The 40,381-nt window shown below is 69.9% G+C and carries 42 protein-coding genes and 1 tRNA gene (1 of these 43 running past the window's edge); 32 read left to right on the forward strand and 11 right to left on the reverse strand.

The features are described 5' to 3' along the window. Both ABD951_RS06095 and ABD951_RS06100 read left to right on the forward strand, forming a co-directional pair. A protein-coding gene (locus tag ABD951_RS06095; RefSeq protein WP_345342869.1) for an N-acyl-D-amino-acid deacylase family protein crosses the window boundary here: on the forward strand, positions 1 to 206 show its 3' portion. The gene continues 1,582 nt to the left of window position 1, outside the view; only the last 206 of its 1,788 coding nucleotides appear in the window; the start codon falls outside the window, past its left edge; it ends in the stop codon at positions 204 to 206. Positions 207 to 225: 19 nt separating this feature from the next. Continuing rightward, positions 226 to 1,062 (forward strand): alpha/beta fold hydrolase, encoded by an 837-nt coding sequence (locus ABD951_RS06100; protein WP_345342870.1) that lies wholly within the window; start codon positions 226 to 228, stop codon positions 1,060 to 1,062. 3 nt (positions 1,063 to 1,065) lie between these two features. Here ABD951_RS06100 and ABD951_RS06105 read toward each other — a convergent pair whose 3' ends face one another. Both ABD951_RS06105 and ABD951_RS06110 read right to left on the reverse strand, forming a co-directional pair. After that, complete coding sequence (locus tag ABD951_RS06105) at positions 1,066 to 1,371, reverse strand: hypothetical protein (RefSeq protein WP_345342871.1); 306 nt, start codon at positions 1,369 to 1,371, stop codon at positions 1,066 to 1,068. Between the two features lie 23 nt (positions 1,372 to 1,394). After that, positions 1,395 to 1,814 (reverse strand): Zn-ribbon domain-containing OB-fold protein, encoded by a 420-nt coding sequence (locus ABD951_RS06110; protein ID WP_345342872.1) that lies wholly within the window; start codon positions 1,812 to 1,814, stop codon positions 1,395 to 1,397. A 247-nt stretch (positions 1,815 to 2,061) separates the two neighbouring features. Here ABD951_RS06110 and ABD951_RS06115 point away from each other — a divergent pair, with 247 nt between their 5' ends. After that, positions 2,062 to 2,601 (forward strand): arsenate reductase/protein-tyrosine-phosphatase family protein, encoded by a 540-nt coding sequence (locus tag ABD951_RS06115; protein WP_345342873.1) that lies wholly within the window; start codon positions 2,062 to 2,064, stop codon positions 2,599 to 2,601. A 43-nt stretch (positions 2,602 to 2,644) separates the two neighbouring features. Here ABD951_RS06115 and ABD951_RS06120 read toward each other — a convergent pair whose 3' ends face one another. After that, the gene (locus ABD951_RS06120) at positions 2,645 to 3,130 is read right to left on the reverse strand and encodes a MarR family winged helix-turn-helix transcriptional regulator (RefSeq protein WP_345342874.1); all 486 of its coding nucleotides are present in this window, start codon (positions 3,128 to 3,130) and stop codon (positions 2,645 to 2,647) included. Positions 3,131 to 3,240: 110 nt separating this feature from the next. Here ABD951_RS06120 and ABD951_RS06125 point away from each other — a divergent pair, with 110 nt between their 5' ends. Next, positions 3,241 to 3,591: a rhodanese-like domain-containing protein gene (locus ABD951_RS06125; protein ID WP_345342875.1), complete on the forward strand. Its 351-nt coding sequence runs from the start codon at positions 3,241 to 3,243 to the stop codon at positions 3,589 to 3,591. 170 nt (positions 3,592 to 3,761) lie between these two features. Here ABD951_RS06125 and ABD951_RS06130 read toward each other — a convergent pair whose 3' ends face one another. From ABD951_RS06130 to ABD951_RS06140, 3 genes are read right to left on the reverse strand one after another with little or no spacing between them, the layout of a single operon-like run. Continuing rightward, positions 3,762 to 4,898 (reverse strand): sulfotransferase family protein, encoded by a 1,137-nt coding sequence (locus ABD951_RS06130; protein WP_345342876.1) that lies wholly within the window; start codon positions 4,896 to 4,898, stop codon positions 3,762 to 3,764. A 35-nt stretch (positions 4,899 to 4,933) separates the two neighbouring features. Beyond that, positions 4,934 to 5,716: an SDR family oxidoreductase gene (locus ABD951_RS06135; protein ID WP_345342878.1), complete on the reverse strand. Its 783-nt coding sequence runs from the start codon at positions 5,714 to 5,716 to the stop codon at positions 4,934 to 4,936. Between the two features lie 36 nt (positions 5,717 to 5,752). Beyond that, positions 5,753 to 6,937 carry a hypothetical protein gene (locus ABD951_RS06140; protein WP_345342879.1) on the reverse strand — a complete coding sequence of 395 codons (1,185 nt, stop codon included), beginning with the start codon at positions 6,935 to 6,937 and terminating at the stop codon, positions 5,753 to 5,755. Between the two features lie 91 nt (positions 6,938 to 7,028). Here ABD951_RS06140 and ABD951_RS06145 point away from each other — a divergent pair, with 91 nt between their 5' ends. The 6 genes from ABD951_RS06145 to ABD951_RS06170 all read left to right on the forward strand — a co-directional run bounded on the left by ABD951_RS06145 (position 7,029) and on the right by ABD951_RS06170 (position 13,527). Continuing rightward, complete coding sequence (locus ABD951_RS06145) at positions 7,029 to 7,964, forward strand: IclR family transcriptional regulator (RefSeq protein ID WP_345342881.1); 936 nt, start codon at positions 7,029 to 7,031, stop codon at positions 7,962 to 7,964. 91 nt (positions 7,965 to 8,055) lie between these two features. Continuing rightward, positions 8,056 to 8,997, forward strand: coding sequence for a sulfate adenylyltransferase subunit CysD (cysD, locus tag ABD951_RS06150; RefSeq protein ID WP_345342882.1), 942 nt, complete (start codon positions 8,056 to 8,058; stop codon positions 8,995 to 8,997). Beyond that, on the forward strand, positions 8,997 to 10,868 hold the full coding sequence (gene cysC / locus ABD951_RS06155; protein WP_345342883.1) for an adenylyl-sulfate kinase: 1,872 nt from the start codon (positions 8,997 to 8,999) through the stop codon (positions 10,866 to 10,868). Before cysD ends, cysC begins: the two co-directional genes overlap by 1 nt. Next, positions 10,865 to 12,004 (forward strand): 3'(2'),5'-bisphosphate nucleotidase CysQ, encoded by a 1,140-nt coding sequence (locus ABD951_RS06160; protein ID WP_345342884.1) that lies wholly within the window; start codon positions 10,865 to 10,867, stop codon positions 12,002 to 12,004. Before cysC ends, ABD951_RS06160 begins: the two co-directional genes overlap by 4 nt. A gap of 64 nt (positions 12,005 to 12,068) precedes the next feature. Beyond that, entirely contained in the window at positions 12,069 to 13,118 is a 1,050-nt protein-coding gene (locus ABD951_RS06165) for a TIGR03617 family F420-dependent LLM class oxidoreductase (protein ID WP_345342885.1), read from the forward strand. Between the two features lie 40 nt (positions 13,119 to 13,158). Then, a complete protein-coding gene (locus tag ABD951_RS06170) occupies positions 13,159 to 13,527 on the forward strand; it encodes a limonene-1,2-epoxide hydrolase family protein (RefSeq protein ID WP_345342886.1) in 369 nt (122 codons plus the stop codon). 86 nt (positions 13,528 to 13,613) lie between these two features. On the opposite strand, the gene ABD951_RS06175 is transcribed toward ABD951_RS06170, so the two are convergent. The 3 genes from ABD951_RS06175 to ABD951_RS06185 all read right to left on the reverse strand — a co-directional run bounded on the left by ABD951_RS06175 (position 13,614) and on the right by ABD951_RS06185 (position 15,452). Further along, a tRNA-Arg gene (locus ABD951_RS06175) sits at positions 13,614 to 13,686 on the reverse strand. A gap of 145 nt (positions 13,687 to 13,831) precedes the next feature. Then, positions 13,832 to 14,584, reverse strand: a complete 753-nt coding sequence (locus tag ABD951_RS06180; protein WP_345342887.1) for a DUF305 domain-containing protein — start codon at positions 14,582 to 14,584, stop codon at positions 13,832 to 13,834. A 1-nt stretch (position 14,585) separates the two neighbouring features. Further along, positions 14,586 to 15,452: a thioredoxin-like domain-containing protein gene (locus ABD951_RS06185; RefSeq protein WP_345342888.1), complete on the reverse strand. Its 867-nt coding sequence runs from the start codon at positions 15,450 to 15,452 to the stop codon at positions 14,586 to 14,588. 133 nt (positions 15,453 to 15,585) lie between these two features. Here ABD951_RS06185 and argS point away from each other — a divergent pair, with 133 nt between their 5' ends. The 8 genes from argS to prfA all read left to right on the forward strand — a co-directional run bounded on the left by argS (position 15,586) and on the right by prfA (position 26,118). Continuing rightward, positions 15,586 to 17,238 (forward strand): arginine--tRNA ligase, encoded by a 1,653-nt coding sequence (gene argS, locus ABD951_RS06190; RefSeq protein WP_345342889.1) that lies wholly within the window; start codon positions 15,586 to 15,588, stop codon positions 17,236 to 17,238. Beyond that, a complete protein-coding gene (gene lysA, locus ABD951_RS06195; protein WP_345342890.1) occupies positions 17,235 to 18,662 on the forward strand; it encodes a diaminopimelate decarboxylase in 1,428 nt (475 codons plus the stop codon). Before argS ends, lysA begins: the two co-directional genes overlap by 4 nt. Then, positions 18,655 to 19,968, forward strand: coding sequence for a homoserine dehydrogenase (locus ABD951_RS06200; protein ID WP_345342891.1), 1,314 nt, complete (start codon positions 18,655 to 18,657; stop codon positions 19,966 to 19,968). Before lysA ends, ABD951_RS06200 begins: the two co-directional genes overlap by 8 nt. Then, complete coding sequence (thrC, locus tag ABD951_RS06205) at positions 19,961 to 21,046, forward strand: threonine synthase (protein WP_345342892.1); 1,086 nt, start codon at positions 19,961 to 19,963, stop codon at positions 21,044 to 21,046. The genes ABD951_RS06200 and thrC overlap by 8 nt, the downstream gene beginning before the upstream one ends. Before the next feature lie 29 nt (positions 21,047 to 21,075). Continuing rightward, positions 21,076 to 22,008, forward strand: coding sequence for a homoserine kinase (thrB, locus tag ABD951_RS06210; RefSeq protein ID WP_345342893.1), 933 nt, complete (start codon positions 21,076 to 21,078; stop codon positions 22,006 to 22,008). A gap of 434 nt (positions 22,009 to 22,442) precedes the next feature. Then, positions 22,443 to 24,461 (forward strand): transcription termination factor Rho, encoded by a 2,019-nt coding sequence (gene rho, locus ABD951_RS06215; protein ID WP_345342894.1) that lies wholly within the window; start codon positions 22,443 to 22,445, stop codon positions 24,459 to 24,461. A gap of 229 nt (positions 24,462 to 24,690) precedes the next feature. Then, a complete protein-coding gene (gene rpmE / locus ABD951_RS06220) occupies positions 24,691 to 24,924 on the forward strand; it encodes a 50S ribosomal protein L31 (protein WP_345342895.1) in 234 nt (77 codons plus the stop codon). A gap of 114 nt (positions 24,925 to 25,038) precedes the next feature. After that, entirely contained in the window at positions 25,039 to 26,118 is a 1,080-nt protein-coding gene (gene prfA, locus ABD951_RS06225; protein ID WP_345342896.1) for a peptide chain release factor 1, read from the forward strand. Positions 26,119 to 26,146: 28 nt separating this feature from the next. Here the strand turns inward: prfA and ABD951_RS06230 are convergent, their stop codons facing one another. Further along, complete coding sequence (locus ABD951_RS06230) at positions 26,147 to 26,593, reverse strand: hypothetical protein (RefSeq protein WP_345342897.1); 447 nt, start codon at positions 26,591 to 26,593, stop codon at positions 26,147 to 26,149. Between the two features lie 111 nt (positions 26,594 to 26,704). Here ABD951_RS06230 and prmC point away from each other — a divergent pair, with 111 nt between their 5' ends. The 13 genes from prmC (at position 26,705) to ABD951_RS06295 (ending at position 37,978) form a co-directional block, all read left to right on the forward strand. After that, positions 26,705 to 27,604, forward strand: a complete 900-nt coding sequence (gene prmC, locus ABD951_RS06235; RefSeq protein ID WP_345342898.1) for a peptide chain release factor N(5)-glutamine methyltransferase — start codon at positions 26,705 to 26,707, stop codon at positions 27,602 to 27,604. Positions 27,605 to 27,655: 51 nt separating this feature from the next. Next, positions 27,656 to 28,324 carry an L-threonylcarbamoyladenylate synthase gene (locus ABD951_RS06240; protein ID WP_345342899.1) on the forward strand — a complete coding sequence of 223 codons (669 nt, stop codon included), beginning with the start codon at positions 27,656 to 27,658 and terminating at the stop codon, positions 28,322 to 28,324. 10 nt (positions 28,325 to 28,334) lie between these two features. Then, positions 28,335 to 29,537 (forward strand): glycosyltransferase family 4 protein, encoded by a 1,203-nt coding sequence (locus ABD951_RS06245; RefSeq protein ID WP_345342900.1) that lies wholly within the window; start codon positions 28,335 to 28,337, stop codon positions 29,535 to 29,537. 53 nt (positions 29,538 to 29,590) lie between these two features. Continuing rightward, positions 29,591 to 30,046 (forward strand): Cg1360 family ATP-synthase-associated protein, encoded by a 456-nt coding sequence (locus tag ABD951_RS06250; protein ID WP_345342901.1) that lies wholly within the window; start codon positions 29,591 to 29,593, stop codon positions 30,044 to 30,046. Between the two features lie 336 nt (positions 30,047 to 30,382). Then, positions 30,383 to 31,201 carry a F0F1 ATP synthase subunit A gene (gene atpB, locus ABD951_RS06255; RefSeq protein WP_486374950.1) on the forward strand — a complete coding sequence of 273 codons (819 nt, stop codon included), beginning with the start codon at positions 30,383 to 30,385 and terminating at the stop codon, positions 31,199 to 31,201. 73 nt (positions 31,202 to 31,274) lie between these two features. Beyond that, positions 31,275 to 31,523, forward strand: coding sequence for an ATP synthase F0 subunit C (locus ABD951_RS06260; protein ID WP_027503025.1), 249 nt, complete (start codon positions 31,275 to 31,277; stop codon positions 31,521 to 31,523). A gap of 7 nt (positions 31,524 to 31,530) precedes the next feature. Next, on the forward strand, positions 31,531 to 32,091 hold the full coding sequence (locus ABD951_RS06265; RefSeq protein WP_345342902.1) for a F0F1 ATP synthase subunit B: 561 nt from the start codon (positions 31,531 to 31,533) through the stop codon (positions 32,089 to 32,091). Between the two features lie 5 nt (positions 32,092 to 32,096). Continuing rightward, complete coding sequence (locus ABD951_RS06270) at positions 32,097 to 32,921, forward strand: F0F1 ATP synthase subunit delta (protein WP_345342903.1); 825 nt, start codon at positions 32,097 to 32,099, stop codon at positions 32,919 to 32,921. A 79-nt stretch (positions 32,922 to 33,000) separates the two neighbouring features. Continuing rightward, positions 33,001 to 34,644, forward strand: coding sequence for a F0F1 ATP synthase subunit alpha (atpA, locus tag ABD951_RS06275; RefSeq protein ID WP_345342904.1), 1,644 nt, complete (start codon positions 33,001 to 33,003; stop codon positions 34,642 to 34,644). A 47-nt stretch (positions 34,645 to 34,691) separates the two neighbouring features. Beyond that, the gene (locus tag ABD951_RS06280) at positions 34,692 to 35,663 is read left to right on the forward strand and encodes a F0F1 ATP synthase subunit gamma (protein WP_345342905.1); all 972 of its coding nucleotides are present in this window, start codon (positions 34,692 to 34,694) and stop codon (positions 35,661 to 35,663) included. Positions 35,664 to 35,669: 6 nt separating this feature from the next. Then, positions 35,670 to 37,118 carry a F0F1 ATP synthase subunit beta gene (gene atpD / locus ABD951_RS06285; protein ID WP_345342906.1) on the forward strand — a complete coding sequence of 483 codons (1,449 nt, stop codon included), beginning with the start codon at positions 35,670 to 35,672 and terminating at the stop codon, positions 37,116 to 37,118. A 6-nt stretch (positions 37,119 to 37,124) separates the two neighbouring features. Continuing rightward, on the forward strand, positions 37,125 to 37,493 hold the full coding sequence (locus ABD951_RS06290) for a F0F1 ATP synthase subunit epsilon (protein ID WP_345342907.1): 369 nt from the start codon (positions 37,125 to 37,127) through the stop codon (positions 37,491 to 37,493). 50 nt (positions 37,494 to 37,543) lie between these two features. Then, complete coding sequence (locus tag ABD951_RS06295; RefSeq protein WP_345342908.1) at positions 37,544 to 37,978, forward strand: DUF2550 domain-containing protein; 435 nt, start codon at positions 37,544 to 37,546, stop codon at positions 37,976 to 37,978. Between the two features lie 54 nt (positions 37,979 to 38,032). Here the strand turns inward: ABD951_RS06295 and ABD951_RS06300 are convergent, their stop codons facing one another. Beyond that, entirely contained in the window at positions 38,033 to 38,614 is a 582-nt protein-coding gene (locus ABD951_RS06300) for a cob(I)yrinic acid a,c-diamide adenosyltransferase (protein WP_345342909.1), read from the reverse strand. Positions 38,615 to 38,673: 59 nt separating this feature from the next. On the opposite strand from ABD951_RS06300, the gene murA reads away from it, so the two are divergent. After that, positions 38,674 to 39,936: a UDP-N-acetylglucosamine 1-carboxyvinyltransferase gene (gene murA / locus ABD951_RS06305; RefSeq protein ID WP_345342910.1), complete on the forward strand. Its 1,263-nt coding sequence runs from the start codon at positions 38,674 to 38,676 to the stop codon at positions 39,934 to 39,936. The last annotated feature ends 445 nt before the right edge of the window (positions 39,937 to 40,381 follow it).

Here is a 40,381-nt window from a genome sequence, read left to right on the forward strand (position 1 = left end):
TCGAGGAGCCCGTCGCCGAGTACGGCGGCCTGCGCCGAATGGTGAACCGCAACGACCGGGCCGCAGTCGCCACCCTCGTCAACGGGCGAATCGTGTTTCGGGACGGTCGGTTCGCGCCGGGGTACGGTGTGGAGAAGACCGGCCGGTTCCTGCGTGCCGGGCAGCGGGCGCCCCGGGGTGCCCTGCACACCGACGTCACCGTCTGACGAAGGGGCGGGTACACCGATGGCAGCGAGGCGGCTCACCACGTTCACCCGCGACGGGTTGGTGTTCGACGTGCGCGACGAGGGTCCGCTCGACGGGGCGCCGGTCGTGCTGCTGCACGGCTTCCCGCAGGACTCGCGGTCCTGGGATGCCGTCGCGTCGCTGTTGCACGCCCGCGGGTTCCGCACCCTGTCACCCGACCTGCGCGGTGCGTCCCCGGGTGCGCGGCCGCGGTCGCGATGGGCCTACCGGTCCACGGAACTGACCGACGACGTGGTCGCGCTGATCGCGCAGGCGGGGGTCGGGCCCGTGCATCTGGTCGGCCACGACTGGGGCGCGGCCGCGGCGTGGTGGGTCGCGGGTCGCCGGCCCGACCTGGTGCGCACCCTGACCGCGGTCTCGGTCCCGCACCCCACCGCGTTCGCCCGCTCCCTGCTGACCAGCCGTCAGGCGCTGCTGTCCTGGTACATGCTCGTCTTCCAGCTCCCGATGGCGCCGGAGCGGCTGTTCGGGGACGAAACCCGGGCGCGCCGCGCCTTCCTGCGCGGCGGCATGACCCGGGAGGTCGCCGACCGCGATCTCGCGCCGATGCGCGAGCGCTCCCGGGCCCGGGGTGGGCTGAACTGGTATCGCGCGATTCCGTTCACCCCGTTCTGGCGGCCCGCGGAGCGGATCACGGTGCCGACGCTGTACGTGTGGAGCGACGGCGACATCGCGCTCGGCCGCACGGCCGCCGAACTCACCGGGCGGTACGTCGACGGCCCGTACCGGTTCGAGGTGCTCGCCGGGGTGAGCCACTGGATCCCCGACGAGGCGCCGCAGCGGCTCGTGGACCTGCTCGTCCCGCACCTGGGGTAGGGGTCAGGCGGGGCGCGTCCACGCCCCCATCAGGGCGTCGCTCAGCTCGCTCATCAGTGCCCGGATGCGGTGGTCGGCGGCTCCTCGGGGATCGAGGGATTCGTGCAGCAGTTGCCGGAATCGGGTGGGCGTGACGCCGAACGTCTCGAGCAGTTCGGACGCGCTCGCACCGCCGAACGGTGCCCATTTGATCGCGAAACCGATCACCCATTTGCCGTGGGGGCTGACGGCCTTGGCGCGGTCGAGGTAGTCGCACTGTCGCAGCAACACTCGAATCCGCTCACGGTTGTAGTGGTGGTCGGTACTCACGGGTGCTCCTGATCTCACGACGGTCAGCTCGCCCGAACGGCGAACACGGGGAACCGGTGGCCGCGGGGCGTCGGCCGGAACTCGACGCGCACGGGGTGGGACGCCCGCGCCGGGATCTCGCCCTCGATCCACGTGTAGAGCCGGGGGCCGTCGTCGAGTTCGACGATCGCGGTGACGGCGGGGTCGGTGTCCGCCTGCGGGCCGGGTGTGGCCTTCCACGACACGATCGCTCCCGTTCCGGTGGACGGCACCGCGGCGAGTTCGGTGCCGTGGCACACGGGACAGATCGCGGTCAGCGGCGCGCAGCTCGTGGCGCAGCTCGCACACCGGTTGATCAGCAGTGCCGGTGACCCGAGGGGGTCCGGGCCGGGCGCGGCGGGGGTGGGGTGGGGCGTGTTCTGATGCATCGGGACCTCGACGAGGAGCGGGCTGGTGACGTGCATCACACTCTCGTTGGGATCGGGTCTCGGGACCACCGCAGAACTACCCGGGTACCTACCTGTTTCTCGAACCGGGTGACGTCGCCCGGTTTCATGTCCGAGGCGGTCGTCCAGCTGGGATCGGGAGGTGGCCCGGCGGAGTCCGGACGGCGAACCCCGTCCGGCGGATCGGTGAACAGTCGGTGATTCACCGGCGAAAGCGCTGGTCGCGGGCCTCTGGGTCGCGTGCGTCGTGGCTAGAGTCCCCGCCATGCACGTCTTGTTCCTCTGCAAAGGCAACGTGTGCCGCTCGGCAATGGCCGAGCGGCTCGCGGTCGCCATCGCGGCGGAGCACGGTCTGACGGGCCTGACCGCGGAGAGCGCGGGCACCCGGGCGCTCGTCGGATTCCCGATCGAACCGGTGGCCGCCGAGGTGCTCCGCGGTCTCGGTGCCGACCCGTCCGGATTCGCGGCCCGCAGGCTGCGGCCCGAGACGGTCGATCGTGCGGACCTCGTCCTCGCGATGACCGAGCAACTGCGCGACGAGGTGGTGCAGCTGGTACCGGGGTCGGGGCGCCGGACCTTCACACTGCTCGAGGCGCGCCGCACCGTGTGGCTCACCAAGGCGCGAACCGTGGACGACCTGCACGCGCACCGCGACCGGGTCGCGATCCACGACGAGTCGATCAGCGATCCGGTCGGGCTCGGCGCGGGCGCGTTCGAGCGGGTCGGCGAGCAGATCGCCGAGGCGTTGCTCGTGCTGATCCCGGCGCTGTGCGAGGCCGGCGGGCCGGGTCCGGTCGACGCCTGACCGGAACCCGGGAGCGGACGGGCCCCGCGGGTCACCGGCCGCGTCAGGCCTTCCGGGACCCTTCGCGGCTGTCGTCCGCCGGCGCGAGCACCGTGTGCAGCGCGGCCGTGACCGTCCGCAGCTGCTCGTCGGTCAGCCGTTCCGCGAAGCGCTCCGCGATTCCGCCGAGGTAGACCGGCGCGGCCTCGCGGTAGCGCCGCAGGCCCGCGTCCGTGATCGTCACGAACGCGGAGCGGCGATCATCGGGGTTCGCGCCCCGCTGCACGAGCCCGTGGGTCTCCATCTCGGCGACCAGGCGGCTGACGCGGGTGCGGCTGAGCACCACCCGCTCCCCGAGGTCGCTCATGCGCAGCGGGGTGTCGCCGGCTCCCGCCAGTTCGAGCAGCACGTCGTACCAGGCCAGCGGCAACCCCGTCGTGCGTTGCAGATCGGCGTCGAGCTCGGGCACGAGTCGCGCGTGGACCTGCAGGAGCGCGCCCCACGCGCTCGTCTCCAGGTCACGTCGACTGGAATTCCGTGTCGCTGCCACCGCGGCAGTCTAGCCGGATCCGGCAGACCGGTTGCGTGCGTACGCACCTTCCTATTCAATGTGTGTACGCACGCACATAAGTGCGGAGCGATCGCATGGAAGGTGACACGATGACCGAACTGATCACGCGCGACGAACTGGCCGCCGCGCTCCCCGACCACTCCGTGGTTCTCCTCGACACGCTCCCCGCCGAGCACTACGACCGGGCACACATCCGCGGCGCGCTGAATCTCGTCGAGGCCGACGTGGAATCGATGGCGCCGCAGGTGCTTCCGGACCGCGACGCGGCCATCGTGACCTACTGCGCGAACATCTCCTGCCGCAACAGCGAGAACGTGGCGGGCCGGCTCCGCGCGCTCGGGTACTCGAATGTGCGCAAGTACCGGGAGGGCATCGCGGACTGGGAGTCCGCCGGCCTGCCGATCGACGGGGCCGGCACCCGGGAGCCCGTCACCGGGTGACCGGCCGCCAGGTGCCCCCGCCCGTCATGCGACGCCCGGCGCCGGGCCGGCGTGCCGGGTGGGGAGCGCCTGCGCCGGGGCGATGCTCGGGCCGACCCAGGCGCTGTGCGAGGCCGGCCGGGCGGGCCGGTCGACGCCCGACCGGAATCCGGACCGGCCGGCCCCGCGGGTCACCGGCCGAAGCGCTCCTCGACCTCGGCGGCGCTGAGCCCGAACTCCTCGAGGGTGTACTTGTGCGCCGGTTTGCGAGCGCCGGACCGGCTCTCCTCGTGCATCGCCTCCATGGCCTGCTGGGCCTGCGCGGTCAGCGGGATGCCGAAGGTGCCGTAGATTCCCTCGACGGTGCCCAGCGGGTCGGCGACGAAGTCCTGGTAGTCGACGTCGACGAACTGCGCCGGGTCGTACTTCGCCCGGTCCGCCGTGAACTGCTCGAGCCCGCGCGCCCACAGCTCGAGCTGGCTGCGCCCGATCACCTCGCCGCGGAAGGTGTTGGACCAGCCCTCGGTGGCCTGCTCGGCGAGACTGCACACCGACGGGATGATCGTGGTCGGCGGGCGATGCGTCTGGATGATCAGGGCGTCCGGGTACACCGCCATCAGCTCATCGAGCGCGAACAGGTGGCTCGGGTTCTTGAGCACCCACCGCCGGTCCTGGTCCGGCAGGCCGATCAGCTGCAGGTTCTTCTTGTGTCGGGCGTACGCGTTCGTCCAGTCCTGGGTCTGCAGCCACTTCGAGTAGGTCGGCAGGTTCGCCAGGCACTCGTAGGACACCGACTTGAAGGTCTGGCGCAGCAGCTGCCAGCACTCCTCGACCTCGCCCGCCGACATGTAGTGCACGCCCATGAATTCGGGGTGCTCGACGTGGTGCTTGCTGAACTGGGCCTCGATGCCCTGGAACACCGGGTTCGACTCCCACGTCTCGCGCGGCGGCCGGGGCTGCGGCATCTCGGTCAACCACATCTCCAGGCCCTGGTGGCCGGGGTCGACCGTGAGCAGCCGGTGCAGCGCGGTGGTCCCGGTGCGCGGCAGGCCGGTGACGAAGATCGGCCGTTCGATCGTCACCTCCGCGTGCTCGGGATGCTGCCGCCAGGCCGCCTCGGACAGCAGCCGCGCGACCAGGGCACCGCGCAGGAACACCCGGGAGATCTTGCTGCCGAAGGGGGTCAGGCTCTCGTCGCGGGCGTACGAATCCAGCAGCACGCCGAGCGCCTCGGTGTAGTCGTCGACGCCGAAGTCGGACAGTCCGGTCATCCGGGTGGCCGAGGCGTGCAGGTCCTCGACCGTGCCGACCGTGGTGCGTTCAGTCATTCTCGTTGTCTTCCTGTGTCGTCTTCGGTCGCGTCCTAGTGGTGGAACTCGCCGCAGTTCACGTCCAGGCACTGACCGGTGATGCCGCTGGCCATCGGGGAGGCCAGGAAGATCACGGCGTCGGAGACCTCGTCGGTGGTCGGCAGTCGCTTCAGATCGGTCCCGGCGGCGGTCGCGTCGTAGATCTGTTCGACCGTGGTGCCGTACTTGTTCGCCTGGTGCGCGAAGTACCGCTGCAGGGTGTCGCCCCAGATGTAGCCCGGTGCCACCGAGTTGATCCGGATTCCCTTGGGGCCGAGCTCCGTTGCCAGTGACTGCGAGATGGACAGCAGGGCCGACTTGGCCATCTTGTAGCTGCCGTAGCGCTCCTGGGAGTGGCGCAGCACCATCGAGTTCACGTTCACGACCGCGCCCTTCGAGGCCTCGAGTGCCGGGGTGAACAGCTGGGTCAGCCGCAGTGCGCCGAACACCGTGAGTTCGAGGGAGTCGCGCATGTGCTGGAAGTCGGTGCGCGCCAACGGCTTCATCGACGGCACCGAGAAGGCGTTGTTGATCAGCGCATCGGCGCGACCGTACGCGTCCACGGTGGCGGTGACCAGGTTCTCGGCGGAGGCCTGGTCGGTGATGTCGGTGGACACGGTCACCGCGCGGCGGCCGAGGTCGGCGACCTCCTTGGCGACCTCGTCGAGCCGGGACTGGGTGCGGGCGGCCAGCACCAGGTCGGCGCCGGCTTCCGCACAGCGCAACGCCAGGGTGCGGCCGAGCGCCGGTCCGACCCCGGAGATCACGACGATCTTGTCCTGCAACAGATTGGTCACGTGGGTTCCTCGCTGTGTTGTGGCCGAGCCTCGGGCTCAGCCGAGCATCCGGTTGGCGACGGCGGCCTGGCGCTCGGCGATACGGGCGGTCCAGTCCTCCGGGGTGATCTTGTTGTGTTCGTGGAACGGCAGTGCCGCCGCGACCTCGTCGATGCCGACCACCTCGACGGTCGGGCCGTCGGCGGGGGTGAACTCCCGATCGGTGCGCTGCCAGCGGAACTGCAGGATTCCGCGCGGGTGGCCGACCGTCTCGATCCAGTTGGTCACGCCGGGATTGCGCGGCGAGACGACCATGCGGATCATGCCGTCCGGATCCACCTGGGCCTGGGTGTTGTTCAGCGACGTCTGGTGTCCGGTGTAGTCCAGCGAGATGTACCACATGCTGCCGAGCTGGAAACCCTGGTACGGCGCGTCGGACTTCGGGACGGTGATGATCATCGCCTGGTCGTCGGCGAGTTCGTAGTGCCCGACCGAGGAGTACTGGGTGGCCAGGCCGCCGGGCGTCAGCCGCGGCTCGGTCATCGTGTTCACCGGCAGCTTCAGATAGAACCACTCCGGGAACTGCAGCCACGTCTTGACCCGGCCGACCAGTGCCTTGCCCGCCCGGGTGAAGCGCTTGGCGGTCTCCTCGGGGGTCAGGGCGTCGTACGGGACACCCATCCGGTCGACCCGTTCGATCCGGATCGTGCCGCGCCGCTGGGACCAGTCGCTGTACACCTCGCGGACCACCAGCTGGGACGCGCCGGGGGCGAGGACGAAGTGGTTGCGCTTGCCGGCCGCGTTCTCGGCCCACGCCCCACCGGCGGGGCCGAAGCGGAGCTCGAAGGTGCCGTCCGGCTCGATGTCGATCGCGCGGTCGTCGAAGGCGGACTCGCTGCCGGGGACGTTGGAGTCGGTGTAGTTGCCGCTGAGCACCTGGAAGCTCAGGTCGCAGGTGGTGCCGCGGGTACCGGTGACGACGTACTCGGCGTCGTCGTTGACACGGGCGCCCCAGTACAGGGTGTCCGGGTTGTCCAGGCCCATCTTCGTGTACGGCCCGGTGCCCTGGATGAACGTCGGGTGCGTCTTCTCCGTCGCCCAGGCCGCGTGGACGCAGGCCAGGATGCCGCCGGCCAGGTACTGGTAGCCCTCGAGCAGGTCCTGCTCGGACCGGATGTGCGGCGCGGCCGCGACGAGCTTCTCGGCTTCGGCGATCGCTTCGGCCAGTGGATCTGTCAGCACTCCCGCTCCTCGCGTTCAGGTGGTACAAATATGTACCCAAGTGGTAGGGAATTGTGTCCCCGACCATAGAACGTGTTTCAAGGAGTGGTCAATGGCTGCCGATCCGGACACCGGGCGTCGATCGCCCCCGACCGACCGGGTGATCCAGGTGCTCGACCACCTCGTCGCCCGGCCCGAGCGCCGGTTCGGGCTCTCCGAACTGGCCCGCACCCTGGACATCAGCAAGCCGACGTGTCTCGGGATCCTGACCGCGCTCGTCTCCGGGGGGTACCTCACCCGGGACGTGGAGACGAAGACGTACGGGCTCGGGCCCGCCCTGATCGCGGCCGGCCGGGCGGCGCAGCGGGGGTTCGCGGTCGGTCCGATCGTGCGGCCGCACCTGTCGGCGCTCGCGGCCGCGTTCGGCGCGGTGTGCACCGCGTCCGCGGTGGTGGGGGACCAGGTGATGATCCTCGAGGTCGCCACCCCGCCGGGCGTCCAGTCGGGCCGGGCCGCCGCCAGGGTGGGGCAGGTGTACCCGTTCGCGCCGCCGGTCGGGCTGATGTACGTGCTCTGGAGTCACGACGACGAGTTCGCGCGGTGGCTGCGGCGCGATCCGGCGTTTCCGGTGGTCCTCGACCAGGGCCTGCTCCGCCGGGTCGTCGACGACTGTCGCGAGCGGGGATATCTCGTCGAGCGGCTCACCCCGAACGGCCGCCGGTTGTTCTCCCTCATGGCCGGCGTCGCCGGGCGCGACCTGCCCGCCGAACTGCGGGAGCTGGTCGGCGAGATGGTGTCGAGTCTCGGCGAGCGGGTGTACGTGGGCGGCGAGATCTCCGCGGACGTCGAGTATCCGGTGAGCCTGATCGCCGCCCCCAGCTACGACGCGGACGGCAGGCAGGCCCTGGTGCTGACCCTCGACGTCGGCGGTTCGATCAGCGGCGTGGAGATCGAACGCCGGGGCCGGGCGCTGGCGGTCGCGGCGGACGCGGTGACCGCCGAGCTGGGGGGAGTGGCGCCGGTGCGGTCGGGCGTTGACCGGTACTGACACACGTTCTACAGTCGGGCCCAGACCGCGCATTATCGAACCGCATCGGTACAAAAATGTACCGACTTGGGATGTTGAAACCGGAGCCCCGATGACCGCACCGTCGCCGCCCGTCCCGTCCTCGCCGCCCGGCTACGAGCTCTCCCACCTCGGTGCGCTCGAAGCCGAGGCGGTGCACGTCTTCCGCGAGGTCGCGGCCACCTTCGAGCGCCCCGTGCTGCTGTTCTCCGGCGGCAAGGACTCGGTGGTGATGCTGCACGTGGCGGCCAAGGCGTTCTGGCCGGCGCCGCTGCCCTTCGCGGTGATGCACGTCGACACCGGGCACAACTTCGACGAGGTGATCGAGTTCCGCGACACCGTCGTCGAGCGGCTCGGACTGCGCCTGGTCGTCGCGAGCGTGCAGGACGACCTCGACGCCGGTCGCGTCGTCGAGGACACCGGACCCCGGGCCAGCCGGAACCGCCTGCAGACCCAGACCCTGCTGCGCGGCATCCGCGAGGGCGGGTTCGATGCGGTGTTCGGCGGCGCCCGGCGGGACGAGGAGAAGGCCCGCGCGAAAGAGCGGGTGTTCAGCTTCCGCGACGAGTTCGGGCAGTGGGACCCGCGCGGACAGCGACCCGAACTGTGGCACCTGTACAACGGCAAGCATCGCAAGGGCGAGCACATCCGGGTGTTCCCGCTGTCGAACTGGACCGAACTCGACATCTGGCAGTACATCGCCGACGAGCGCATCGAGCTGCCGTCCATCTACTACGCACACCGCCGACCGGTCGTGGCCCGGGACGGAATGCTGCTGGCACACACCAGGTTCCTGACCCTGTTGCCGGGTGAGGAGCCGTACGAGGAGCTGGTGCGGTTCCGCACCGTCGGCGACGCGACGTGCACCGGCTGCGTCGAGTCCTCCGCCGCCACCGCGGACGCCGTCGTCACCGAGGTCGCCGCCAGTCGGATCACCGAACGCGGTGCCACCCGCGCCGACGACCGGATCTCCGAGGCCGGCATGGAGGATCGCAAGAAGGAGGGGTACTTCTGATGGCCGCGCACCCGAGCTCCGGACACACCCTGCAGCTGCTGCGGGTCGCGACCGCAGGATCGGTCGACGACGGCAAGTCGACGCTGATCGGGCGACTGCTGTACGACTCCAAGTCGATCTTCGAGGACCAGCTCGAGGCCGTCGAACGCAGCAGCCGCGAACGCGGCGAGGAGCGCGCGAACCTCGCGCTGCTCACCGACGGGCTGCGCGCCGAACGCGAACAGGGCATCACGATCGACGTCGCGCACCGCTATTTCGCCACGCCGCGACGCAAGTTCATCATCGCCGACACGCCCGGGCACGAGCAGTACACCCGCAACATGGTCACCGGCGCCTCGACCGCGGACCTGGCACTGATCCTCGTCGACGCCCGGAACGGCATCGTCGAGCAGACCCGCCGGCATGCCTTCCTGTCCACGCTGCTCGGGATCCCGCACCTCGTGGTGTGCGTCAACAAGATGGACCTGGTCGACTGGTCGCAGGACCGGTTCGAGGACATCTGCGAGGACTTCCGGCGGTTCGCGGCCAAGCTCGACGTCCACGACCTGACGTTCGTCCCGGTGTCGGCGCTGACCGGCGACAACGTCGCGACCCGCACCGAGAACATGCCCTGGTACGACGGCTCGTCGCTGCTGCACCTGCTCGAGGAGGTGCACGTCTCCTCCGACCGCAATCTGATCGACGCCCGGTTCCCGGTCCAGTACGTGATCCGCCCGCAGCGTCAGACCGACGCCGACCTGCACGACTTCCGCGGCTACGCGGGCACCGTCGCCAGCGGCGTGTTCAAACCGGGTGACGAGGTGGTCGCGCTGCCGTCCGGGTTCACCACCCGGATCGCGGCGATCCACGGCCCGGGCGGCCGGCGCGTCGACGAGGCGTTCGCGTCGTCCGCGGTCTGCATCCAGCTCGCTGACAACCTCGACATCGCCCGCGGCGACACCCTGTGCCGGCCGAACAACCGGCCCCTGGTCGGCCAGGAGATCGACGCGATGGTCTGCTGGCTCACCGGACAGTCGGAACTCTCCGCACACGGCCGGTACTCGTTGTTGCACACCACCCGCTCGACCCGGGCGCAGGTGGTCCGGCTCGACTACCGCCTCGACGTCAACACCCTGCACCGCGACGAGTCCGCGCAGTCGCTGTCGCTCAACGAGATCGGACGAATCCAGCTGCGGACCCAGCAGCCGCTGCTGTTCGACCCGTACCGCCGCAACCGCGTCACCGGCAGCTTCATCCTGATCGACGAGACGACCGGCAACACCGTCGCCGCAGGCATGATCACCGGTCCGACGCTCAAGGAGTCGAAGGTCGTCTGGCACGCCTCGGCGATCAACCGGGAGGAGCGGGCGACCCGCGGCGCCACCGTCTGGCTGACCGGACTGTCGGCGTCCGGAAAGTCCACGGTCGCGGTCGAACTCGAACGCCGGCTCGTCGCGGCAGGGATCCCGGCCTACCGGCTCGACGGCGACAACCTGCGGCACGGGCTGAACGCCGACCTCGGCTTCGGTGCCGCCGACCGGGCCGAGAACGTGCGCCGCGTCGGCGCGGTCGCGCAGTTGCTCGCCGATGCCGGGGTCGTCGCGGTCGCGTCGCTGATCAGTCCGTACCGGGCGGACCGGGACCGGGTGCGGGCGGCGCACGACGCCGCAGGCCTGCGGTTCGTCGAGGTGTTCGTCGACACCCCGCTCGAGCAGTGCGAGGCCCGCGATCCCAAGGGCATGTACGCGCGTGCCCGCGCCGGGGAGATCACCGGGTTCACCGGGATCGACGACCCCTACGAGCGACCCGACCACGCCGAACTCGTACTCCGGCCGGAGGACGGGAATCCGGTCGCACAGGCCGCAGCGATCATGGAGTATCTGACCCGATGAGCACCGACCACGAACTCGACGACGCCCAGCTCGCGGCCGAGATGGCCGCTCGCGCCGGTGATCTGCTCCTGGAGCTGCGCGCGCGTGAACTGGGGCCGAACCCCCTCCCGTCCGGTGCCGCGCGCGAGTTGAGCCGGCGCGGCGACAAGGAGGCCAACGCCCTGCTGCTGCGGATGCTCGACCAGCACCGCCCCGCCGACGCGGTGCTGTCCGAGGAGTCCTCGGACGAGGGCTCGCGGCGTGGCGCCGACCGGGTGTGGATCATCGACCCGCTCGACGGCTCCCGTGAGTACGGCCTGCCCGGGCGCACCGACTGGGCGGTGCACGTCGCGCTGTGGGAACGGGGCGCCGGCATCACCGCCGCCGCGGTCGCGCAACCGGCGCTCGGTCGCGTGTACCGCAGCGACACCGCGACCGCCGCGATCGGCGAGCGCGAACGCCCGCGCATCCTGGTGAGCGACAGCCGCCCGCCCGAGTTCGTCGCGCCGCTCGCGGAGCGGATCGGCGGTGACGCGGATCCGATGGGATCCGCCGGGGCGAAGGCGATGGCGGTGCTCCGCGGGGACGCCGACGCCTACGTGCACGCCGGGGGACAGTGGGAGTGGGACTCGGCGGCGCCCGTCGGCGTCGCGCTCGCCGCCGGGCTGCACTGCTCCCGGATCGACGGCAGCCCACTGGTCTACAACGAGGCCCACCCGTACCTGCCGGATCTGCTGATCTGCCGTCCCGATCTCGCTCCGCCCCTGCTGGCCGGAATCGCGGAGCTGACCGGCACGCTCCGGGACACGCCCCGGGTCGCGATGGTCCGCGAGTACCTCGCGTCCCTGCTCAGCCACGACGCGAGCAAGGTGCGCCTCGCCGCGGACTGCTTCCGCGTCGAGAACGGAACGCGGACCGGCGATTCCGGGCCCGAGATCGTCCGGGAGCTGGAAACCGGAGCTCAGTACCTGCCGCTGACCGGCATCCGGAACCTGACCTTCGCGGAGTTCGGGACCGACGTCGTCGCCCGCTTCCTGCTCGACATGGCGGTCGGCGAGCACACCCACACGGTCGCGCTGACCGAACACTTCGCGGTGCCCGGCGCCGAGATCACCGCCATCACCGCGATCATCGAGCCCGTCGTGCGGCCCGCATGAGCGGATCATTCGGTCGATCCGATCGACCGACCGCGTCCGTTCATCCGGGGGAGCGGGGCGCGCGGTGAGGGTGTACGCGAACACCGACCCCCGGCTCGGGCCGGCCGAGATCGCGGACCACGCGCGCCGCGTCGAGGCGGCCGGCTACGACGGGATGCACGTCTCCGAGACCCTGCACGACCCGTTCCTGCTCGCGGCGGCCGCCCTGCAGGCGACGTCGCGGATCGTGGTGCGGACCTCGGTCGCTCTGGCGTTCGTCCGCAGCCCGGTGCTGACCGCCTACACCGCATGGGATCTCGCGCGCGTCTCGGGGGGACGGTTCCACCTCGGGCTGGGCAGCCAGATCCGGCAGAACGTCGAGCAGCGGTACGCGATGCCGTGGTCCGAGCCGGCCGGGCGGATGCGCGAGTACGTGCACGTGGTCCGGGCGGCGTTCGCGACCTTCCGCAGCGGGGAGCTCGTGCCGTTCGAGGGCGAGCACTACCGGTTCACGCGCATGCAGCCGTACTTCAACCCGTTCGACGGCCGCCCCGCGCCGCCGGAGCCGCCGGTGTACCTCGGCGGCGTGGGCGCCCGGATGTGCCGGGCCGCCGGGGAGGTGGCCGACGGCTACCTCGCGCATCCGACGAACTCGAGTCCCCGATGCCTCGCCGAGGACACACTGCCTGCCCTGGCCACGGGCGCGGCGTCGGCGGGCCGCGGTCGAGGCGACCTCGACGTGATCGCGGGCGTCCAGGTGATCACCGGTGACACCGAGGCCGATCTCGCTCGCGAGCGTGAGCGTCAGCGCCGCCAATTCGCCTTCCTGTACTCGACCCCGGCGTACCGGCGCGGCCTCGACAGCGTGGGCCTCGGGCACCTGCAGCAGCCGCTCGCGTCGATGGTGCGGGACGATTCGTGGTCGGCGCTGGCGGACGTCGTCACCGACGACGTCCTCGCGGCGCTGCTGCCGACCGCTCGCTACGCGGAGCTCGCCGACGCCGTCCGGGGCCGCGTCGGCGGGCTCGTCGACGGCGTCACGCTCGCGCTGCCGACGGACGCCGCGCAGGACGGGCAGATGGCGCGCGTGGTGGCGCGGCTGCGCGAGTCGCCGTCCGGCGGCGAGCCCGCATGAGATCGTCGTTCGATCCAGGAATCACACTCGAGGAGAGACCATGAACCCTGACGCCGTCGTCACCGAGTTCTGCGCCCGCTGGGCCGACGCCGACGCCGACACCCTCACCGCGTACTTCACGGAAGACGCCGTGTACCACAACATTCCGATGGAGCCGGTCGTCGGCAAGGCCGCGATCCGGGACTTCCTGGGCGGATTCATCGGGCAGTTCGGCGGCATCGACTTCCGCGTCCACCACCAGACGTCGAACGGGTCGGTGGTGATGAACGAGCGGACCGACGTCTTCACGATGGGCGGCACCACGATCGAACTCCCGGTGATGGGTGTCTTCGAGATCACCGAGGACGGGAAGATCGCCGGCTGGCGGGACTACTTCGACATGGCGCCCCTGGCCGCACTGGGCGGCTGACCGCCTCGTCGCGGACAGAAAAGAAGCCCCGGTCGACATCGTCGACCGGGGCTTCCTTCTATGCTGTGGCGCACTCGAAATGCGAGTGCCCCCGGCAGGATTCGAACCTGCGACCTTTCGCTCCGGAGGCGAACGCTCTATCCCCTGAGCTACGGGGGCGCGCCGAAAACTCGGCGTGCCGGTTGGGCTGGCTTAGCGTAGCGCATGCCACCCCGGAATCCATATTCGCACCGCTGACCTGCGCAGAAGAGGAGTTCGGCGGCGGCTTCCGGGCCCGCGGGCGCCGCCGAACTCCTTCACCGCCCTAGTTCATCGGGAGCGGGGCCGCGCCCTTCTCGGTGAGCAGCTGCATCATCCGGTGCGACTCGCTCTGCTGGGTGTCGACCATCGTCTGCGCGAGATCGCGGACGGTCTGCACGTCGGCGTGCTGTGCGCCGTACTGCATCATCGGGAGCCCGCCCTCGTGGTGGCGCAGCATCAACTGCAGGAACAGCACGTCCGCCGCCGGACCGCGGGCCTGCCGCAGCGCCGCCATCTCGTCGGAGGTGGCCATGCCCGGCATCGCCGGAGCCGACGACGCAGGAGCCGGCGAGGTGGTGGCCTCGCCGGTCGCGCCGTGGTTCATGCCGGCGTGGCCCGCCGATCCGTGGCCGCCGTCCTCGGTCATCCACGTCATGTACTCGCCGGTCGGCAGCAACGGCTGGTCCCACAGCGACAGCCAGCCGGTCATCTGGCCGATCTGGTTCTGCTGCGTGGTCAGGATGTCGTAGGCGAGGTCGCGCACCATCGGATCCGACGCGTTGGCGATCGCGATCGCGGCCATCTCGACGGCCTGGTTGTGGTGCACGGTCATGTCCTGCGCGAACCCGACGTCCACCGATCCCGCCGCCGGGGTGGCGGTGTCGTCGTGCAGGAACTGGTTGGCGAGGAACCCCAGGCCGAACCCGACCGCGATCGCCGCGATCAGGCCGAGGATCGCCAGGGCGGTGCGCTGACTGCGCGTGCTGCCCTGGTCACCCGCCGCGCGGGGGCCGGTGCCCGAGTCGGTGTCCGTCACGTCAGCTGCCCGGGGCCGGCTGCGGGGCCATCGGCAGTCCGGCGCCGGCGCCGGCGCCGGACTCGGACGTGTCGGGGGTCAGGCCCTTGCCGTCCATCGACACCGCGCCCGGGCCGGGGGGAGTGGGGTCGAACGCCGGCGGGTTGTCCGGGTCGAAGGCGCCCGGGATCGTCGAGCAGCTCGCGCCCTTCTCCGGGTAGGCGCCGAAGTTGTTCAGCCGCAGCGCGGCGACGAACTGGTTGATCCGCGGGTCGTCGGCGCTGTCGACCTTCAGCTGGTGGCCCCAGCTCTGCACGGCGATCGGCGAGTCCATGCCCGGGTACGGCGACATCAGCATGTACGACTTGCCGTCGACACGGTCGGCCAGCGCCTGACGATCGGCGTCCGACACCTTGTCGGGGTTGTACGCGATCCAGACGGCGCCGTGCTCGAGCGAGTGCACCGCGTTCTCGGTGCGGATCGCGTTCGGGTACACCACGCCGGTGCAGGTCGCCCAGGTCGCGTCGTGCGGGCCGCCGAACGGCGGGGTCTGGTCGTACGCCACCCGCTGGGACGACGACACGTGCAGCGCGGCCGGGTAGTCGATCTTGACGACGCCCTCGATGCTCGTCGACGGATCGGGGTTCGAGGCGCTCGGGGCGTACTTGTCGGCCTCGGCCTTGTTCTGGTACTTGGGCACCAGGTTGACCGCGAGCAGCGCGATCAGGGCGATGACGGCGACCGCCGCGCCGATCGTCAGCCAGGGAATCTGCCGCTGCTTGGGCAGTCCGCCCTTGCGGGCGCCGCCGGAGCTCTTGTTGGCTGCTTTGATCGCCTTGGCAGACTTGGCGCTGCTGCGTGCGCCGCGATTATCCGAACCGCTGGGCATCTGTGGGTGCTCTTTCGATGGGTGGGCTGTCGGTGGATGGACCATGCGTGCGCGGGTGGTCCCGTGGTCGCACCACTGTACGTTCCGTGCCTGAGCGCAGCCTTTGAACGGGCAGACCATAGGATGAACACCTGTGACTCCCGCCGACCTTGCCGAACTCCTCCGCGGTACCGCCGCGAAGGTCCTCACCGACCACGGACTCGACGCCGCCGTCCTGCCCGCGACGCTGACGGTCGAGCGTCCGCGAAACCCCGAACACGGCGACTACGCCAGCAACGTCGCGATGCAGGTCGGCAAGAAGGCCGGGGCCAACCCGCGCGAGCTGGCGACCTGGCTCGCCGAGGCGCTGACCGCCACCGACGGCATCGACTCCGCCGAGGTCGCGGGTCCCGGCTTCCTGAACATCCGGCTCGCCGCCGCCGCGCAGGGCGCCATCGTCGCGAAGGCCATCGAAGCAGGTCAGAGCTACGGAAGCTCGACCGCGGCGGCCGGCAGGCGGATCAACCTCGAGTTCGTCTCGGCGAACCCGACCGGCCCGATCCACCTCGGCGGCACCCGCTGGGCCGCGGTCGGCGACGCCCTCGGGCGCATCCTCGCCGCGCAGGGCGCCGACGTCACGCGGGAGTACTACTTCAACGACCACGGTGCCCAGATCGACCGGTTCGCGCGGTCGCTGATCGCGTCCGCCGCGGGCGAGCCGACCCCGGCGGACGGTTACGCCGGCGACTACATCGTCGACATCGCCGCCGAGGTCGTGCGGCAGCGGCCCGACGCCCTGGAGCTGTCCGCCGACGAGCAGCAGGAGGTGTTCCGCTCGATCGGTGTCGCCCTGATGTTCGACCACATCAAGCGGACCCTGCACGAGTTCGGCACCGACTTCGACGTCTACTTCCACGAGAACTCGCTGTTCGAGTCCGGCGCGGTGGAGAAGTCCGTCGCCACCCTCAAGGCCAGCGGAAATCTCTACGAGGAGGACGGCGCGTGGTGGCTCAAGAGCACCGACTTCGGTGACGACAAGGACCGCGTCGTCATCAAGTCCGACGGCAACGCCGCCTACATCGCCGGCGACATCGCGTACTTCCAGGACAAGCGTGCCCGCGGCTTCGACCTGTGCATCTACATGCTCGGCGCCGACCACCACGGCTACATCGGCCGCCTGAAGGCCGCCGCGGCCGCGTTCGGCGACGACCCGGCGACCGTCGAGGTGCTGATCGGGCAGATGGTCAACCTGGTCCGCGACGGCGTCGCGGTGAAGATGAGCAAGCGCGCCGGCACCGTGATCACGCTGGACGACCTGGTCGAGGCGATCGGTGTCGACGCCGCCCGCTACGCGATGATCCGCTCGTCGGTGGACTCGAGCCTGGACATCGACCTGGAGCTGTGGGCCAGCACGACGAGCGAGAACCCGGTGTACTACGTGCAGTACGCGCACGCTCGGCTCGCCTCGCTCGCGCGCAACGCCGCCGACCTCGGCCTGTCCTCGGACGACCCGAAGCTCGAGTTGCTCACCCACGAGCGGGAGGGCGACCTCATCCGCACCATCGGCGACTTCCCGAAGGTGGTGGCCACGGCCGCTGACCTGCGGGAGCCGCACCGGGTGGCGCGCTACCTCGAGGAGCTGGCCGGCACCTACCACCGCTTCTACACCGACTGCCGGGTGCTCCCGCAGGGCGACGAGCCCGCCGGGGACCTGCACACCGCCCGGCTGGCGCTGTGCGGTGCCACCCGTCAGGTCCTCGCCAACGGTCTCGGCCTGCTCGGCGTCGGCGCACCGGAGCGGATGTGAGCGCGCACCCCGCCGGTCCCCGGCACGCGGAACTCGCGCACGCACCGGGCCTGCCGCCCCGCCCGACCGAGCCCGCGCAGATGACCGCGCTGCCGGCCGCGGTGTGGCCGCGCGGCGCGTCCCGCGGTGCCGACGGCGTCGTGCGTCTCGCCGGCGTCCCGGTCACCGAACTCGCCGAGCAGTACGGCACGCCGCTGTTCGTGATCGACGAGGACGACTTCCGGTCCCGCTGCCGCGACATGGCCCGGGCCTTCGGTTCCCCCGAACGGGTGCACTACGCGTCCAAGGCGTTCCTGTCCAGCGAGATCGCCCGCTGGGTGGCGGACGAGGGCCTGTCGATGGACGTCGCCTCGGGGGGCGAGCTGGCCGTCGCGTTGCACGGCGGTTTCCCCGCCGAACGAATCACGATGCACGGGAACAACAAGTCCCGCGCCGAACTGCGTGAGGCGGTGTCCGCCGGGGTCGGGCACGTCGTCCTGGACTCGATGCAGGAGATCGACCGCCTGGACGCGGTCGCCGCCGAACTCGGGGTCGTGCAGGAGGTGCTGATCCGCATCACGGTCGGCGTCGAAGCGCACACCCACGAGTTCATCGCGACCGCACACGAGGACCAGAAGTTCGGCTTCTCGCTGTCGGGCGGGGCCGCGCTCGACGCGGTCCGCCGGGTGTTCGAGACCGACAACCTCCGGCTCGTCGGCCTGCACAGCCACATCGGATCGCAGATCTTCGACGTCGACGGCTTCGAACTGGCCGCGCACCGGGTGATCGGCCTGCTCCGGCGGATCGTCGACGAGTTCGGCGCCGCGAAGACGTCGCAGGTGAACGTCATCGACCTCGGTGGTGGCCTGGGCATCTCGTACCTCGACAGCGACGACCCGCCGCCGGTCGACGACCTGGCCGCGAAGCTCGCGAACATCGTCGCCACCGAGTCGGCCGCGGCCGGGTTGCCGGTGCCGACCCTGATGGTCGAGCCGGGCCGGGCGATCGCCGGACCGGGGACGGTGACGCTCTACGAGGTCGGCACCATCAAGGACGTCCGCCTCGACGGCAACGCATCTCGCCGATACGTCAGCGTCGACGGCGGAATGAGCGACAATATCCGGACCGCGCTGTACCAGGCCGAATACGATTGCCGGCTGGTCTCGCGGGACAGTCGGGCCGAGCCGGTCGTCGCGCGGGTGGTGGGCAAGCACTGCGAGAGCGGTGACATCGTCATCCGTGACACCTGGCTGCCCGACGACGTCGATGCCGGGGACCTGCTTGCGGTCGCCGCCACCGGCGCGTACTGCTATTCGATGTCCAGCCGCTACAACCTGCTCACCCGGCCCGCAGTGGTCGCGGTCCGGGACGGGAAGCCCCGACTCGTACTGCGTAGGGAGACCGTGGCAGATCTGCTCAGCTTGGAGGTACAGGAACATGACTGAACGCAGCGCCGCCGCCGAGATCGGCGTCGCGGTCCTCGGCCTCGGCAACGTCGGCAGCGAGGTGGTCCGGATCATTCGCGACCACGCTCGCGATCTGGAGTCCCGGATCGGCGCGCCGATGGTGCTGCGGGGTGTCGCGGTCCGGCGGATCGACGGTGATCGGGGCGTCGCCGCCGAGTTGCTGACGACGGACGCCGACTCGCTGGTCGCCCGCGACGACGTCGACATCGTCGTGGAGGTCATCGGCGGCATCGAGGTTCCGCGCAAGCTGATCCTGGCCGCGCTGAACTCCGGCAAGTCGGTCGTCACCGCCAACAAGGCGCTGCTGGCCGAGTACACCGGCGAGCTGGCCGAGGCCGCCGAGCGGCGGGGTGCGGACCTGTACTTCGAGGCCGCCGTCGCCGGCGCCATCCCGGTGATCCGGCCGCTCACGCAGTCGCTCGCCGGCGATCGCGTCAACAAGGTCGCCGGGATCGTCAACGGCACCACCAACTTCATCCTCTCCGCGATGGACGAGACCGGCGCGGACTACGCCGACACCCTCGCCGAGGCCGGCCGGCTCGGATACGCCGAAGCCGACCCGACCGCCGACGTCGAGGGCTTCGACGCGGCCGCCAAGGCCGCGATCCTCGCGTCGATCGCGTTCCACACCAGGGTGACGGCCGCCGACGTGTACCGCGAGGGCATCTCGTCGATCACCGCCGCCGACCTCGAGGCGGCCAAGTCGCTGGACTGCACCGTCAAGCTGCTGTCGATCTGCGAGCGGATCGTCGGCGCCGACGGCACCGAGCGGGTCTCGGCCCGCGTGTACCCGTCGCTGGTGCCGCTGGACCACCCGCTCGCATCGGTGAACGGGGCGTTCAACGCGGTCGTCGTCGAGGCCGAGGCGGCGGGCCGGCTGATGTTCTACGGCCAGGGCGCCGGCGGTGCCCCGACCGCCTCCGCGGTCATGGGCGACGTCGTGATGGCCGCCCGGAACAAGGTCAACGGTGGCCGGGGTCCGCGTGAGTCGGCGTACGCCGCACTGGCGATCGCGCCGATCGGCGAGATCCCCACCCGCTACTACGTCAACATGCAGGTCGCGGACCGTGCCGGGGTGCTGTCCGCGGTCGCGGCGGAGTTCGCCCAGCACGGCGTGTCGATCTCCACGGTGCGGCAGGAGGGCGCGGGCGACGGGGCCCGGCTGATCGTCGTCACGCACCGCGCGACCGACGCGGCCCTGTCCGAAACCGTTGCATCCCTTGGCAAACTCGACTTCGTCACCGCGGTCACCAGCGTTCTCCGATTGGAAGGTTCCAGTGAATAGCCCTCAGCACACCCCCGTTCACACGCCCTGGCCGGGGCTGATCGAGGCGTACCGGGATCGGCTCCCGATCGGCGAGAACTGGAAGACGATCACGCTCCGGGAGGGCGGCACCCCGCTCCTGCCCGCCGGCCACCTCTCCGAGCTGACCGGGTGCGAGGTGTACCTCAAGGTCGAGGGCCTCAACCCGACCGGGTCGTTCAAGGACCGCGGCATGACGATGGCCGTCACCGACGCGCTGGCCCGCGGCCAGCGGGCGGTGCTCTGCGCGTCCACCGGCAACACCTCGGCGTCGGCCGCCGCGTACGCCGCGGTCGCGAAGATGACCTGCGCGGTGCTCGTCCCGCAGGGCAAGATCGCGATGGGCAAGCTCGCCCAGGCGGTGATGCACGGCGCCAAGATCATTCAGGTGCAGGGCAACTTCGACGACTGCCTCGAACTCGCCCGCAAGACCACCGCCGAGTTCCCGACCATCGGTCTGGTCAACTCGGTGAACCCGGTCCGCATCGAGGGACAGAAGACCGCGGCGTTCGAGATCGTCGACGCCCTGGGCAAGGCCCCCGACATCCACGCCCTGCCCGTCGGCAACGCCGGCAACATCACCGCGTACTGGAAGGGCTACTCCGAGTACCAGGCGGACGGCGTCAGCTCGTCGCGTCCGCGGATGCTCGGTGTGCAGGCCGCCGGCGCGGCCCCGCTCGTCCACGGTGCGCCGGTCAAGGACCCGGAGACCATCGCGACCGCCATCCGGATCGGCGCTCCCGCGTCCTGGGAGGGCGCGGTGCGTGCCAAGGAGGAGTCGAACGGTGTGTTCCGCGCCGCGACCGACGAGGAGATCCTCGCCGCCTACCGGCTGATCGCCGCGACCGAGGGCGTCTTCGTCGAGCCCGCGTCGGCGGCCTCCGTCGCGGGGCTGCTCGCGGCGCACGCGGAGGGCTGGCTCGACCGCGGCCAGACCGTCGTGTGCACCGTCACCGGCAACGGTCTCAAGGACCCCGACACCGCCCTGCTGGGAATGCCTGCCGTCCAGCCGATTCCGGTCGACCCCGTGGCCGTGGCCTCGGCGCTCGAGCTGGTGTAGTGACTGCGCAGAGAATCGGCGGCACAGCGATGACTCGGACGTTGCCGGCAGGCTTGACCGTGACGGCGCGGGTGCCCGCGTCCACGGCCAACCTCGGCCCGGGATTCGACACCCTGGGCATGGCGCTGGGTCTGTACGACGAGATCACCGTCACCACAACCGAGTCCGGCCTGACGGTTCGGGTCGAGGGGCAGGGTGCCGAGGACGTGCCGTGGGGTCCTTCCCACCTCGTGGTCCGGGCGATCGAGCGTGGCCTCGAGGCCGCGGGTGTCTGGGCGGGTGGTCTGGACGTCGTGTGTCGCAACGTCATTCCGCACTCGCGTGGCCTCGGGTCGTCCGCGTCGGCCGCGGTCGGTGGGCTCGCCGCCGCGAACGGGCTCGTTGCCCGGCTCGACCCGTCGCTGACGCTGAGTGATGCACAGTTGGTGCAGTTGTCGTCCGAGTTCGAGGGACACCCCGACAACGCGTCCGCCAGCGTTCTCGGTGGTGCGGTCGTCTCCTGGAGCGAGGACCCGGCCGACGAGGTGTCCCCGCGCCGCTACGGTGCCGTCCGCCTGACCGTGCACCCGAGCATCCGGGTCGTCGTCCTGGTGCCCGAGGAGCGGTCCGCGACCGCGCACACCCGCGGGCTGCTGCCCGAGCGGGTGCCGCACGCCGACGCGGCGTTCAACGTCAGCAGGGGAGCGCTCGCGGTGGTGGCGCTCACGTCGCGCCCCGACCTGCTGCTGACCGCGACCGAGGACCGGTTGCACCAGGGTCAGCGCGCGTCCGCGCTGCCCGTGACCACCCGCTGGGTGTCCGCCCTGCGGGAGCGCGGAATCGCCGCGGTGGTCTCCGGCGCCGGTCCGACCGTGCTGGCGCTGACCACCGAACCGTTCCCGGCAGATCTGCGAACCGCCGCCGAGGCCGAGGGATTGCGAGTGTTGGACCTCGACGTGGCCGACGGGGTTCGCGTGTCCTGACCGCGCCCTGCCTGATGCTCCGGTGGCCACAACCCAGCGGTGTGCTCCGCCACACCGCTGGGTTGTTCTTGCCCGTATTCGCGTTCACGGCTATCCTGAGGGCGTTCGCCCATCGTGCGTATCAGTCGCCGGTGCTCTGTCAGGGCAATCACTCCCGAAATCTGGAGTCTCCCGATCGGATTTCCTTTCGGTCGCGAAGCTCGGAAATCACGGAACCGCCCCCCGAGTCCCGGATTGCGTGTTATCCGCCGGACCCTCCCGTGTTCGAGAAATCGGCGCTCGAGGTTTCGGCTCGGAGAAGACGCCTGAGTGCGGAAGCGGGTGGACGGCCCGACATTTCCCGAAACATGTCCGGCACATCCGAGTTCAGTAATTGAGCTGCGGGACGAACCCTCGACTCAGCGCCGCGCGGGCGAGGGAAGGAAAGGACATCCGTGACCGATACGGACCTGATCGCCACTTCTGTGCTCGACTCTGCGGTGTCCACCGCGTCGAGCCCGAGCGGCGCTTCACAGACCTCAGCGACGGACCCCGCCGTCGCCGCCGCGACCAAGCGCGCCGACGCGCGTCGCGGCTCCGGCCTCTCCGGCATGGTGCTCGCCGAACTGCGTGCACTGGCCGGTGAGCTGGGCATCAAGGGCACGTCCGGCATGCGCAAGGGCGACTTGATCGCCGCGATCAAGGAGCGGCAGGCCGGCGGCGCCCCCGCGAAGTCCGCCAAGACCGAGGCGCCCGCCAAGACCGACGCCCCGGCCGCGAAGGCCGAGGCTCCGGCCGCGAAGACCGAGGCGCCCGCCAAGACCGAGGCCCCGGCCGTGAAGGCCGAGGCCCCCGCTGCCGAGACCACCCGCGAGCAGACCGCCGGTGACGGCGGCACCGCCGAGGGCGAGCAGACCGGCCGCCGGGGCCGCCAGCGCCGCGGTGCGTCGCGGACCGGTGAGCAGGCCGACACGACCGAGTCCACCGAGGAACGCCAGTCCGGCCGCCAGGAACAGGGCGGCGAACGGCCGCGCCGGGAACGTGGCCAGGGCGGCCGCGGCAACCAGGACCGTGGCCAGGAAGAGCGTGGCCAGGGCGAGCGTGGCCAGGGCGGCCGCGGGAGCCAGGAGCGTGGCCAGGACGAGCGTGGCCAGTCGGACCGTGCGCAGGGCGGCAACGGGCCGCGCGGCGAGGGTCGCGACGGCCGTGGCGACGAGGACGGCGAGGGTCGCGGTCGGCGGGGTCGCCGCTTCCGCGAGCGTCGCCGTGGACGCGACCGCGGTGAGGGCGGTGGCGGTGGCGAGGTCGAGATCCGCGAGGACGACGTCCTGCAGCCGGTCGCCGGCATCCTCGACGTCCTCGACAACTACGCGTTCGTGCGCACCTCCGGCTACCTGGCCGGGCCGAACGACGTCTACGTGTCGATGAACCTGATCCGCAAGAACGGTCTGCGTCGCGGTGACGCGATCACCGGTGCGGTCCGGGTGCCCCGCGAGGGCGAGGGCGGCGGCAACCAGCGGCAGAAGTTCAACCCGCTCGTGCGCATCGACACCGTGAACGGCGGCGACATCGAGGCGGCCAAGCGGCGCCCCGAGTTCAACAAGCTGACGCCGCTGTACCCGAACCAGCGACTGCGTCTGGAGACCGCGCCGAACATCCTGACCACCCGCGTGATCGACCTGATCATGCCGATCGGCAAGGGGCAGCGCGCGTTGATCGTGTCGCCGCCGAAGGCCGGTAAGACGACGGTGCTGCAGGACATCGCGAACGCGATCGCCATCAACAACCCCGAGTGCTACCTGATGGTCGTGCTGGTCGACGAGCGACCCGAAGAGGTCACCGACATGCAGCGTTCGGTCAAGGGTGAGGTGATCGCCTCCACCTTCGACCGGCCGCCGTCAGATCACACCTCCGTCGCCGAGTTGGCGATCGAGCGGGCCAAGCGACTCGTCGAGAACGGTCGCGACGTCGTCGTGCTGCTCGACTCGATCACCCGGCTCGGCCGCGCCTACAACAACTCGTCGCCGGCGTCGGGGCGCATCCTGTCCGGTGGTGTCGACTCGACGGCGCTGTACCCGCCGAAGCGATTCCTCGGTGCGGCGCGCAACATCGAGAACGGCGGTTCGCTCACGATCATCGCGACCGCGATGGTCGAGACCGGTTCGACCGGTGACACCGTGATCTTCGAGGAGTTCAAGGGCACCGGCAACGCCGAGCTCAAGCTCGACCGGAAGATCGCCGAGCGGCGGGTGTTCCCGGCGGTCGACGTCAACCCGTCCGGTACCCGCAAGGACGAGCTGCTGATGAGCCCCGACGAGTTCGCGGTCGTGCACAAGCTGCGGCGGGTGCTGTCGGGCCTCGACTCGCACCAGGCGATCGACCTGCTGATCGACCGGCTGAAGAAGTCGAAGAGCAACGTCGAGTTCCTGATGCAGGTCACCAAGACCGCGCCCGGCGCGATCGGCGACGACTAGCAGCGGCTTCGTCTGTGAGTGCATTTCACCCCGGTCGGGGCGAAATGCACTCACAGGCCCGGAGCGCGGGAACAGATTCGCCGCCGGGGCCGTTTAGGAATACGTCGGCGGCCTCTGGCAGAATCGACGAACGCGCCACCGGCATCCGCCGGTGCGGCACGACCATGTCCGGTTCCGGTTCACGACTTCGATCGGCGAAGTCGACCCGGCGACCACTGAAAGGGACACCATGAAGGCAGGAATTCACCCCGAATACGTGGCGACCACCGTCGTCTGCGGTTGCGGCAACACCTTCGAGACCCGGAGCACCGCGCAGAGCGGCCGGATCACCGTCGAGGTCTGCTCGCAGTGCCACCCGTTCTACACGGGCAAGCAGAAGATCCTCGACACCGGTGGACGCGTCGCCCGCTTCGAGGCCCGCTACGGCAAGCGCGCCCCCAAGAAGGCCGCAGCCGACAGCTAGCGCCCTGGCCGACGCCCGTCCTGTGCTCCTTGCAGGCCGGGCGTCGGCTTTTTTGCAGCCCGGCGCCCGGCGCCCGGCAACCCATTACGCACATTCTCGACCCTGGAGCGAATCATGGCGGGCACGACGCAGCCGTCGGCCATCGACGACATTCTGGCCGAACACGCCGGCCTGGAACTGCAGCTGGCGGATCCGTCGCTGCACAACGACCCGGCGGCCGCCCGGAGGGTGGGCAAGCGTTTCGCCGAACTTGCTCCGATCATGGCGACCCACGTCAAGCTGCTGGCCGCGCGCGAGGACCTCGAGGCCGCGCGCGAACTCGCCGCCGACGACTCGGGTTTCGCGGCCGAGCTGCCCGACCTCGAGGCGCGGGTCGCCGAGCTGGACGTCGCCCTGACCGACCTGCTCGCGCCGCGCGACCCGCACGACGGCGACGACGTGGTGCTCGAGCTCAAGTCCGGGGAGGGTGGCGAGGAGTCCGCGCTGTTCGCGTCCGACCTGGCCCGCATGTACGTCCGCTACGCGGAGCGGCACGGCTGGCGCGTCGAGATCCTCGACGCCACGATCTCCGACCTCGGCGGGTACAAGGACGCGACCCTGTCGATCAAGTCGAAGGGCGACACCCGTGACGGCGTCTGGGCGCGGTTCAAGTTCGAGGGCGGCGTGCACCGCGTGCAGCGCGTCCCGGTGACCGAGTCGCAGGGCCGGGTGCACACGTCCGCTGCCGGTGTCCTGATCTACCCGGAACCCGACGAGGTCGAGGAAGTGCAGATCGACGAGGGCGACCTGCGTATCGACGTGTACCGCTCGTCCGGCAAGGGCGGCCAGGGCGTCAACACCACCGACTCCGCGGTCCGGATCACCCACCTGCCGACCGGCATCGTCGTGACCTGTCAGAACGAGCGGTCCCAGCTGCAGAACAAGGCCCGCGCGATGCAGGTGCTCGCGGCGCGGCTGCAGGCCGCCGCGGAGGAGGCCGCCGAGGCCGAGGCGTCGGCGGGCCGCGCCAGCCAGGTCCGCACCGTGGACCGGTCCGAACGGATCCGCACCTACAACTTCCCCGAGAACCGGATCACCGATCACCGCATCGGGTTCAAGTCGCACAACCTCGACGCGGTCCTCGACGGCGATCTCGACGCGCTGCTCGACGCGCTCGGCAAGGCGGACCGGGAGGCCCGGCTCGCCGCGGAGTGATCGCGGGCGAGCCCGGCCCGGCGACGGGTCAGTCGTCGGGCTCGCCGGCCGGCTGGGCGACGTCGATGCCCGGCAACAGGACGCACGTCTGGCCCTTGGCGTTCTCGTACATGCCCCAGACCGCCGAGACGACGGTCCCGCCCTCGGGTTCGACCAGCACCGCGGGCGCCTTGTCCAGGCCGTCGGCGGGTGCCATCCTGGCCGCGCCGGGCTCGCCGGTGTTCACGTTGACCCAGTTGACGTCCGGACCGGACCTGCCCTGCTCGGCGACGACGAACAGCAGGTCGTCCGGCTCGATCACGGCCTGATCCACGTGGGTGAGCGACTGGACCGGGGCGATGCCGTCCGCGCGGAACAGCGGAGTCGGCTGGACGTCGATCGGAGCGGCGGCCGCGAGTGCGGGCGCGGCGAGAACGGCTGCGCAGGCGAGTGCGGCCGAGGCGGTGGCGCGGAAGGCGAATCTTTGCACGTTCATGGGGATTCCTTTCCGTTGTCCCGACCAACCGACCGTATCCACCCATCCGGTCGCCGGCGGACTTCGTGACCTGTGCGTGTCCGGTTCGTGAGGGCGTGGCAGGCTGAGCGGGTGAGCCGACAACCGCTGCGCCTGGCGATCCTCGATGCCACCCGACTCCTCGAGGCCGCGGGCGTGCCCAGTCCGCGGACCGACGCGGAACTGCTCGCCGCCCACGTGGTCGGCGTCGAACGCACCCGGCTCGGCCTGGTGCCGCTGGTCGACGCCGAGGTGATCGACCGGTACCGGTCGCTCGTCGACCAGCGTGCGAAGCGGATCCCGTTGCAGCACATCACCGGGGTCGCGGTGATGGGGGAGATCGAGCTGGCCGTCGGACCGGGCGTGTTCGTGCCGCGCCCCGAGACCGAGCTGCTGCTCGCGTGGGCGCTGGCCGTGCTCGCGGACGTCTCGACGCGCCCGCCGGTCGTGATGGACCTGTGCACGGGGTCGGGTGCACTGGCGCTCGCGATCGCGCACGCCAGGCCGGACGCGGTGGTGCACGCGGTCGAGCTGGAACCGAAGGCGCTCGCGTGGGCCCGGCGGAACGCCGACACGCTCGCCGGTCAGGGTGACACCCCGATCCGGCTCCACCACGGCGACGTGACCGATCGCTCGCTGCTGACCGAGCTCGAAGGCGGTGTCGATCTCGTGGTGTCGAACCCGCCGTACGTTCCCGAAGACGCGTTTCTCGACCCCGAGGTCGCCGACCACGACCCCGCGTCGGCGCTGTTCGGCGGGGCCGACGGGCTGTCGGTCATCACGCCGATGATCTCCAACATCGCGCGCTGGCTGCGGATCGGGGGAGCGTTGGCGATCGAGCACGACGACAGCAACGGCGGCCAGGTCGCCACGCTGCTGCGGGAACGTCGCGTGTTCGGCGAGGTCGCCGAACACCCGGATCTGGCAGGCAAGCCCCGGTTCGTCGTCGCGCGGCGGGTCGCGACCGAGGCCGAAGCGGCGCGACGGGCCTGACTGTCGGTGGTGGCGGAACCGGCGCTGCGGGCCGGGTGAAAGGATGGACAGGTGAGCATCGTCTACGACTGCGGACAACCCGAGACCCGCGAGGCCGGAATCCGGGCCGCCACCAACGCCCTCAAGGCCGGCCGGCTGGTGGTCGTCCCGACCGACACCCTGTACGGCCTGGCCGCCAACGCCTTCGACGGCGAGGCCGTGGCGAGCCTCCTGCAGGCCAAGGGCCGGGGCCGGGACATGCCGGTGCCGGTGCTCGTCGGCTCGTGGAACACGATCGACGGCCTGGTGTTCACCGTCCGGCCCGAGGCCCGGGAACTGATCCGGGCGTTCTGGCCCGGTGGCCTGAGTCTCGTTGTGCAGCAGGCGCCTTCGCTGGCCTGGGACCTGGGAGACACCCGCGGCACGGTGATGCTGCGGATGCCGCTGCATCCGGTCGCGCTGGAACTGCTCCGCGAGGTCGGTCCACTCGCGGTGTCCAGTGCGAACATCTCCGGCCACGCGCCGGCGGCCACCGCCGAGGAGGCGCGCAGCCAGCTCGGCGGGTCCGCCAGCGTCTATCTCGACGGTGGCCGGGCCGAACACGCCGTCGCGTCGACGATCGTCGACCTGACCTCCGACGCCCCACGGATCCTGCGGGAGGGGGCGGTCCCGACGGCCTCCGTCGCCGAGGTGCTCGGCGTGACGGCCGAGAGTCTGCTCGCCGGCGGAGCGCGGGGATGAGCACCGCGCAGTGACCGTCGTCGACCACACCCTCCTGCTCGCCGCGGACACCCCGGTGAGCCGCGGGGCGGGGGTGCCGCTGCGCGAGCTGCTGCTGGTGCTGTTCACCGCCGCGGTCGTGACGTTCCTCGCGACCGGCGCGGTGCGGTTGTTCGCGCTCAAGTTCGGTGCGGTCGCCGTCCCACGCGACCGCGACGTGCACGTCACCCCGACGCCGCGACTCGGCGGCCTCGGGATGTACCTCGGGTTCGCCGCCGCGCTGCTGTTCGCCCAGCAGCTGCCGGCGCTGACCCGCGGCTTCGAATACAACACGAAGGACATCCCGGCGGCACTGGTGTCCGCCACGGTGATCGTCGCGGTCGGCTTCATCGACGACCGGTGGGGGCTCGACGCGCTCACCAAGTTCGTCGGCCAGGTCACCGCGGCCGGGGTGATGGTCGTGATGGGTGTGAGCTGGCTGGTGCTCTACATCCCGTTCGGCGGCGGCACGACGGTCGTCCTCGACCAGCTGCAGGGCGGGCTGTTCACCGTGCTCGTCGCGGTCGTGATGATCAACGCGATGAACTTCGTCGACGGCCTGGACGGACTCGCCGCCGGGCTCGGCCTGATCGCGTCGGTGGCGATCTGCGTGTTCTCGGTCGGCCTGCTCCACGAACAGGGCGGCGACGTCAGCGCGTATCCGCCCGCGATGCTCGCGGCGGCGCTCGCCGGCGCCTGCCTCGGCTTCCTGCCGCACAACTTCCAGCCCGCGCGGATCTTCATGGGGGACTCGGGGTCGATGCTGATCGGGCTGATGCTCGCGGCGATCTCGACCAGTGCCTCCGGCCGGATTCCGTTGAACGCCTACGGGTCCCGCGATATGCTCGGTCTGCTGTCGCCGCTGTTGCTCGTCGGTGCGGTGATGTTCATCCCGATCCTCGACCTGCTGCTCGCCGTGGTGCGGCGGACGATGGCCGGGCGCAGCCCCTTCGCGCCGGACAAGATGCACCTGCATCACCGGCTGCTCCAGATCGGGCACTCGCACCGACGGGTCGTGCTGCTGATCTACCTGTGGGTCGGGGTCCTGGCGTTCGGCGCGGTCGGGTCCGCGCTGTTCGACCGGCGCATCGTGGTGCTCCTGCTCGCCGGCGGTCTGGTGTTCGCACTGGTGGTGACCGCGGTCCCGTCGCTGCGGCTGCAGCAGGTCCGCGGTCGCGAGCACAGCGGCGGGTGACCGGACGGCGCCGGGGGCGCCGCACGGGGGAGCCGGGAGACGTTGCCCTAGGCTTGTGGACCGTGAGCTTCTCTCCCGAACCCGTGCCCGATCCGTCCGCACCCCTGCGCGCCGCGGTGCGCTGGGGAGTCATGGGCCTGGCGGCTCTGGCGGTCGTGAGCGCGGCGGTCGCATCCCTGGTTGCGGGGTGGGCGGGCCTGTGGGGTGCGCTGATCGGCGTCGCGGTCGGCGGCGGATTCATCCTGTGCACGGCGCTCGCGGTGCTGTTCACCGAGAAGCTGCCGCCGGCCACGTCCGGACTGATCCTGCTCGGCAGCTGGTTGCTGAAGATGATCCTGGCGATCCTGGTACTCGGCCTGCTCAAGGGCATGGACTTCTACAGCAAGCCGGCGCTGGTCATCGTCATCGTGCTCGCGCTCGTGATCGTGCTGGGCGCCGAGACCTATGGGCTGCTCCGGGTGAAGGTGCCCTACGTGGACGCCCCCGACCAGAAGTCCGACGAAAAGTAGTACTACGGCCCGCCGTCGGGGACATGTGGTACCCCCCGTCTACACAACGTCGTAGATGTATTGATAAGGTCAGGGCCAACGCGGGTGCTGGAACGGCGCGAATCAGACGAACGAGCGTCGGCCGGCGGTCGCACAGGTGTCTCCCGTTCGAGTGTTTCGTAGTACGAAACTGTGCGTGGTGGGGCCGCCGAGTCGACGAAAGTCGCCGACACCGACAGACGTGAGGCACCGGAATCCTCCTGGATTCGGACCTGCCACAGCGGCTGACGAATACGCGAGCCGACCTTGTCGACTTGTTAGTTCGTCAATGTCCGATCGAACCGCAGGCGATGCCGCCTGCGGCCACGACTACGGGAGAGACCGCTGAGCGTCACCACCCTGGCCGCGGAGTTCCATCCGCCGTCACTTGCAGACTTCTTCCCTCCCGCCGTGCTGTTCGAGGGCACGCCGTTCGAGCTCGACCGTCTGATGCTGATCCGCATCCTGATGACGGTCGTCCTGCTCGGCGTCTTCGCGTTCGCGATGCGCAGCCCGAAGCTGATTCCGCGCGGCGCGCAGAACGTGGCGGAGATCGGCCTGAGCTTCGTCAAGGACCAGATCGCCGACGAGGTGCTCGGGAAGGAACAGGGCAAGCGGTTCCTGCCCGTCCTGGTCACGATCTTCTTCACCGTGCTGTTCCTGAACATCACCAGCGTCATCCCGTTCTTGAACATCTCCTCGAACGCCCGTATCGGCATGCCGCTGGTGCTGGCCGCGCTGGCCTACGTCACGTTCAACTACGTGGGCATCAAGAAGTACGGCTTCTTCAAGTACGTCAAGAGCAGCATCGTCGTTCCGAACGTCCCGATCGCGCTGCACTTCCTGCTGATCCCGATCGAGTTCGTCTCGACGTTCATCCTGCGTCCGTTCACGCTGACCGTCCGACTCATGGCCAACATGCTGGCCGGTCACATCATGCTCGTGCTGTTCTTCAGCGCCACCCAGTTCTTCTTCTTCGAGGCCGCCGCCGGAATGAAGGTCTTCGGTGTGTTCTCGCTGGCAGCCGGCCTGGGCTTCACCCTCTTCGAGTTGCTGGTGATCTTCCTGCAGGCGTACGTCTTCGCCCTGCTGACCGCCGTGTACATCGACCTGGCGTTGCACGCCGACTCGCACTGACCCGCATCACGCACCACACAAACTGACCCTCCGCCGAACCCGGCGGCGGGCAACAGAAAGGGAACGAATCCACATGAGCCTCGCGTACCTGGCACAGGAAGCCGTCGAGCAGACCACCACCGGTAAGGGCTACGGCGCCATCGGTTACGGCCTCGCTGCCATCGGCCCCGGCATCGGCGTGGGCATCGTCGTCGGCAAGGCCATCGAGGGCATCGCGCGTCAGCCCGAGCTGGCCGGCCAGATCCGTACCAACATGTTCCTCGGTATCGCGTTCACCGAGGCCCTGGCGCTGATCGGCCTCGTCGCCGGCTTCATTTTCTGATCTCGCCATGTCGAACATTGCAGTGATCGCGGCCTCGGAGACGGAGGACATCAATCCTCTCGTCCCCGAGACCTATGACATCGTCTGGTCGCTGGTCTGTGTCGTCGTCATCGGCTTCGTCTTCTGGAAGTTCATCCTTCCGAAGTTCCAGCAGGTCCTGGCCGATCGCTCCGACCAGATCGAGGGCGGCATCAAGCGGGCCGAAGAGGCCCAGACGGAGGCGAAGGCCGCGCTGGAGCAGTACCGCGCCCAGCTCGCCGACGCCCGTACCGAGGCTGCGGCCATCCGTGAGGATGCCCGTACCCAGGGGCAGCAGATCATCAACGAGATGAAGGTGCAGGCGCAGGAGGAGAGCGACCGGATCGTTGCCGCCGGCAGCAGCCAGCTCGCCGCCCAGCGTCAGCAGATCGTCGCGGAGCTCCGCAGCGATCTCGGCCGCACCGCGGTCGACCTCGCCGAGAAGGTCATCGGTGAGACCCTCGCCGACGACGTGAAGCGGGCCGGCACGATCGACCGTTTCCTCAGCGAACTCGACACCGTCAGCGCTGACTCCGCAAACGGAAAGTGAGCACCATGTACGCAGCAAGCCGTGAGGCGCTGACTCGGACGAGGAGCGCCCTGGAATCAGCGTTGGCCGCGGTGTCGGCCGGCGCGGCGACCGCGGCTGCGGCACAGACCGGCGCGGAGCTGTTCACGGCGGTCGAGGTTCTCGACGGCCAGCGCACCCTCCGCGCCGCGCTGGCCGATCCGTCGGCTCCCGCGGCCGTCCGGGAAAACCTTGCCGAGCAGGTGTTCTCGGGCAAGGTGTCCGCCGAGACCCTGGCGACCCTGAAGACCGCGGCCGTTCAGGACTGGTCGACCTCGGCGGACCTGCGGAACTCGCTGGTCCGGCTGGGCCGGGAGTCGCTGCTGCGCGCGGCCGACGACCAGAACCAGCTCGACACCGTCGAGGACGAGCTGTTCCGGCTCGGTCGCATCGTGGCGGGCAACCCCGACCTCGAGCAGAGCCTGTCCGATCGTGCCCGTCCGGTTGCGGCCAAGCGCGAGCTGCTGTCCAAGCTGCTGTACGGCAAGGTCACGGCGGTCACCGAGGCGTTGGCGGGTCAGGCGGTCGGCCGCCTGCAGTCGGCTCCGGCGGACGCGTTCAACGAGCTGTCCGAGCTGGCCGCGGCCCGCCGCGACAAGGCGGTCGCGCACGTGCGCAGCGCCCTGCCGCTGTCGGTCGCCCAGACCGAGCGCCTCGCCGAGACGCTGACCAGGACCTACGGGAAGCCTGTCACCGTGCACGTGGAGGTCGACCCCGAGCTCCTCGGTGGACTCGTGGTCCGCGTGGGTGACGAGGTCATCGACGGCAGCGCCGCGGGACGACTCGCGTCGCTGCGCAAGAACCTCAAGTAGCCGGCGTCCACCTGCTGCGCCCCGCAGCACCCACCCTCCCGAACCATTTTCGAGACCAGATACCGAGAGCAGGAAGAACATGGCGGAGCTGACGATCTCCTCCGACGAGATCCGTAGCGCGATCGAGAACTACACCGCGAGCTACTCCCCGGAGGCCTCCCGTGAGGAGGTCGGCACGGTGTCCGACACCAGTGACGGCATTGCGCACGTCACCGGCCTGCCTTCGGCGATGGCCAACGAGCTGCTGGAGTTCCCCGGCGGCGTCCTCGGTGTCGCCCTGAACCTGGAGGCCACCGAGATCGGTGCCGTCATCCTGGGTGACTTCCAGGACATCGAAGAGGGCCAGCAGGTCAAGCGGACCGGCGACGTCCTCTCCGTTCCCGTCGGCGACGGCTTCCTGGGCCGCGTCGTCAACCCGCTCGGCCAGCCGATCGACGGCCTGGGCGAGATCGAGTCGACCGAGAACCGCGCCCTCGAGCTGCAGGCCGCGACCGTTCTCGAGCGTCAGCCCGTCGAGGAGCCGCTGCAGACCGGCATCAAGGCCATCGACGCGATGACCCCGATCGGCCGTGGCCAGCGCCAGCTCGTCATCGGCGACCGCAAGACCGGCAAGACCGCGGTCTGCATCGACGCGATCCTGAACCAGAAGGCGAACTGGGCGACCGGCGACCCGAAGCAGCAGGTCCGCTGCATCTACGTCGCGATCGGCCAGAAGGGCTCCACCATCGCCGGCGTCAAGCAGGCGCTGGAGGAGAACGGCGCGATGGAGTACACCACCATCGTCGCGGCCCCCGCCTCGGACTCCGCCGGCTTCAAGTGGCTGGCCCCGTACACCGGCTCGGCCATCGGCCAGCACTGGATGTACCAGGGCAAGCACGTCCTGATCGTGTTCGACGACCTGACCAAGCAGGCCGAGGCGTACCGCGCCATCTCGCTGCTGCTGCGTCGCCCGCCGGGACGTGAGGCCTACCCGGGTGACGTCTTCTACCTGCACTCCCGTCTGCTGGAGCGGTCGGCCAAGCTGTCCGACGCGCTCGGTGGCGGTTCGCTGACCGCGCTGCCGATCATCGAGACCAAGGCCAACGACGTCTCGGCGTACATCCCGACCAACGTCATCTCGATCACCGACGGTCAGGTGTTCCTCGAGTCCGACCTGTTCAACAAGGGCGTCCGCCCCGCGATCAACGTCGGTATCTCGGTCTCCCGAGTCGGTGGCGCCGCGCAGACCAAGGGCATGAAGAAGGTCTCGGGCTCGCTGCGTCTCGAGCTCGCCCAGTTCCGCGAGCTGGAGGCCTTCTCGGCCTTCGCCTCCGACCTGGACGAGGCCTCGAAGGCCCAGCTCGAGCGTGGCCAGCGTCTGGTCGAGCTGCTCAAGCAGGACCAGTACAGCCCGATCGCGGTCGAGGACCAGATCGTGTCGATCTACCTCGCCGGCGAGGGTGTCTACGACTCCGTGCCCGTCGACGACGTGCGCCGGTTCGAGGCCGAGCTGCTCGAGGACCTGCACCGCAACGCCGCGGGCGTGTACGAGCAGATCAAGGGCGGCAAGGCGCTCGAGGACGGCTCGATCGAGGCTCTCAAGGCCGCGACCGACAAGTTCAAGCAGGGCTTCCTCGCCTCCGACGGCAGCCGTGTCGTCAACGAGGCCGAGGCCGCCCCGCTCGGTGCCGACGAGGTCAGCCAGGAGCAGGTTTCCGTCACTCGCAAGCACGTCGCCAAGTGAGCGTGACGGCCGTGACGGATTCTCGTGGGGAAGGAGGGACTGAGTAGATGGCAAGCCTGCGCGAACTGCGCTCCCGCATCAAGTCAGTCAACTCGACCAAGAAGATCACCAAGGCGCAGGAGCTGATCGCCACCTCCCGCATCACCAAGGCGCAGGTTCGGGTCGCGGCCTCAAAGCCGTACGCCGAGGAGATCACCAAGGTGCTCTCCGCGCTGGCGAGCGCCTCGGGTTCCCTCGACCACCCGCTGCTGAACGAGCGCCCGAACCCGAAGCGTGCGGCCGTGCTCGTGGTCACCAGTGACCGCGGCATGTGTGGTGGCTACAACTCCAACGTCCTCAAGGAGGCCGAGGAGCTGTTCCAGCTGCTGCGCAGCGAGGGCAAGGAGCCCGTGCTCTACGTGCTCGGCACCAAGGGCCTGACCTACTACACGTTCCGTGACCGGGACGTGAAGGGTGCCTGGACCGGGTTCTCCCAGGATCCGGGCTACGCCGACGCGGCGCGGGCCAGCCGGCACCTCGTCGAGCTGTTCATGGCCGGTTCCGGAGCCGAGGTTCCGGCGTACAACGGCGAGGGCACCGTCGAGGGTGTCGACGAGCTGCACATCGTCTACACGAAGTTCGTGTCGATGCTGACGCAGTCTCCGGAGGTTCGCCGGATGGCGCCGCTGGAGGTCAGCTACCAGGACGAGAACTTCGAGCTCGGCGAGGACATGCTCTCCGACTCGAACGGTGCCGAGCCGACGGCCCAGTACGACTTCGAGCCGGAGGCCGGGACGCTGCTGTCCGCCCTCCTGCCGAAGTACATCAACACCCGCATCTACTCGTCGCTGCTCGATGCCGCGGCGTCGGAGTCGGCCGCACGCCGTACCGCCATGAAGGCGGCCACGGACAACGCGAACGAGCTGGTGAACACCCTGAGCCGCGAGGCCAACCAGGTTCGCCAGGCCCAGATCACCCAGGAAATCAGCGAGATCGTCGGTGGCGCGAATGCGCTCGCCTCGAGCGCAGGAAGTGACTAAGAGCACATGACCGCAGCAGTTACCCAAACCAACGCGAACGGCGCGGGCACCACGTCCGGCCGGGTCGTGCGGGTCATCGGTCCCGTTGTGGACGTTGAGTTCCCGCGTGGCGCCGTCCCCGCCCTGTTCAACGCCCTGAACGCGGAGGTCACCCTCCCGTCCGTGGCCAAGACGCTGACCCTCGAGGTGGCGCAGCACCTGGGCGACAACCTGGTGCGCACCATCTCGATGCAGCCGACCGACGGCCTGGTGCGTGGCGCCGCGGTCGTCGACTCGGGTCGGCCGATCTCGGTTCCCGTCGGCGACGTCGTCAAGGGCCACGTGTTCAACGCCCTCGGCGACTGCCTCGACGCTCCCGGCACCGGTCGTGACGGCGAGCAGTGGGGCATCCACCGCAAGCCGCCGGCCTTCGACCAGCTCGAGGGCAAGACCGAGATCCTCGAGACCGGCATCAAGGTCATCGACCTGCTGACCCCGTACGTCAAGGGCGGCAAGATCGGTCTGTTCGGTGGCGCCGGCGTCGGCAAGACCGTTCTGATCCAGGAGATGATCACCCGTATCGCCCGCGAGTTCTCCGGAACCTCGGTGTTCGCGGGTGTCGGTGAGCGCACCCGTGAGGGCACCGACCTCCACCTGGAGATGGAAGAGATGGGCGTCCTCCAGGACACCGCCCTCGTCTTCGGCCAGATGGACGAGCCGCCGGGAACGCGTATGCGCGTCGCCCTGTCGGCGCTGACCATGGCGGAGTACTTCCGCGATGTGCAGGGTCAGGACGTGCTGCTGTTCATCGACAACATCTTCCGCTTCACGCAGGCCGGCTCCGAGGTCTCGACCCTGCTCGGCCGCATGCCGTCGGCCGTGGGTTACCAGCCGACCCTGGCGGACGAGATGGGCGAGCTCCAGGAGCGCATCACCTCGACCCGCGGTAAGTCCATCACCTCGCTGCAGGCCATCTACGTGCCCGCCGACGACTACACGGACCCCGCGCCGGCCACCACGTTCGCGCACCTCGATGCGACGACCGAGCTCTCGCGTCCGATTTCGCAGATGGGTATCTACCCCGCTGTGGACCCGCTGACCTCGACCTCGCGCATCCTCGAGCCCGGCATCGTCGGTGCCGAGCACTTCCGGGTCGCCAACGAGGTCAAGCGGATCCTGCAGAAGTACAAGGAACTGCAGGACATCATCGCCATCCTCGGCATGGACGAGCTGCAGGAAGAGGACAAGGTCCTCGTCGGCCGTGCGCGCCGTCTGCAGAAGTTCCTCGGCCAGAACTTCATCGTCGCCGAGAAGTTCACCGGTGAGCCCGGCTCCGTCGTGCCGCTGCGCGACACGATCGAGGCCTTCGACCGCGTCTGCAAGGGTGAGTTCGACCACCTGCCGGAGCAGGCCTTCAACAGCTGCGGTGGACTCGACGACGTCGAGGCCGCTGCCGCCAAGATCGCCGGAAAGTAGTCGACGATGGCTGAGATGACCGTTGAGCTCGTCGCCGTGGAGCGGCGGCTGTGGTCGGGGCAGGCGACGCTCGTCAGCGCCCAGACCACCGAGGGCGAGATCGGCATCATGTACGGTCACGAGCCGGTCCTCGGCCAGCTGGTCGAGGCCGGGACCGTTGCCATCACCACCACCGACGGCGAGCGACTCGTCGCGGCGGTGCACGGTGGCTTCCTCTCGGTGACCGGCAAGACCGTGACGATCCTGGCGGAGTCCGCGGACTTCTCCGGGGACGTCGACGTCGACGCCGCCAAGGCCGTCCTCGCCGACACCACGGCCTCCGACGAGGCGATCGCGATCGCCAAGGGCCAGCTCCGCGCTGTCGAGCGGGCCTGACCGGTACCACGAGAAGCCGCGACGAGGGCCGACGAGTAGTGACTGCTGGAGTGATCGTTCTCTTCATTCTGGTGGTGCTGCTCGCGGCCCTCGTCGCGGCTTTCGTGTACCGGCTGACGGTGCTGCGCCGCGGGGGCACGGCGACGATCCTGCGGGTGCTCCCCGCCGAGACCGGAATCGGCTGGCGACACGGGATCATCCGCTACGGCGAGGAATCGCTGGTGTTCTTCAAGCTGTCGAGCCTGCGGCCGGGCCCCGACCAGCGGATCTGGCGGCAGGGCATCGAACTCGGTGAGCGGCGGTCCCCGCGCGACACCGAGTACGACATCATGACCGACGAGATCGTGGTCGTCGGCGTGCGTGACGGTGACCGGTCGTTCGAGTTCGCGCTCGATCACGGTGCACTGACCGCGTTCCTGTCCTGGGTCGAGTCCCGGCCGTCGGGACGATCGGTACGCGGACGCCCCACCGGATTGACCGACTGACGAACGAACCCCGACCGGCGACCGGTCGGGGTTCTCGCGTTTCGGGAGACGGGATCAGGCCGTCGGTGGGGTACCGCCGGGTCGCCAGAGCACGTCGCCGCCCGGGTTGGCGACACGGCCGAGGATGAAGAGCAGGTCCGAGAGCCGGTTCAGGTACTTCGCCGGCAGCGCGCTGGTGTCCTCGGGCGCGGCCTCCACCGCCGCCCAGGCCGATCGTTCCGCGCGGCGGACCACGGTCCGGGCGACGTGTAGCTGCGCCGCCAGTACCGTGCCGCCGGGCAGGATGAACGAATTCAGCGGCTGCAGTTCGTCGTTGAACTCGTCGCACCACGCCTCGAGGCGCTCGACGTACTCCGGGGTGATCCGCAGCGGGGGGTACTTCGGATCCGGGACGACCGGCGTCGACAGGTCCGCGCCGGCGTCGAAAAGGTCGTTCTGGACCTGGCGGAGAACGCCGGTCATCCTCTCGTCGGGGGAGCCGAGGGCCTGTGCGAGGCCCAGTGCGGCGTTGGCCTCGTCGCAGTCGGCGTACGCGATCAGCCGGGGATCGTTCTTCGACACCCGGGAGAAGTCACTCAGTCCGGTGGTGCCGTCGTCTCCGGTGCGGGTGTAGATGCGGGTCAGGTGCACTGCCATGCGGTCACGGTACCGCTGTCTCGGCAGGTGCCGGGCCGGCCTGGTTAGGCTGTGCGACTGTGAGTGAACGGTTTCTGGTCACCGGTGGCAACAGACTGTCGGGTGAGGTGTCGGTCGGGGGCGCGAAGAACAGCGTCCTGAAACTCATGGCGGCCGCGTTGCTGGCGGAAGGCACCAGCACGATCACCAACTGCCCCGACATCCTCGATGTGCCGCTGATGGCGGAAGTCCTGAGGGGGCTCGGGTGCGAGGTCGTGCTCGAGGGTGACGAGGTGCGGATCACGACTCCGGCAGAACCGAAGTATCACGCGGACTTCCCGGCGGTCACCCAGTTCCGGGCCTCGGTGTGTGTGCTCGGTCCGCTCGTGGCTCGGTGCCGGCGGGCGGTGGTGGCGCTGCCCGGCGGTGACGCGATCGGGTCGCGACCGCTCGACATGCACCAGAGCGGACTGCGTCTGCTCGGTGCCCACAGCGAGATCCAGCACGGCTGCGTCGTCGCGGACGCCGACGACCTGCACGGTGCGAGCATCCGGCTGGCGTTCCCGTCGGTCGGGGCGACCGAGAACATCCTGATGGCCGCGGTCCTGGCCAAGGGCGAGACGGTGATCGACAACGCGGCCCGCGAACCCGACATCGTCGACCTGTGCAACATGCTGGGCCGGATGGGGGCGAAGATCGAGGGCGCGGGCACCTCCACCCTGACGATCGAGGGCGTCCCCGCGCTGCAGCCGACCACCCACCGCGTCATCGGTGACCGGATCGTCGCGGCGACGTGGGGCATCGCGGCGGCGATGACCCGCGGTGACGTCACGGTCCGGGGGATCAACCCGAAGCACCTCGCGTTGGTGCTCGACAAGCTGCGTGCCGCGGGCTCGCAGGTCACGACCGAGGCGGACGGGTTCCGGGTGGTGCAGGACGGTCGCCCGCGGGCGGTCAACTTCGCCACGCTGCCGTTCCCCGGATTCCCGACCGACCTGCAGCCGATGGCGATCGGTCTCGCGGCCGTCGCCGACGGCACCTCGATGATCACCGAGAACGTCTTCGAGGCGCGGTTCCGGTTCGTGGAGGAGATGATCCGGCTCGGCGCCGACGCCCGAACGGACGGGCACCACGCGGTCGTGCGGGGAATCCCGCGTCTGTCGAGTGCACCGGTGTGGTCGTCGGACATCAGGGCCGGCGCGGGTCTCGTTCTCGCCGGCCTGGTCGCCGACGGGACGACGGAAGTGCACGACGTCTACCACATCGACCGTGGCTATCCGCGGTTCGTGGAGAACCTGTCGGAGCTCGGCGGAGACATCGTGCGAGTGGGGGAGCACGACTGATCGCCACCATCGTCGAAAGGGCGTCACCGGTCCACGGTGGCGCCCTTCGTCGTATCCCGGCGGGGACGGGGTGTGCGGCGTCACACCGGGCGGAATCCGCGGGTTCGGGCGGGTGGGAGCGGCGCGACCAGCGGGTTCTCCGGCGGGTAAGCGGTGTGACCAGCGGATTTGCGTCGGCGTTCACGGCCACGTAACTTTTGTCGAGTCAGAGCGACACGGACACCGACTCCGCCCCCCCGGGGTGAGAGCGAACGAGGTTGGACGAAGGCGCCTGACAAGCCACTCAGAACCGATTACGTCGGCGTTTGCGCCGGGGATGGTGATGGGTTAGGCTGGAACAGTTGCCCCGGAGAGGCCGAGAGAGAATCTCGGGATCGATGGTGTGTGCGTGTTCTTTGAGAACTCAACAGTGTGCCGATGAATGTCAGTGCCAATATTTTTGGTA

Source organism: Rhodococcus olei (assembly GCF_039540555.1).
Classification (GTDB): Bacteria; Actinomycetota; Actinomycetes; order Mycobacteriales; family Mycobacteriaceae; genus Rhodococcus_G; species Rhodococcus_G olei.

Excerpts from the sequence above, each read along its gene's own strand:
- ABD951_RS06100 (WP_345342870.1), top strand. The coding sequence starts at position 226 with ATGGCAGCGAGGCGGCTCACCACGTTCACCCGCGACGGGTTGGTGTTC.
- ABD951_RS06110 (WP_345342872.1), bottom strand. The coding sequence starts at position 1,814 with ATGCACGTCACCAGCCCGCTCCTCGTCGAGGTCCCGATGCATCAGAAC.
- ABD951_RS06115 (WP_345342873.1), top strand. The coding sequence starts at position 2,062 with ATGCACGTCTTGTTCCTCTGCAAAGGCAACGTGTGCCGCTCGGCAATG.
- ABD951_RS06125 (WP_345342875.1), top strand. The coding sequence starts at position 3,241 with ATGACCGAACTGATCACGCGCGACGAACTGGCCGCCGCGCTCCCCGAC.
- ABD951_RS06130 (WP_345342876.1), bottom strand. The coding sequence starts at position 4,898 with ATGACTGAACGCACCACGGTCGGCACGGTCGAGGACCTGCACGCCTCG.
- ABD951_RS06145 (WP_345342881.1), top strand. The coding sequence starts at position 7,029 with ATGGCTGCCGATCCGGACACCGGGCGTCGATCGCCCCCGACCGACCGG.
- cysD (WP_345342882.1), top strand. The coding sequence starts at position 8,056 with ATGACCGCACCGTCGCCGCCCGTCCCGTCCTCGCCGCCCGGCTACGAG.
- cysC (WP_345342883.1), top strand. The coding sequence starts at position 8,997 with ATGGCCGCGCACCCGAGCTCCGGACACACCCTGCAGCTGCTGCGGGTC.
- ABD951_RS06160 (WP_345342884.1), top strand. The coding sequence starts at position 10,865 with ATGAGCACCGACCACGAACTCGACGACGCCCAGCTCGCGGCCGAGATG.
- ABD951_RS06170 (WP_345342886.1), top strand. The coding sequence starts at position 13,159 with ATGAACCCTGACGCCGTCGTCACCGAGTTCTGCGCCCGCTGGGCCGAC.
- ABD951_RS06185 (WP_345342888.1), bottom strand. The coding sequence starts at position 15,452 with ATGCCCAGCGGTTCGGATAATCGCGGCGCACGCAGCAGCGCCAAGTCT.
- ABD951_RS06200 (WP_345342891.1), top strand. The coding sequence starts at position 18,655 with ATGACTGAACGCAGCGCCGCCGCCGAGATCGGCGTCGCGGTCCTCGGC.
- thrB (WP_345342893.1), top strand. The coding sequence starts at position 21,076 with ATGACTCGGACGTTGCCGGCAGGCTTGACCGTGACGGCGCGGGTGCCC.
- rpmE (WP_345342895.1), top strand. The coding sequence starts at position 24,691 with ATGAAGGCAGGAATTCACCCCGAATACGTGGCGACCACCGTCGTCTGC.
- prfA (WP_345342896.1), top strand. The coding sequence starts at position 25,039 with ATGGCGGGCACGACGCAGCCGTCGGCCATCGACGACATTCTGGCCGAA.
- ABD951_RS06230 (WP_345342897.1), bottom strand. The coding sequence starts at position 26,593 with ATGAACGTGCAAAGATTCGCCTTCCGCGCCACCGCCTCGGCCGCACTC.
- ABD951_RS06260 (WP_027503025.1), top strand. The coding sequence starts at position 31,275 with ATGAGCCTCGCGTACCTGGCACAGGAAGCCGTCGAGCAGACCACCACC.
- ABD951_RS06265 (WP_345342902.1), top strand. The coding sequence starts at position 31,531 with ATGTCGAACATTGCAGTGATCGCGGCCTCGGAGACGGAGGACATCAAT.
- ABD951_RS06270 (WP_345342903.1), top strand. The coding sequence starts at position 32,097 with ATGTACGCAGCAAGCCGTGAGGCGCTGACTCGGACGAGGAGCGCCCTG.
- atpA (WP_345342904.1), top strand. The coding sequence starts at position 33,001 with ATGGCGGAGCTGACGATCTCCTCCGACGAGATCCGTAGCGCGATCGAG.
- ABD951_RS06280 (WP_345342905.1), top strand. The coding sequence starts at position 34,692 with ATGGCAAGCCTGCGCGAACTGCGCTCCCGCATCAAGTCAGTCAACTCG.
- atpD (WP_345342906.1), top strand. The coding sequence starts at position 35,670 with ATGACCGCAGCAGTTACCCAAACCAACGCGAACGGCGCGGGCACCACG.
- ABD951_RS06290 (WP_345342907.1), top strand. The coding sequence starts at position 37,125 with ATGGCTGAGATGACCGTTGAGCTCGTCGCCGTGGAGCGGCGGCTGTGG.
- ABD951_RS06300 (WP_345342909.1), bottom strand. The coding sequence starts at position 38,614 with ATGGCAGTGCACCTGACCCGCATCTACACCCGCACCGGAGACGACGGC.